This window comes from Novosphingobium mathurense (assembly GCF_900168325.1).
GTDB lineage: Bacteria > Pseudomonadota > Alphaproteobacteria > Sphingomonadales > Sphingomonadaceae > Novosphingobium > Novosphingobium mathurense.
Map to the genome: position 1 here is coordinate 172,859 of NZ_FVZE01000004.1, position 57,009 is coordinate 229,867.

At 63.0% G+C, this 57,009-nt stretch carries 52 protein-coding genes (2 of these 52 only partly in view); 29 read left to right on the forward strand and 23 right to left on the reverse strand.

Features of this window, described 5'->3' with window-relative positions; translation table 11 throughout:
• A protein-coding gene (locus B5483_RS14010; protein WP_231634569.1) for a TetR/AcrR family transcriptional regulator crosses the window boundary here: on the reverse strand, positions 1-584 show its 5' portion. The gene continues 127 nt to the left of window position 1, outside the view; 584 of the gene's 711 nt are visible here — the first part of the coding sequence; it begins with the start codon at positions 582-584; the stop codon falls past the left edge of the window.
• 121 nt (positions 585-705) lie between these two features.
• On the opposite strand from B5483_RS14010, the gene B5483_RS14015 reads away from it, so the two are divergent.
• Both B5483_RS14015 and B5483_RS14020 read left to right on the forward strand, forming a co-directional pair.
• Positions 706-1,587, forward strand: a complete 882-nt coding sequence (locus tag B5483_RS14015) for an SMP-30/gluconolactonase/LRE family protein (protein WP_079730821.1) — start codon at positions 706-708, stop codon at positions 1,585-1,587.
• Positions 1,584-2,375: an enoyl-CoA hydratase/isomerase family protein gene (locus tag B5483_RS14020; RefSeq protein WP_079730822.1), complete on the forward strand. Its 792-nt coding sequence runs from the start codon at positions 1,584-1,586 to the stop codon at positions 2,373-2,375. Before B5483_RS14015 ends, B5483_RS14020 begins: the two co-directional genes overlap by 4 nt.
• 18 nt (positions 2,376-2,393) lie before the next feature.
• Here B5483_RS14020 and B5483_RS14025 read toward each other — a convergent pair whose 3' ends face one another.
• Entirely contained in the window at positions 2,394-3,014 is a 621-nt protein-coding gene (locus tag B5483_RS14025; protein WP_079730823.1) for a DJ-1/PfpI family protein, read from the reverse strand.
• Positions 3,015-3,326: 312 nt separating this feature from the next.
• Between B5483_RS14025 and B5483_RS14030 the strand changes: the two genes are divergently transcribed.
• Positions 3,327-4,307, forward strand: a complete 981-nt coding sequence (locus tag B5483_RS14030) for an NAD(P)H-dependent flavin oxidoreductase (protein ID WP_054945357.1) — start codon at positions 3,327-3,329, stop codon at positions 4,305-4,307.
• A 77-nt stretch (positions 4,308-4,384) separates the two neighbouring features.
• Positions 4,385-5,281 (forward strand): glucosamine inositolphosphorylceramide transferase family protein, encoded by an 897-nt coding sequence (locus B5483_RS14035; protein WP_054945358.1) that lies wholly within the window; start codon positions 4,385-4,387, stop codon positions 5,279-5,281.
• Here B5483_RS14035 and B5483_RS14040 read toward each other — a convergent pair.
• Genes B5483_RS14040 through B5483_RS14050 form a run of 3 tightly spaced genes read right to left on the reverse strand, consistent with a single transcriptional unit; the run spans position 5,190 to position 8,945 of the window.
• Positions 5,190-6,344, reverse strand: coding sequence for a glycosyltransferase family 4 protein (locus tag B5483_RS14040; protein WP_079730824.1), 1,155 nt, complete (start codon positions 6,342-6,344; stop codon positions 5,190-5,192). The genes B5483_RS14035 and B5483_RS14040 overlap by 92 nt on opposite strands.
• A complete protein-coding gene (locus B5483_RS14045) occupies positions 6,341-7,702 on the reverse strand; it encodes a lipopolysaccharide biosynthesis protein (protein ID WP_245829237.1) in 1,362 nt (453 codons plus the stop codon). Before B5483_RS14045 ends, B5483_RS14040 begins: the two co-directional genes overlap by 4 nt.
• A 49-nt stretch (positions 7,703-7,751) precedes the next feature.
• Positions 7,752-8,945: a hypothetical protein gene (locus tag B5483_RS14050; RefSeq protein WP_079730826.1), complete on the reverse strand. Its 1,194-nt coding sequence runs from the start codon at positions 8,943-8,945 to the stop codon at positions 7,752-7,754.
• 159 nt (positions 8,946-9,104) lie between these two features.
• Between B5483_RS14050 and B5483_RS14055 the strand changes: the two genes are divergently transcribed.
• Complete coding sequence (locus B5483_RS14055; RefSeq protein ID WP_342743676.1) at positions 9,105-10,124, forward strand: endonuclease/exonuclease/phosphatase family protein; 1,020 nt, start codon at positions 9,105-9,107, stop codon at positions 10,122-10,124.
• A gap of 169 nt (positions 10,125-10,293) precedes the next feature.
• Positions 10,294-12,576 (forward strand): NADP-dependent malic enzyme, encoded by a 2,283-nt coding sequence (locus B5483_RS14060; RefSeq protein WP_079730828.1) that lies wholly within the window; start codon positions 10,294-10,296, stop codon positions 12,574-12,576.
• A gap of 9 nt (positions 12,577-12,585) precedes the next feature.
• Here B5483_RS14060 and B5483_RS14065 read toward each other — a convergent pair whose 3' ends face one another.
• A complete protein-coding gene (locus B5483_RS14065; RefSeq protein ID WP_176168057.1) occupies positions 12,586-12,927 on the reverse strand; it encodes a surface lipoprotein assembly modifier in 342 nt (113 codons plus the stop codon).
• A gap of 79 nt (positions 12,928-13,006) precedes the next feature.
• Here B5483_RS14065 and B5483_RS22890 point away from each other — a divergent pair, with 79 nt between their 5' ends.
• A complete protein-coding gene (locus B5483_RS22890) occupies positions 13,007-13,255 on the forward strand; it encodes a hypothetical protein (RefSeq protein ID WP_139384003.1) in 249 nt (82 codons plus the stop codon).
• Positions 13,256-13,271: 16 nt separating this feature from the next.
• Here the strand turns inward: B5483_RS22890 and B5483_RS14075 are convergent, their stop codons facing one another.
• The 10 genes from B5483_RS14075 to B5483_RS14120 form a co-directional block, all read right to left on the reverse strand.
• Positions 13,272-13,493 carry a hypothetical protein gene (locus B5483_RS14075; RefSeq protein ID WP_079730831.1) on the reverse strand — a complete coding sequence of 74 codons (222 nt, stop codon included), beginning with the start codon at positions 13,491-13,493 and terminating at the stop codon, positions 13,272-13,274.
• A gap of 357 nt (positions 13,494-13,850) precedes the next feature.
• Positions 13,851-15,212: a pyridoxal phosphate-dependent decarboxylase family protein gene (locus B5483_RS14080; protein ID WP_217698212.1), complete on the reverse strand. Its 1,362-nt coding sequence runs from the start codon at positions 15,210-15,212 to the stop codon at positions 13,851-13,853.
• Between the two features lie 86 nt (positions 15,213-15,298).
• On the reverse strand, positions 15,299-16,816 hold the full coding sequence (locus B5483_RS14085) for a pyridoxal-phosphate dependent enzyme (RefSeq protein ID WP_079730833.1): 1,518 nt from the start codon (positions 16,814-16,816) through the stop codon (positions 15,299-15,301).
• A gap of 107 nt (positions 16,817-16,923) precedes the next feature.
• A complete protein-coding gene (locus B5483_RS14090) occupies positions 16,924-17,634 on the reverse strand; it encodes a response regulator (RefSeq protein ID WP_054945370.1) in 711 nt (236 codons plus the stop codon).
• Complete coding sequence (locus tag B5483_RS14095) at positions 17,627-19,507, reverse strand: hybrid sensor histidine kinase/response regulator (RefSeq protein ID WP_245829240.1); 1,881 nt, start codon at positions 19,505-19,507, stop codon at positions 17,627-17,629. The genes B5483_RS14090 and B5483_RS14095 overlap by 8 nt, the downstream gene beginning before the upstream one ends.
• A 1-nt stretch (position 19,508) precedes the next feature.
• The gene (locus B5483_RS14100; RefSeq protein ID WP_054945371.1) at positions 19,509-20,558 is read right to left on the reverse strand and encodes an adenylate/guanylate cyclase domain-containing protein; all 1,050 of its coding nucleotides are present in this window, start codon (positions 20,556-20,558) and stop codon (positions 19,509-19,511) included.
• 4 nt (positions 20,559-20,562) lie between these two features.
• Complete coding sequence (locus B5483_RS14105) at positions 20,563-20,919, reverse strand: group I truncated hemoglobin (protein ID WP_079730834.1); 357 nt, start codon at positions 20,917-20,919, stop codon at positions 20,563-20,565.
• An 86-nt stretch (positions 20,920-21,005) separates the two neighbouring features.
• Positions 21,006-22,172 (reverse strand): NAD(P)/FAD-dependent oxidoreductase, encoded by a 1,167-nt coding sequence (locus tag B5483_RS14110; protein ID WP_079730995.1) that lies wholly within the window; start codon positions 22,170-22,172, stop codon positions 21,006-21,008.
• Between the two features lie 14 nt (positions 22,173-22,186).
• Positions 22,187-23,434: a flavin-containing monooxygenase gene (locus B5483_RS14115; RefSeq protein ID WP_079730835.1), complete on the reverse strand. Its 1,248-nt coding sequence runs from the start codon at positions 23,432-23,434 to the stop codon at positions 22,187-22,189.
• A gap of 189 nt (positions 23,435-23,623) precedes the next feature.
• The gene (locus B5483_RS14120) at positions 23,624-24,205 is read right to left on the reverse strand and encodes an OsmC family protein (RefSeq protein ID WP_079730836.1); all 582 of its coding nucleotides are present in this window, start codon (positions 24,203-24,205) and stop codon (positions 23,624-23,626) included.
• A 204-nt stretch (positions 24,206-24,409) separates the two neighbouring features.
• Between B5483_RS14120 and B5483_RS14125 the strand changes: the two genes are divergently transcribed.
• From B5483_RS14125 to arsB, 4 genes are read left to right on the forward strand one after another with little or no spacing between them, the layout of a single operon-like run.
• A complete protein-coding gene (locus tag B5483_RS14125; RefSeq protein WP_079730837.1) occupies positions 24,410-24,748 on the forward strand; it encodes an ArsR/SmtB family transcription factor in 339 nt (112 codons plus the stop codon).
• Entirely contained in the window at positions 24,748-25,227 is a 480-nt protein-coding gene (locus B5483_RS14130) for an ArsI/CadI family heavy metal resistance metalloenzyme (protein ID WP_079730838.1), read from the forward strand. Before B5483_RS14125 ends, B5483_RS14130 begins: the two co-directional genes overlap by 1 nt.
• An 8-nt stretch (positions 25,228-25,235) precedes the next feature.
• The gene (locus tag B5483_RS14135) at positions 25,236-25,736 is read left to right on the forward strand and encodes an arsenate reductase ArsC (RefSeq protein ID WP_079730839.1); all 501 of its coding nucleotides are present in this window, start codon (positions 25,236-25,238) and stop codon (positions 25,734-25,736) included.
• Positions 25,733-26,803, forward strand: coding sequence for an ACR3 family arsenite efflux transporter (arsB, locus tag B5483_RS14140; protein WP_079730840.1), 1,071 nt, complete (start codon positions 25,733-25,735; stop codon positions 26,801-26,803). Before B5483_RS14135 ends, arsB begins: the two co-directional genes overlap by 4 nt.
• A gap of 40 nt (positions 26,804-26,843) precedes the next feature.
• Here the strand turns inward: arsB and B5483_RS14145 are convergent, their stop codons facing one another.
• From B5483_RS14145 to B5483_RS14160, 4 genes are all read right to left on the reverse strand, one after another.
• Positions 26,844-27,629, reverse strand: coding sequence for a DeoR/GlpR family DNA-binding transcription regulator (locus tag B5483_RS14145; RefSeq protein WP_079730841.1), 786 nt, complete (start codon positions 27,627-27,629; stop codon positions 26,844-26,846).
• 88 nt (positions 27,630-27,717) lie between these two features.
• Positions 27,718-28,845, reverse strand: a complete 1,128-nt coding sequence (gene rhaT / locus B5483_RS14150; protein WP_079730842.1) for an L-rhamnose/proton symporter RhaT — start codon at positions 28,843-28,845, stop codon at positions 27,718-27,720.
• Complete coding sequence (gene lldD, locus B5483_RS14155) at positions 28,845-30,008, reverse strand: FMN-dependent L-lactate dehydrogenase LldD (RefSeq protein ID WP_079730843.1); 1,164 nt, start codon at positions 30,006-30,008, stop codon at positions 28,845-28,847. Before lldD ends, rhaT begins: the two co-directional genes overlap by 1 nt.
• On the reverse strand, positions 30,005-31,423 hold the full coding sequence (locus B5483_RS14160) for an FGGY-family carbohydrate kinase (RefSeq protein ID WP_079730844.1): 1,419 nt from the start codon (positions 31,421-31,423) through the stop codon (positions 30,005-30,007). The genes lldD and B5483_RS14160 overlap by 4 nt, the downstream gene beginning before the upstream one ends.
• 89 nt (positions 31,424-31,512) lie before the next feature.
• Here B5483_RS14160 and B5483_RS14165 point away from each other — a divergent pair, with 89 nt between their 5' ends.
• From B5483_RS14165 to B5483_RS14230, 14 genes are all read left to right on the forward strand, one after another.
• Positions 31,513-33,633, forward strand: coding sequence for a bifunctional rhamnulose-1-phosphate aldolase/short-chain dehydrogenase (locus B5483_RS14165; protein ID WP_079730845.1), 2,121 nt, complete (start codon positions 31,513-31,515; stop codon positions 33,631-33,633).
• A 24-nt stretch (positions 33,634-33,657) separates the two neighbouring features.
• The gene (gene rhaI, locus B5483_RS14170; protein WP_054945383.1) at positions 33,658-34,950 is read left to right on the forward strand and encodes an L-rhamnose catabolism isomerase; all 1,293 of its coding nucleotides are present in this window, start codon (positions 33,658-33,660) and stop codon (positions 34,948-34,950) included.
• A gap of 88 nt (positions 34,951-35,038) precedes the next feature.
• On the forward strand, positions 35,039-38,479 hold the full coding sequence (locus tag B5483_RS14175; RefSeq protein WP_079730846.1) for a glycosyl hydrolase: 3,441 nt from the start codon (positions 35,039-35,041) through the stop codon (positions 38,477-38,479).
• Positions 38,480-38,526: 47 nt separating this feature from the next.
• Complete coding sequence (locus B5483_RS14180; protein ID WP_079730847.1) at positions 38,527-39,462, forward strand: LysR family transcriptional regulator; 936 nt, start codon at positions 38,527-38,529, stop codon at positions 39,460-39,462.
• Positions 39,463-39,557: 95 nt separating this feature from the next.
• Complete coding sequence (locus B5483_RS14185; protein ID WP_079730848.1) at positions 39,558-40,793, forward strand: amidohydrolase family protein; 1,236 nt, start codon at positions 39,558-39,560, stop codon at positions 40,791-40,793.
• A 4-nt stretch (positions 40,794-40,797) separates the two neighbouring features.
• Positions 40,798-42,321 carry a bifunctional 3-(3-hydroxy-phenyl)propionate/3-hydroxycinnamic acid hydroxylase gene (locus B5483_RS14190; RefSeq protein ID WP_079730849.1) on the forward strand — a complete coding sequence of 508 codons (1,524 nt, stop codon included), beginning with the start codon at positions 40,798-40,800 and terminating at the stop codon, positions 42,319-42,321.
• A complete protein-coding gene (locus B5483_RS14195; RefSeq protein ID WP_079730850.1) occupies positions 42,318-42,749 on the forward strand; it encodes a GlcG/HbpS family heme-binding protein in 432 nt (143 codons plus the stop codon). Before B5483_RS14190 ends, B5483_RS14195 begins: the two co-directional genes overlap by 4 nt.
• Positions 42,746-43,636 carry a VOC family protein gene (locus tag B5483_RS14200; RefSeq protein ID WP_079730851.1) on the forward strand — a complete coding sequence of 297 codons (891 nt, stop codon included), beginning with the start codon at positions 42,746-42,748 and terminating at the stop codon, positions 43,634-43,636. Before B5483_RS14195 ends, B5483_RS14200 begins: the two co-directional genes overlap by 4 nt.
• 91 nt (positions 43,637-43,727) lie before the next feature.
• Positions 43,728-44,561 carry a fumarylacetoacetate hydrolase family protein gene (locus tag B5483_RS14205; RefSeq protein WP_079730853.1) on the forward strand — a complete coding sequence of 278 codons (834 nt, stop codon included), beginning with the start codon at positions 43,728-43,730 and terminating at the stop codon, positions 44,559-44,561.
• Between the two features lie 50 nt (positions 44,562-44,611).
• Positions 44,612-46,960, forward strand: a complete 2,349-nt coding sequence (locus B5483_RS14210) for a TonB-dependent receptor (RefSeq protein ID WP_079730854.1) — start codon at positions 44,612-44,614, stop codon at positions 46,958-46,960.
• 94 nt (positions 46,961-47,054) lie between these two features.
• Positions 47,055-48,035: an MBL fold metallo-hydrolase gene (locus B5483_RS14215; RefSeq protein WP_245829242.1), complete on the forward strand. Its 981-nt coding sequence runs from the start codon at positions 47,055-47,057 to the stop codon at positions 48,033-48,035.
• The gene (locus tag B5483_RS14220) at positions 48,023-48,517 is read left to right on the forward strand and encodes a hypothetical protein (protein WP_079730855.1); all 495 of its coding nucleotides are present in this window, start codon (positions 48,023-48,025) and stop codon (positions 48,515-48,517) included. Before B5483_RS14215 ends, B5483_RS14220 begins: the two co-directional genes overlap by 13 nt.
• Positions 48,514-49,377 carry an alpha/beta hydrolase gene (locus B5483_RS14225; protein WP_245829245.1) on the forward strand — a complete coding sequence of 288 codons (864 nt, stop codon included), beginning with the start codon at positions 48,514-48,516 and terminating at the stop codon, positions 49,375-49,377. The genes B5483_RS14220 and B5483_RS14225 overlap by 4 nt, the downstream gene beginning before the upstream one ends.
• A 10-nt stretch (positions 49,378-49,387) precedes the next feature.
• Complete coding sequence (locus B5483_RS14230) at positions 49,388-50,710, forward strand: family 1 glycosylhydrolase (protein WP_079730856.1); 1,323 nt, start codon at positions 49,388-49,390, stop codon at positions 50,708-50,710.
• A gap of 17 nt (positions 50,711-50,727) precedes the next feature.
• Here B5483_RS14230 and B5483_RS14235 read toward each other — a convergent pair whose 3' ends face one another.
• The gene (locus tag B5483_RS14235) at positions 50,728-51,588 is read right to left on the reverse strand and encodes a helix-turn-helix domain-containing protein (RefSeq protein WP_079730857.1); all 861 of its coding nucleotides are present in this window, start codon (positions 51,586-51,588) and stop codon (positions 50,728-50,730) included.
• A gap of 126 nt (positions 51,589-51,714) precedes the next feature.
• On the opposite strand from B5483_RS14235, the gene pobA reads away from it, so the two are divergent.
• The 4 genes from pobA to B5483_RS14255 all read left to right on the forward strand — a co-directional run bounded on the left by pobA (position 51,715) and on the right by B5483_RS14255 (position 55,569).
• On the forward strand, positions 51,715-52,884 hold the full coding sequence (gene pobA, locus B5483_RS14240) for a 4-hydroxybenzoate 3-monooxygenase (RefSeq protein WP_079730859.1): 1,170 nt from the start codon (positions 51,715-51,717) through the stop codon (positions 52,882-52,884).
• 237 nt (positions 52,885-53,121) lie between these two features.
• A complete protein-coding gene (locus tag B5483_RS14245) occupies positions 53,122-53,517 on the forward strand; it encodes a protocatechuate 4,5-dioxygenase subunit alpha (RefSeq protein WP_079730860.1) in 396 nt (131 codons plus the stop codon).
• Between the two features lie 4 nt (positions 53,518-53,521).
• Positions 53,522-54,361, forward strand: a complete 840-nt coding sequence (locus B5483_RS14250; RefSeq protein ID WP_079730861.1) for a class III extradiol dioxygenase family protein — start codon at positions 53,522-53,524, stop codon at positions 54,359-54,361.
• 23 nt (positions 54,362-54,384) lie between these two features.
• Positions 54,385-55,569, forward strand: coding sequence for a cytochrome P450 (locus tag B5483_RS14255; protein WP_079730862.1), 1,185 nt, complete (start codon positions 54,385-54,387; stop codon positions 55,567-55,569).
• Positions 55,570-55,635: 66 nt separating this feature from the next.
• On the opposite strand, the gene B5483_RS14260 is transcribed toward B5483_RS14255, so the two are convergent.
• Both B5483_RS14260 and B5483_RS14265 read right to left on the reverse strand, forming a co-directional pair.
• Positions 55,636-56,526: an amidohydrolase family protein gene (locus B5483_RS14260; RefSeq protein ID WP_079730863.1), complete on the reverse strand. Its 891-nt coding sequence runs from the start codon at positions 56,524-56,526 to the stop codon at positions 55,636-55,638.
• A protein-coding gene (locus B5483_RS14265; RefSeq protein WP_079730864.1) for a 4-oxalomesaconate tautomerase crosses the window boundary here: on the reverse strand, positions 56,519-57,009 show its 3' end. The gene runs 574 nt beyond the window's last position; 491 of the gene's 1,065 nt are visible here — the last part of the coding sequence; its start codon lies beyond the right edge, outside the window — the gene reads right to left on this strand; the stop codon is at positions 56,519-56,521. The genes B5483_RS14260 and B5483_RS14265 overlap by 8 nt, the downstream gene beginning before the upstream one ends.

Here is a 57,009-nt window from a genome sequence, read left to right on the forward strand (position 1 = left end):
CGGATAATCGAATGGAGGTAAAGCACCTGCCTGCGCAATTGCGCCGCATCGCGCTCGGGCATCTTCTCAACGAGTCGGTCGGCGATCAGGCTTGCGACGATTTCGTTGGCGCCGCTCTGGTCCTTGTGCACGTTCGGGTCTTCCAGCCGTCTGCGCTCGATCAGGCGAAGCAGTCCGGAATCGACGGTGAAGGCACTGAAGACGATGTCGAGGTGAAGTCCGATCAGTTCTCGCGGGCTTGCGGCAAGCGCTTCGGCAGAGGTGCAAAGCTCGCTGATCTCACGCATCCGGCAAGTTCGGTATCCCGATACTATCGCCGTCAACAAGGCCTCCTTGTCGGCGAAATGCTGGTAGACGGTTCCGACCGGGACGCGCGCATGCTTGGCAATATCGGATACGCGCGTGGCATCGAAGCCGGATTCCGAGAACAGCGTCACGGCCGAGGTCACGATGCGGCTGAGCGAATCCCGGCTGCGCTGCTGCTGGGGCTTGGTGAAAATCTCGCTGCTTTCCATCCAGCGGACGGGGTCCTGCTCGAAGGCGATGGAGCCAAACGGGGCGTCGGATACACGATGCAAAATCACTTCAACGACCTAGCGGGGCGCGGCCGCCTTGACCAGCGCTGCCGAAACCGGGGCGCACCTGACACATTCGCGAAGTGCAAGCGACAGCCAGTGCGTGGATAACGCCAGTCGGGAGAGACTTATGCAAACAACCCAGGTCACTGATTTTGAATTGATCGCGCAAGGCTTCGATTTCGTGGAAGGACCGCGCGTATCACCCGAGGGCGACATCTGGTTTGCCGACCTCACAGGCACTGGCGTGTTCCGCCAAAGGGCCGGGCATGAACTGGAATCCATGATCCCCGGAAGACAATGGGTAGGCGGAATCCTTTTCGACGAATCGGGAATGGTTCTGTGCAGTGGACGGGACGGAATCGTCGCCCTCGATCCGGACAGCGGAAAGACGCGCGAGATACTCACCCACATCGAAGACAGGCCTGTCATCGCGGTCAACGATATGGAAGGAGACGGGCGCGGAGGGTTCTTCGCCGGGACGATCGATTTCGTTTCGATCATGGAAAAGGGTGAGGCCCCTTCGCCGGGGCTGTTCTTCCACATGTCGGCGGACGGCGCGATTACGGTTCTGCGCCGGGATGTATTTGCGTCCAACGGGATCGCCATGAGCCCGTGCGGAAAGTGGCTTTATCACTCAGAGACTTCGCGCGGTATCTGGCGCTATCCGCTGGGACCGGATGGCATGCCGGGCGACGCAGAGCTGCTTGTCGGACTGGAGGACAGCGACGGTCTGGTCGCCGATGAGCAGGGCAATCTCTGGCTGGCTTGCTGGAGCAGCGGAAAGCTCATGCAGTTTTCGGCTGATGGGACGTGTCTTGGAGCCTTGGGTTTCCCCTATCCGCATATAGTCAGCCTTGCCTTTGCCTCGGACGATCCATCGAGTCTGGTCATCGCGACAGGCGGTAACGCCGATGTCCCGCAGGCCGGTGCCGTATTGAGAATGAAAGTCGATGTCCCTGGACTGCCCGGCGCGCTGACTCGGTTGAAGGTTCTGGAGGAAAATCTGTGATCGAACTTGAAAAGCTGGACCAGGGCATTGCCGTCCTTACGCTGGACCGCCCGCAGTCGGCCAATGCACTGACCTTGCCCATGGTTGCGCGCCTGCGCTCGACCATCGCGGCGTTGAATGACGACAGGCAGGTTCGCGTCCTTGTGCTTGCCGCTCGCGGCAAGGCGTTCTGCGCCGGTCTCGATCTCAAGGAAGTGCTCATGGGCGAAGACGCGCCGCAGGGCCCGATCGAGAACATGGATCTGCAGGAACGGTTCGCCGGATTGATGAGCGAAGTGGCAGGCGCCAGGTTCCCGGTCGTCGCCGCGATCAATGGTGCGGCGGTGGGAGCCGGGATGGGCCTTGCATTGGCAGCCGATGTCAGGATCGTGGGGCCAGGCGCAAAGTTCCTCGTAGGCGCGGTCAAGGTTGCGCTGAGCGCGGGCGAATGCGGCATCAGTTATCACCTCCCGCGCCTGATCGGTGGCGGAAGGGCTTTCGAAATGATGCTGACCGGCCGCGCTGTCGATGCCGGCGAGGCCCATGCGATTGGCCTTGCCACGACACTGGCGGGTGAGGAAGACCTGCTTGACGCTGCTTTGAAGGTTGCGCGGCAGATCGCTGCCAACAGCCCTTATGCCATCAAGCATACCAAGCAGGTCATGCACGCGAACATCGATGCGCCCGGCCTCGAGGCGGCACTGGAATTGGAAAACCACGTCCAGTGCCTTGCTCTTGGAACCGAAGACTTCAGGGAAGCCTGCCGGGCATTTGCCGAGAAGCGCGTGCCGCAGTTCACGGGGCGTTAGGGGGCGCAGGCCGTGTGGTCAGGCGACGACAGCGAATTCTCCAGCCATTGCCTTGCTTACAACGGAGACGGCACGCGCGACATAGTCGGCCTTTTCGCCGACCGGGGCGACGTAGTGCATGGCTTCTTCCGCCTCGCGCATCGAGGCTCCACGTGCGATGAGCCATGTCGCAAGGTACTGCGAAGCAAGGCAGCCACCCGCCGTCGCCACGTTGCCGTTCACGACGAAAGGAGCGTCGACGACGTTGACACCGGCCTCGATGACCCAGGGCTTGGTGGTCAGGTCGGTGCAGGCGGGCAAGTCGCCGATCAGGCCGAGCCGGGCGAGAAGCAGGGTGCCGGAACATTGCGCTCCGATGATCTGTCGCGCGGGATCGAGGGTGATCTGCGCCAGCAGCCCGGCATCCTCTGCAATTTCGCGCGTCCTGATGCCGCTGCCGATCAGCACGGCATCGGCCTCGGCTGCGAATTCCAGAGGCTTCTGGCGGTGAACAGTCACACCGTTCATCGACGTGACCTGCTCGTGCGGCGAAGTGATGTGCGCCGCCCAGCCACGCGCCTTCATGCGATTGAGGATGGCGGCCGCCACGAACGAGTCCAGTTCATTGAACCCATCGAAGGTGAGGACCGCTATCTGCACGAATGTCTCCTGTTGGCATGTTCACAATGATCCGGGTGCCATGGCACGAAGATGGCCATTATGCACGTCGGGACTGAACCCGGGTCTCTGATGACGATGAACTACGCACATGCCGCGGTGAGCATCGTGCATCGGCAATGCGCTGTCTGGATTTGCGTGTTGTGACGTTCGCACGATGGCGAATCGCTTTCTTGAACGGCCTCCACCGGAGGTGGGGTGATTGACGGTTTCGGGCGTCGGTTCCTCGGTCGGAGGACCGGTGCTGCAAATGCGCGCAGCGACAGGGCGCGTAATCATGAGAGAGGTGAATTAATGGCGCTCAAGACCAGGATTACCGAACTGCTGGGTATCAAACACCCCGTTGTCCAGGGGGGCATGATGTGGGTCGGTCGTGCCGAATTGGCCTCGGCGGTTTCCAATGCCGGCGGTCTTGGCATCCTCACGGCGCTGACCCAGCCCACGCCGGACGACCTGCGTCGCGAGATCGATCGCTGCCGGTCGATGACCGACAAGCCCTTTGGCGTGAACCTGACGATCCTGCCTTCCGTCAGTCCACCGCCTTATGCCGAGTATCGCAAGGCGATCATCGATAGCGGCATTACCATCGTCGAGACTGCGGGCGGCAAGCCGCAGGAGCATATCGACGATTTCAAGGCTTACGGCATCAAGGTCCTGCACAAGTGCACGTCTGTCCGGCACGCGCTTTCGGCTGAGCGGATGGGGGTGGACGTTATCTCGATCGACGGCTTCGAATGCGCCGGGCACCCGGGAGAGGACGATGTGCCGGGGCTGGTCCTGATCCCTGCCGCTGCGGACAAGGTGAAAGTGCCGATGCTCGCGTCCGGAGGTTTTGGCGATGGGCGCGGGCTTGCTGCGGCGCTGGCACTGGGCGCAGACGGTATCAACATGGGCACCCGTTTCTGCGCCACGCGCGAAGCGCCCATCCATGAGAACGTCAAGCAGTTCATCGTCTCCAACGATGAACGCGCAACGAACCTCATATTCCGCAAGTTCCGCAATACCGGGCGTGTCGCCAAGAACAGCGTATCGGACAAAGTCATCGAGATTTCTGCAGCTCCCGGTGCCGAGTTCAAGGACATCCAACCTCTCGTGGCCGGTGCGAAGGGGCGGCTGGCGCTGGAAACCGGCGATCTCGATGCCGGGCTGGTCTGGGCGGGGCAGGTTCAGGGGCTGATCCACGACATACCGAGCTGCGATGAACTGGTGGACCGGATCGTGACCGATGCGGAACGGATCATTCGCGGCCGGCTTGGGGCGATGCTGGAGGGCTAATACGCGCAGGTCCTGCCCCGGTCGGTCTGGCGGCCGCAGGATTGCGCAGACGCGTGCCCCTGCTAAGGCGTTTCGCCATGCCAAGACGTAAGGATATCTGGACTTGCGGGATCGCAATGCAGCCGGTCGAAGCGGTGCTGGAATCCGGCATCGCCGCGGACAAGGTGCGCTGGCTCGGTGCCGAACCCGAGTTTACATTCCTTGCCGATCCCTTCGGTTATCGCTTCGGCGACCACCTGCACCTTTTCGCAGAACAGTACGATTATCGCACCCGGCATGGTGTCATCGAAAGGCTCACCTTCGATGGCGGCTTCGACCTTGTGGAACGCAAGCTCGTCCTGCGTGAGCCCTGGCATTTGTCCTATCCTTTCGTGTTCGAAGGGGAGGGGGCCACCTGGATGTTGCCTGAAGCGCACCGCTCGGGCCGTCTGACACTCTATCGTGCCTGCGGCGAGCTTGAGGACTGGCGTGCGGAATGCGAAATCGCGCTTGATTGCGTGCCGGTCGATGCCTCGATCCTGCGCTACCGGGATCGCTGGTGGCTGCTCTATTCATCAGCGGCAAGCAAGGCCGACAAGCTCGGCTCGCTGCATGTCGCCTGGGCTGAAACGCTATGCGGGCCATGGACGCCGCATCCCGGAAACCCCGTCAGGCTGGACAGGGCTTCCTCACGGCCCGGCGGGACGCCGGTGCTGCTTGGTGACAGGATCATGCTGCCGGTGCAGGACTGTGTGCGCACCTATGGCGCCGCGATCCGGCCCTTGTGGATCGACCGGCTGGACGAGAACGGCTTTCAGGCCGAGGCCGGAACACCGCTGACGGTGCCAGCCGATGCGCCGCAGCCTTGCGAGGGCATGCACACGCTGACGGCGTGCGGGGACGTTACCCTGTTTGACGTGAAGACGGTCGATCGCTCGCTTGCCGGGTTGGCGCTCGATCTTCGCCGCTCGCTGGGTGGATTCGCTGCCAGATAGCACGGCCCTTCGCTTCGAAGCGTTGCTTGGAAAAGCGGTCGAACATGTCAGCGCGTGCGGCCTTGCCCATCGCGGCCAGAGCGCTTGGATCGGACAGGGCTTGGCGCAGGGCCTTGGCCAGCGCATCGACGTCGCCCGGCGGTGCCAGCCAACCATTGCGCGTCGGAGCGATGGAGAAAGGTAACTCGCCCACGCTCGATGCAATCGTCGGGAGCGCCGCTGTCAGCGCTTCGTGAGCGGCAATGCAGAAACCTTCCGAACGCGAGGGCTGCAGGTAAAGGTGCTGGCCGGACAGGAAACCGCGCGGGTCGCTGGTATAACCGGCAAGCCTGAGGTTGGTTACGCCAGCTTGCGACGCCTGCGCCATCAGGGCGCTGGCCTGGTCGCCGTCGCCGGCGATGACGATTTCCACCGGGACGGATGGTTCGAAACCTTGGGTACGCAGGCGCGCCAGTGCGTCCACCAGCACATCATAGCCCTTCACCGGGTGAAGCCGGCCCAGACTGCCAAGGCGCAGCGGTTCTCCCGGCGTCCATGCCTTCGCTTCGGGCATGGCGGGATCGGCGAAGTAGATCGGCCAGGTCTCGAGGCGTCCGGCCGGAACCTTCAAGCGCCTTTCGGTGAGTTCGGCGACCGATTGCGAGTCCGCCACCCAGAGCTGGGCGCGGCCTTGCAACTGGCGCATGAGCCGCCGGTTCCACGGTTTGAGAAATGCTGCATGCTGCCATGAAACCACCGGCAGGCCGAGCAAGGGGCCAACGATCAGCCCGAGGATCGTGGCGCGGCTGAGCGATGTCCACAAGTGGGTCGCTCCCCAGCTACGCACTTCCTTCATGAGCCACCGGGCGGCGGCGAAGTGGTCGGTCTCACCGCCATCGCGCACCGCCGGTTCGAGCCCGGCGGCGACTATCGGTGGCAGCGCGCGGCCGTCACGACGGGTGAGCGCGAAGACGCGCACATCGGCACCGGCGCTGCGCAGGACTTGCGTTACCGCGGGAACCGGCAGGGCCGCTCCACCACCTTCGACGGAGTTGATGACATAGGCGATGCGCGGACGGGTCATAGCTTCCTGCTGCTGTGCCAGACGAAGTAGACCAGCAGGCTGCTGGCCAGCAGGGCTTGCCCCACGGCCTGGATGCCTGCGCCCATCAGTCCGTAGCGGTGGAGCAGCCAGGGCAGTACCGGAAGGAAGACGAGGCTGGAAAACAGGTTGGCGCTCATCGATCGGGCCGGGTGACCCAGCGCAGAAATCGCCGAAGTGCACGATGGCCCGATGAGGGCGATCCCGCGTGCGGCGACCAGCACGACCATCAGGCCAGACGCAGCGGCGAAGGCCGGGCCTGCCAGAAGTCCGACTATGGCAGCAGGGAAGGCCGCGACGATCACCACAACCGGAAGCGCGGCGAGCAGGCTGATCCCGACTACCTTGGCAAGGGTCTGGCGCAGCGGCTTGCCGCCGCCGCCGGCGGCGACGATGTGGGCCAGCTCAGCGTAAGAGGTGTTGCCCAGGATCTGTGCGGGCTGGGCAATGATGACGGTGGCGCGCTGGGCGACCGCGAAGAGGCCGGCCGAGGCAGGCCCCATGATCCAGCCGATGATGAGCGGTGCGATCCGTCCGGCCAGTTCGCTCAGCGTGACATCTGCATTGCTGGCGATCAGGAAGCGCCAGATGCCAGGGTTGTCCAGCGCGACGTCACCTGCCTGCGGGCTCCACAGGCTCGCGCCGAGGCGGCGGGCGGCGAACCACAGACCCATCGCCCACAGGACCGCGAATTCGGCCAATGCCGCCAGCAGCCAGACGACGAGGAAGGACTTGATGCCCCATCCGAAGGCAATCACGATCAGCGCGCCGCCGAGGCGGACGATGGGCTGGACGAGGTTATGAAGCCCGATCAGGTCGAACCGCCCGATCAACTGGAGATAGCCCGAAGGGGTCGAGCGGATCGAACCGAGCACGGCGAAGGAATAGACCTGTGCGAAAGCCATGGCCTTGGGCGGCCAGCCCAGCTGCGGCCCGACGAACTGCGCGAGCGCCATGGCAGAAACGATGGCAAGAGCGCCGGCTGCCAGTTCCACTCCGGCGCCAAAGCGCAGCAGCCGGCCGAGCCGGTGGTTGTCGCCTTCGCGATCGGCCTCTGCACCGTAGCGCACGATGGCTTGCCAGGAGGGAAATTCGATGATGCCGCAAACCGTCGTGACATAGGCGTGGACGAGCACGAGCACGCCGTACTCGGTAGGGCCGAGAAAGCGCGTTGCCAGAACAAGGTAGACGAGGCTGATCAGGCCCGCCCCGGCCTTGCCCCCCACGACGAGTCCAAGTCCTTTGAAAATACGCTGTATTCGGCCGACGTGCGGCTCGACATCAGTAGGCAAGTGGGAATCCCGGAATTGGTCAGTTTCGGCCTGCGAGGCGGGGCCCATTTGCAACAAATGTGTGCCCATGACCAGAGACTAGATGCGCTTGCCGTGATCAGGCCGATACGAGGTACAGGTGGCGCCGGGATTTCTCGCGCCCATGTGCGAAGTCGACGATGGCCATGGCGGCCCTGACCGAGGAAGGCGTGTTGGTCAGGTCGAAGCTTTCGGCAAACATCTCTTCCTGGATCCGGCGATAGTGCGTTTCGTGCAGTTCATCGGCGCGAGAAAGGGCTGCCGGAAGCTGGTCGGGACTGACGATCACTTCGCCGGCATGCCAGTGGTGGAAGTTGGCATCGCCCATCCAGTCGTGCCGTTGCGAGTTGAGGAAGATGCAGGGGCGCGGCCGCAAAAGGAACTCGTAGATCTGGCTGCTGGCATCGCCGAGGTAGATGTCGGCGCCCAGGGTATAGGTCATGTCGGTGGAGGCGCGGCTGCCCAGATCGACATGGATGTTGTCGCCGCGAAGGAAGCGCTGCGGGATTTCTCCGGCCCGGTCGATGGTCAGCTTGTCGATCGTCACGACGAAACTGCGCTGGAACAGCATGACATGCGGCGCGAAAATCAGGCCGAGACGATCGTTGTCGACGAAGTGTTCGAAGACGCGGTGGCCGTGCCTGTACCACGAGGACAGGTGGGGCGATGGATGGGGGTTGTAGATCACGGTCCGCTGCGTGTCCGCCATGAAGCGATGCGGCTTCTTGTCGCGGGCGAGGTCGAACTTGGGATAGCCCACGATGGTGATGGCGTCAGGGGAAACATGGGCTTCCCGGATCAGGCGCTCGCGGATCTTGCGCCCGGAACACAGGACGTGATCGAAGCCCGCACTGGCCCTGTCGAAGCCAATGGCCCGGTCGCCTGCGCCGTGCCGGGTATGGATGATCGCAAGGTTATCGAGACCGTAACGCGTCTTGAGCAGGAGCGAGGTCTTCTCGGCGACCACGAGGACGTCGAGGCTTCGGAAGAAGTCCAGGTTGTCTCTGTATATCAGGATCTTCCGGGCAGGAATGACTTTGCCCAGCAGCGTGTCGAGACGGCGCGTCGCGGCGCAGGGCTCAAGCTGCACATGCTCGATCCGGGTGCCGATCCGGTCTCCGCCGATGCGCATGACTTCCCGGGTCAGCGCGGCATTGGTGGTGGCGACGACGATCTCGCCGTCGAAGCCTCCATCGGCGAGCGCCAGCGCGATCGGCAGACTGTGGGCGATCTGATGGATTTGGTCGTGGTTGAACAGGAAACCGATGCGCATGGTTCAATGACGCCGCGCCTTTCCAAAATCCACATGGCAGGTTTCACATTTTTTCCCCGGATAGGGATTGGGGCCTGAGTGCGCGGGAGATTTCCCTCTCAGCTGAGGAGAGGACGGCCCGGTGGCGTCCTTGGGGCAGAGCTATTGGGAACCGGATCGATGAGGATGCTTCGCCTCGCCGCCGTGGCGGCGGTGTTCAGCGTATTGGCTGTCAATGTGGCAGGCGGAGCGCCTGCGGCCGTCGCGCCTGTGACCGGGGCGTCCGTTCCTGGCGAGCCTTCTTCCGAACTTTCCGTCATGACCTACAACGTGAAGGGCCTGCCCTGGCCGGTCGCCTTGGGACGCTCCTCTGCCTTGCTGGAGATCGGTCGCCGGTTCCGCCACTTGCGCGCGCAAGGAAAGCAGCCCCACGTCGTACTGTTGCAGGAGGCATTCATTCCCGAAGCGAAAGCCCTGGGCGCGATCGGCGGCTATCCCTACATGGTGACCGGGCCGCAACCGCGCGATTCATCGGCCGTGCCGACTCCGTCGCTCGATCAGGATTTCCGCGCCAGGGTCCATTGGGGCAAGGGTGAAGGCGAGGGAAAATGGGTGGATAGCGGGCTGGTCATCCTGTCCGATTATCCCATCGTCGCGGCAGCCAAGATGGCCTTCCCGCAAGACGCCTGCGCCGGGTATGACTGCCTTGCAACCAAAGGTGTCGTGCTGGCACGTATAAAGGTTCCCGGCGTCGACAAGCCGGTGACTGTCGTGGACACCCATCTCAATTCCCGCCACGCATCGGGCGTCTCTACGCACCGCGCCAACGAGGCCTATGTCTGGCAGATCGGGGCACTGCGCCAGTTCATTGCAGAGAAGGTCGATCCGGGATCTGACGTCATTTTCGGGGGCGACTTCAATCTGGGACACGACAGCGATCGCCTTGCAGCCGCAGCGCAAGGCGGCGGTCTTCTTCCCGGAAGTCATGAAGCCATAGCGACGATCTGGGGCCGGGCCGATACGCCCTCGGACACCGATCTCAACTTCGTCCGCGACCGCGCGAAGGACAAGGAATACTTCCGGGCGGGGAAGAGAGCGCAACTGCATCTGACCGGTGTCGAGGTTCCCTTCGGTGCAGGCGCGGGTGGTTTCTCTTTGTCGGACCATCTGGGGTTCGTCGCCGACTTCAAGCTTCGCTGACGTTACCAAATTCCTGTCGCATTGTGCCAGGCATCGCGCGACAGGCGGCACGACCTGCCAAAAACCGTTACTAATTGCGTCTGAGGCAAGGTTCGAGGTTGAAAAGTGCGCGACTCTCGTCTGAGGAGGCGCGGACCAATTGACATGCGAACCGGAGTTCTAAGGCACCATGGATGAAAACCTGCGCAAGGCGGCTCTCGATTACCACCTTTCCCCGCAGCCGGGAAAGCTGAGGATCGAGCCGACGAAGCGCATGGTCAACCAGCGTGACCTTGCCCTTGCCTATTCGCCCGGCGTGGCGGCACCTTGCGAGGAAATCGCCGCGGATCCGGACAAGGCGGCGGACTACACCGCGCGCGGCAATCTCGTTGCGGTCATCTCCAACGGTACGGCGGTGCTGGGCCTGGGAGCGATCGGTGCGCTTGCTTCCAAGCCGGTGATGGAAGGCAAGGCGGTGCTGTTCAAGAAGTTCGCCGATATCGACGTCTTCGACATCGAAGTGGACACGACCGACCCCGACCGGTTCATCGATGCGGTCTCGCTGCTCGAACCCACCTTCGGCGGCATTAATCTGGAGGACATCAAGGCCCCGGAGTGCTTCGCCATCGAGGCGGCTCTGCGCGAGCGGATGAACATTCCGGTATTCCACGACGACCAGCACGGCACGGCCATCGTCGTGGCTGCCGCGGTGCGCAATGCCCTTGTACTGCAGGGCAAGAGCCTGGGTGAAGCCAAGTTGGTGACGTCGGGCGCCGGTGCTGCCGCGCTCGCCTGCGTTGACCTGCTGGTGTCTATGGGACTGCCCGCGGAGAACGTCACGCTGACCGACAAGGACGGCGTGATTCACGCAGGGCGCGAAGGCATGTTGCCGAACATGGCGCGTTACGCTCGCCAGACCGATGCACGTACCCTGCCGGAGGTTCTGCCCGGCGCGAACGTGTTCCTCGGCCTGTCCGCGCCCGGCGTGCTAAAGCCAGAATGGCTGCCCCTGCTGGCTGACAAGCCCCTCATCTTCGCACTCGCCAATCCTGAGCCCGAGATCCTGCCCGACATTGCCCGCGCCGCGCGTCCCGATGCGATCATTGCCACGGGCCGGTCGGATTTTCCAAATCAGGTCAATAACGTCCTGTGCTTCCCCTATATCTTCCGTGGAGCGCTGGATGTCGGGGCGACGACGATCAACGAGGAGATGAAGGTCGCTGCGGCAGAGGCGATCGCTTCGCTGGCCCGTCTTCCCGCGCATGAAAGCGTCGCGCAAGCCTATGGCGGACGCAAGCTGGCCTTCGGGCCGGAATACATCATCCCCACGCCTTTCGACCCGCGCCTGATTGTCCAGATTGCGCCCGCCGTCGCCAAGGCGGCCATGGATAGCGGCGTTGCACGTCGTCCGCTCGACCTCGAGGCCTACCGTCGCTCGCTGGCGCAGAAGAATGCGCGCTCCGCGCAGCTCATGATGCCGGTTTTCGAGGCGGCACGTGGATCGCAGACGCGCATCGCCTATGGCGAAGGTGAGGACGAGCGGGTCCTGCGCGCAGTTCAGGACGTTCTTGATGACGGTATAGCCCGTCCGGTGATCGTCGCCCGCCGCCGCATCCTCGAACAGCGCCTGCCCGAACTCGGATTGCGCTTTGAACTCGATCGCGATGTCGAGGTGATCGATCCGGAAACGGACCATGCGATCATGGAACCGCTGGTCGAAGCCTACCGGAAAGTCGCAGGCCGCAAGGGCGTGCCGACACCGGAGATCGTACGTCACGTCTACCGCCGTCCCACCGTAACCGCCGCGATGCTCCTGTGCACAGGGCAAGTTGATGCAGCCCTTGTCGGCGGCAATTCGGAATACTGGGGCCAGATGGAATACGTGTTGCGGATCATCGACCGTGCACCGGGCGCGCAGCGCGTTTATGCGCTTTCGGGTCTGATCCTCGATGCCGGTGCACTATTCATCACCGACACCCACATGGTGCCCGAGCCGACGCCGGAACAGATCGCGGAGATGACCTTGCTGGCGAGCCAGGAGATCCGGCACTTCGGTCTGGAACCGCGCGTGGCCCTGCTGTCGCACTCCAACTTCGGCGCCTCGCACAGCCCCAGCGCGCGCAAGATGCGGGCCGCGCTCTCCTTGCTGCGCGACAAGGCGCCCGACCTTGCAGTCGATGGAGAAATGCATGCCGATGCTGCCCTGTCGCAGCCGCTGCGCGAGAAGCTGGTGCCTGACACCCGTTTCGATGGGCCTGCCAACCTGCTGGTCATGCCCAACCTCGATGCGGCCAACATCACGCTCACTGCGCTCGGCGCCTCGTCAAGCTCGCCGACCGTCGGCCCGATGCTGATTGGCCTCTCGCGCCCGATCCACGTGATGACCCCCAGCATGACTTCGCGCTCGGTCCTCAACATGACGACCATTGCCGTGTCGGAGGCCATGCATCGAGATCGTGCAAAGGTATCGTGAGCGGCCTGATCAGAAATTCGTCGCCAGGCCAATTTCGATACGACTGCGCGTGAAGCGATAGAGCGCCATGTTGCTGTCCTGCTTCGTGAATGTGTAGGACAGGCGCGGGGTGAAGCGTGACAGGACGATGTGCCGGTTAAGCAAGGTCACCTGTCCCGACAGCGTCCTGTCCGAACGCCTGATGCCGATCGCCGGAAGCGCTTCGTCGTAGCGGGAGAATGCCAGCGATGGTTCGAGATAGATCGAGAAGCCTGCAGGCAGGTCGCGATAGTAGCCCAGCGCTGCATAGCCGCTCCAGTTGGAATAGGCCGACGACCGGCGTGCTTTCGGCTGCGGTCGAGGAATCGACATTCGTGGCGACGGGCTCTGGCTCATTGGCGACGGCTTCGCCGCTGGCCACTCAAAGGACCAGCAAGCCAAGCCGGCAGCTGTGCCCCAGCTCCCTGAGCGCATCGGTGACCTGACCGGCGACGATCACGAGGATGACCTGTTCTGTCAGGAACTCTCCACCCGGAACGCCATCGTCGAGGAAGGCGAAATCGACCGGGCGGTGATCGATCATCTGCTGCGCGATATCGGGCCGGCAGCTGCTGAAAAGGGCGGGGATCTGTTCCTCACGGCGACATCGCAAGGTCGCTTTACGCAAGGCACGACGATGACGGGCCAGTTGCGCGGCTAGGCAAGGCAAGGGCCGTTCAATCCATCAAAAGTTCGGTCCATTCCGTCTGCGTCAGGTCAATTTCAACCTTTCGCGGTCGCTTGACCCGACGCAGCCTCTCATCACTGGAGCCATCGGCAAGCAGGCAGTCGCCTTTGACCGCGACGCCCGTCAGACGGTCGCGGGAAGGCTCGGCAAGCGTTGAGAGCGAGACGTGCATCCAAGCCGCCCCTGCTTCATTGTCGATAGCCAGGATCATCTCCGGAGACGGGGTTTGCGGCATGGCAGCGTGTGCAGCCGATGAGCCTCCCGTAATCAGGACGGCCGATAAGGCTATGGCGGTAAGTAGGTCCCTGTTCATGGCCGTTCTCCATCCGTGGATCTGTGCTTGAGCGGAGAGACGGGCCTGGAATAGGGCGCGGGATCGAATGCGGTCAGGTGCAGCGCCATGCGCAGTGTATTGCACCTGTTGCAATGTCCTGGTGACCGGGAGCGGGGTCCGGGCTTGATGGACTGATCGCCTTGCTCGCTATCGGGTTATCTCTTTGTCCGCTTCATTCGCGTCATGAGATATCTAGGCCGCGCAAGTATCGATCCGATGTCGTAGGCTGTGCTTTCAGGTTTCAATTGTTGCAGGCAAAGGCGCGTTTGCGGCTGCTGCATGTTCGCGGCATAGGGCTTCGATGTCGCGGGCGAGTCCGACGACTGCCTCTGCGTCGGTCTCATGGCCCATGATCGAAACCCGCATGATCGTGCGGCCCCGCCACAGTGCGGTTTTCAGGAAATGGCGACCGGTGGCATTGAGGCGGTCGGTCATTGTCCTGGTAAGGGCATCGCCCTGGGCATCGTCGAGGCCGGTAAAGCGCAGGGCCAGCTGGTTGATCGTGGCCTCGTGGCAAAGCTCGACCCCGTCGATCCCTGCGATCCGGGCTGCGAGCGCGGAGGCGGCCGCGCAGTGGCGCTCGACCATCTGGCCAACGCCGTCACGGCCCAGCACCTGCATCATCACCCATGCCGGAAAGCCGCGCGCCCGGCGCGAGAGTTCAGGGACGTAATCGCTGGGATGGCGTCCGTCGCGCTCATCCCGCGTCAGGTAGCTGGCGTCCATGGTCATGGCGCGGCGGTGGTATTGCGCATGGCGGGTGATCGCAAAACCGCAGTCATAGGGAAGCTGCAGCCACTTGTGCCCGTCGACCGACCATGAATCGGCAAGCTCGGCGCCCTGCGCCAGATAGCGCAGACGCTCGCTGGCGCGGACCCACATGCCGAAGGCGCCATCGACGTGAAGCCAGGCGCGGTGCTCCCGGCAAAGCCGCGAAAGGGCGGTGAGATCGTCGAAGGCGCCGCTGATCATCTGCCCTGCCTGGCCGATCACGATCTTCGCTGCCGCCGTGCTGTCTTCCATCGCACTGGCGAGGGCGGGAAGCTCGAATGTGCCGGCATCGTTGCAGGCGATGCGGCGGATATGGTCGCTGCCGAAGCCGAGATAGCGCAAGGCCGCGAAATTGGTGACATGGGCATCTTCGCCAATGAAGATTTCCATCGGAGGCGCTCCGGCAAGGCCGCATCCCTCGATCCTGATGCCGAGCCGGTCGAAGATGGCCAGGCGGGCCGTGGACAGGCAGGTGAAGGCTGCCATGGTTGCCCCGGTCGTGAAGCCGACCGAACAGTCGGATGGCAGGGTGAGCAGTTCCAGCAGCCACTTCGATGCGACTTCTTCTGCCACGGCGGCCGACGGTGCGCATTGGTAGATTGCCGCGTTCTGCCCCCAGGCAGACGTCAGCCAGTCGGCAGCCACGCCGGCCGGATGCGAGCCGCCGATTACCCAGGACAGGAAGCCCGGGGCCGTGGTCGCGCTCAGGCCCGGCTTTGCAGCTTCGACCAGCTCTGCCAGAACCGCGACGGCATCGCGCGGGGTTGTGTCGAGCGGAATGTCGAACAGCGCGCGCAGCTGTTCGACGCCAGCTGCTGGATGCAAGTCACCGCCTTCGCTCCGAGAGGTCACGGCGTGGTGTGCTGCTAAAGCGAGAACGTCTTGCAGCGAAGTAGGCTGGAGGGGCGCGTTCATCGCGGCTGCATCCACTGGGGAAGCAGCGAATAGGCATCGCCGATCGCCCCGTCCCGGGCCTCGATACCCAGCTTGGCCAGCATTCCGGTCAAAGCGCCGCTGTTATGCGCGTCGAACAGTTCGGTCGCGCCGCCGACATGCCTGCCGCCGATGTAGACTTGCGGGATGGTCGGCGCACCGGTGCGCTGTGCAAGCGCGCGGCGGATGCGCCCGGCCCAGTCGGCATCGGCATATTCGCCGCCGTCGAGGTCGACCGTGCGGTAGGGTACGCCCAAGGCGTCGAACAGCTTGCGGGCCGACCAGCAGAATTCGCACCATTGCAGCGCGAACATGACGACCGGCTGCGTGAAGTCACCGACAATCGCATCGACATGGGCAAGCGCTTCGCTGTCGGCGGGCTCGGCCTGCATTGGCGCAGGCGCGGGCGAAGCGGGCCGGTCGAAGCGGAAATTGGGCGAGGAGGTTGAGATCGCCAGTTCCTCTGCGTTCATGGCCTCCTCGATCCCGGCAAAGAGCGGGGTCGTCATGTAGCGCTCGCCGGTGTCCGGGATCATCGCCAGAATGCGCGATCCTTCCGGCATGGTCTCGGCCAGTCGATAGGCCGCTGCGAAGGTCGCCCCGCTGGAAATTCCGCAGAATACGCCTTCCTCGCGCGCCAGTCGCCGCGACCAGTCGAGCGCTTCCTGCCCGCCGACCGGCATGACGCGGTCGACCAGTCCGGCCTCGAAAGCCTGCGCGGTTACGTGCGGGATGAAATCGGGCATCCAGCCTTGCATCAGGTGTGGCCGGAAGCGGGGATGGCTTGAAGCCGGGCTGCCGTCCGCCGCATAGTCCTGCATGACACCCGATGACAGGAGGGGGGCATTGTCCGGCTCGCACCCGACGATCAGCGTTGCCGGACTTTGCGCCTTGAGCGCACGGGCAACGCCTGCAAGCGTGCCGCCCGTGCCGACGCCGCTGACGAAGGCATCGAGCGGGGCGGCGGCAAAGTCTGCCAGGATCTCCTGCGCGGTCGTGCGGGCATGGACTTCGGCATTGGCCTCGTTCTCGAACTGCCGGGGCAGGAACCAGCCATGCGTCTCGGCCAGTTCGCGCGCCTTGGCGAGCATTCCGGTGCCTTTTTGCGCCGCGGGGGTCAGCACGACTTTCGCGCCGAGGTAGCGCAGGATCTTGCGCCGTTCGACACTGAAGCTCTCGGCCATGACGATGACAAGCGGATAACCCTTGCGTGCACAGACGAGGGCAAGGCCGATACCGGTATTGCCGCTGGTGGCTTCGACTACGGTCTGGCCGGGCTTCAGCGTTCCGTCGCGCTCGGCCGCTTCGATCAGGCCGAGCGCCAGCCGGTCCTTGACCGAACCCATCGGATTGAACGCCTCAAACTTGAGGTAGATCTCGCGCCCCGGCGGTGACAGCCGTTCAGCCAGCAGCGTGGGCGTGTTGCCGATCAGTTCGAGGATCGAGTTGCGGACACCGCAGGTACCGGCAGTCGATGGAAAATGCGGCTTGTTCATCGCGGAAATCTCCTCTCGCCGGCGATCGCCGCCGGGCTTGGAAGAGACATTCGCGCCGCTGCGTATCAATCCGATTGCGCAGGGGCGGTTCGGTTGTTTCGATTGTTTCAGCCGGGATCGTAGATGTAGCCGATGCCGCGCACGGTGCGGATCACGGCCGGTTTCTCCGGGTTCGACTCGATCTTCTTGCGAATGCGCGAGATGCGGATGTCGATGCTGCGATCGAAGGGTTCCCAGGCGCGATCGTGCGCACCTTCGAGGATCTGGTCGCGGTTGAGAACGCGGCCCTTGTTGCGGGCAAAGAGCTTGAGGAGATTGAATTCCATCGCCGTGAGCGGGAGCGCGTGGCCATCGCCATCGAAGAGCTTGGCGGCGTCGAGATCGAGCGTGCACTTGCCGAAGGGGAAGCGGTTTTCTCCCCCGGCCTCTTCCTGGGAATGATCCGCAGGTCCCTTGCGTCGCAACACTGCCCTTACGCGTGCGACCAGTTCGCGAAGATCGACGGGTTTGCCGAGATAATCGTCCGCGCCCATTTCCAGCCCGACGATGCGGTCCACCGTCTCGCCCGCAGCCGTCAACATGATCACGTGCGGCGCGTCGTCGGCCTGCAGGCCGCGCAGGACCGAGAGGCCGTCCTCGCCCGGCATGTTGATGTCGAGCAGGATGAGGTCGGGCCGACGCCCGGCGATCAGGGCGCGCAGGTCATCGCCGCAAGCGGCTTGCGCCACCTCCAGACCGTGGCGCGCAAGGTATTCGGCAACCATGTCGCGAAGGTCCGCCTCATCGTCGCAGACGTATATCAGCGGCGCGTCAGCCATGATTGGCCTTCAGCATTGTCGTGACGAGACCCCGCAAGTCGCGCGGGGCGACCGGCTTTTCCAGGTAGGGCCGATTGGCGCGATCGAGGAAGGCGCGCACTTCCGGGCTCATCGTGTCGCCGGTGATGAAGGCGACTCGTTCGGCGATCTCGGGGCGTTCGCCCGACAGCGTTTCGAACAGTCCGCGTCCGCCCATGCCGGGCATGTTCAGATCCGTGAGGATGAGGCGATAGCTGCCGGAACGGGCAAGCGCGAGGCCCCTTTCGGCACTGGCGGCACTGTCGACCTGAAAGCCCTCCTTGCGCAGGATCTCGCGGATGAGGTCGCTGACGTCCTTCTCGTCGTCGATGACCAGAACCCTGCCGGTGGCGGCGACGGGTTCGGGGCGTTCCACTTCGTGCGGGCTTTCCGACTCCGGCTCGGCCAGTGGGAGGGTGATGCGAAAGTGGGCGCCCTTGCTTGCGGGCATGAGGGCAATGGTGCCGCCATGCGCGTTGACGACGCGGTGGCAAAAGGCAAGTCCGATGCCGGTGCCCTGTCCCGGGGCCTTGGTCGTGAAGAGCGGTTCGAAAACGCGCTTGGCGGAGTCTGTAGAGATTCCCGGCCCGTCGTCGATGACGTCGATGGTCAAGGACGCGCCTCCGGGTTCCTCGCGAGCCCGTACCGTGATGCGACTGCCGCCGCCGTCACGGATCGCCTGGTCGGCATTGGCGACGAGGTTCATGAACACCTGCCGGATCTGGCCGGCGTCGCCCTGAAGCGGCGGTAAGTCCGGAGCGACGTCCAGTTCGACTTTCGCGGTCAGTGCACCTGTGCCCTGTTCGAGCGTGTCGATCGCATCGCGTATCGCCGTGGCAAAATCGATCGCCTCGACTTTCAGGTTCTGGCGGCGGGCCATGGCGAGGAACGATTTGACGATTCCGGTGCAGCGCTCCGCTGCAGAGCCGATCTTTTCGATCCGGCGGATCGTGTCGGGATCGCTGGCCTCTTCGCGCATCATGAGGGCGTGGCCGACGACAACGGAGAGCGGGTTGTTGAGTTCGTGGGCGACGCCCGCCAGCAATTCGCCCAGCGCCGACATCTTCTCTGCCTGGAATATCCGTTCACGCTGTTCGGACAGGGTCTTGCGCAAGGCGGCTTCCTTGCTGATGTCGACCATCGAGTAGAGTACGACGTCCTCACCGCGATAATCGATAAGACGGGCCGAGGCGAGGCAGGGAAACGGATCGCCATCCGGGCGCAAGGCATCGACGCGCATCTCGTCGACCCGGCCTTCCGGCAAGAGCGCGGTGATGAAATCCGCCCGCTGCCCGCGTGAGGCGAAGTGCGCGCCGAAATCGCGGCCGGAACCGAGCAGCTCGCGGGCGGCGGGAGTGCGATAGATGATCTGCCCGTCGCCGATGCGCGCCATCACGAGATTGGCCGGACATGCTTCGAGCACTTCGCGAAGCAGGGCGTCGGCCTCGCGGTCGCTTTCTTCGCGTTGCCGGGCCTCGGTAATGTCGCTCTGGGTCAGGACGAAGCCGCCGGTCGCGGTCTGGCGCATGGTCAGGGCGTGGATCATGCCCTGCCTCGTTTCCAGTTCGAGCGGGGGCTGCGCGCGCTCGTCGTCTCCGAGGCGCATTTCCATGCTTTCGAGCGCTTCGCGCGACCGGGCCGAGATGGCGCCGCGTGCGGCCATCTCGAACAGCAGCAGGCCCCAGTCGAGCCCGGGTTCGACCAGTTCGGCGACGAGTGGATTGAGTTCGCGAAAGCGCCGGTTGGCCTGCACCAGCCTTGCGCCGTCGTCGAAGATCGCCAGGCCATCGGGCAGGGCGTCGATGACCTCGCCGATGAGGCGGCGGCTGTCCACGTCATGCACAGCCTGGGCCATCTCAGGCCCCTTCCGCTGCATCCAGGCGGCCGGTCAGGGCAAACACTTCCTCCGGTTCCTTGCCGCCGAGATCGAGCGTGCCGACGGGCTCGCTGGAATAGGGATCGGGCAGGGCCTGGATGAAGGCCCGGGTGCCGACGATGTGCATGGGCTGGGCCAGCTGGCGCAATTGGCTAGCCTCGATGACGGCGGGACCGAACACATCGTAGATGTACTTCTGTACCCCGACGACGGAGCCGATCACCGCACCTTGCGACACGCCAACGCGGCAGCGCCATTGCATCGGATGGCTGCGGTTGCGCTGCTCCAGGTAGCGCACGAAGCGTACGGCAGCATGGGCGATCGAACCCGACGCTGCCTCTGCCGGATCGGGCATCCCGGCCACCGTAATGTAGGTGTCGCCCACGGTCTTGATCCGCTCGCACCCGAACTGGTCGCCGATGCGGTCGAAGGCGGTGTAGATGTCGTTGAGCTCGCTGACGACAACGCCGGCATCGTTCTCGACGACGAATTCGGAAAAGCCCGCGAAGTCGAGGCACAGAACGGCGACATCTTCGTAAAGACGCGGGGTGACGACGCCGAAGCTCTTGTATTCCTCGTAGACCGAGCGCGGCATCATGTTGAGCAGGAGCTTTTCGACCTGCTCTTTCTCGCGCTTGATCTCGCGCGTGTTGCGCTCGACCATCATGGAATAGGAATCGATCATCGCTTCCAGTTCCTTGATGCGCGAGATGTTCTGGCACACAAGGACCGCAATCGGCTCGCCGCCTTCCTCGGCGCTGTCGATGGTCACGGCAATCGTCATCGTGCGGCGGCGCAGACGGAAGCTGGCCTCGGTGGTGAAGCGACGACTGTCCTTGAAGGCCTCGCGCATGGCGGCAACGTCGAACTCGGGGAAGAGGTCTGTCAATTGCTGGCCGATCTCGATGTCGCCGAACCATTCGCGGAAGGTGTCGTTGAAGAAGCGGAAGCGCAGTTCGCGAAGGTCGAGCAGGGCAACGCCGACCCCGATGGCGCGCAGCAGCTGTTCGTTGATGGCTTCTATCGACATGCCGCTATCCCACGACCAGGCCGCGCCGCTGCTCGAAAGCCTGCGCCACGGTTTCGATATCCTCCGCAGCGACGCCGTGATCGCTCAGGGTCTCGGCGAGCAGGACCTTGAGCTGATCGAAATGCGCATCGTTGACGTCGAGCCGTTCGTGCAGGCGCCTGATCTGCTCGTCGGTGAACGAGGCGGGGCCGCCCATCAGTGCGGACACGAACTGCGTCTGATGGTCGACGATCCGTGGCAGATCGACGTTCTCGAAGAAAGGTCCGACGTCATCGTCTTCGAGCAGGCGGTCGTAGAGATCCATGACAATACGGCTGATGACCGCGAAGCCGCCGTACTTTTCAAAAAGCGATCTTTCCATTGCAACACCCCCCGTCGCAACTGTCCGGGGACTTTGCGCCCTGAATTCCGATTCTTGCAAGCTTTCTTGCATAATTATTGTCTTTATCATGCCGGAACTGCGCAGCGCATGAGATTGTCCGCGATCCAGTTCTGATTGGCCTTCATCTCGCGGTTGAGCTGCTCGTGAAGCACTGCGATGCCTTCGAGATCCCAGTCGAACGAGCCGATGCGGTCGGAGATTTCGAGCATGCCGTGGCTCAGGCCATCGCGGGTAGTGGCATAGCTGCAAGTGGTTCCTGCCAGCACGGCATCGGCCAGGATCTGCGCGTCGCGCAGGGCATCGGTGATCCCATGGGCGGTGAGTGGGTCCTTGAACCAGCCTGCATCGCCGACGAGGGCCCAGCCCGGACCGGCACATTCGCGCATGTATCCGGGCTGGCCGGGAAACCCGACAAGGCGGCCTTTGCGCACCGCTTGGGAGAGCTGCGTGCCCAGTTCCGGGAACGCCTGCTGCATCAGCTGCAGGAAACGGGACGGGTGAAGTGCCTTGCGGAAATCGCCGAGGCGATCGCGCGGAAGCGAGAGGAAGACGCAGCTCGCGCCATTGTTCGTCGGGATCGCGCCGGCGGCAGCCTGCTCACCCCAATACCAACGGAAGCCGTCATTCGGCATCCCGGTGAAATAGCCGTAGATCGACATGGATGCCTGATTCATGCGCACGAGGTATCGGGCATCCACCTCGCGCGCGATGCGCGACTGGCGCCCGTCGGCACCGATGACGATGTCCGCCTCGACGCGGTAATGCGCCCCGCGCGTATCGCGCAGGATGACGCCGCTTACAGGCCCTTGCGCATGCTTGCGGATCACGCCCATGCAATCGAGACCATAGCGGCGTTCCACCCCGGAAACTTCTGCGGCATCCGCGATCACGCGGTCGAGTACCGTGCGGCGCGGGGCATAGAGGCAGTCGGTCCCGAAAGCGGGGCGGATATCGATGTCGACCCGATTCTGGCCATAGTGGAAACTGGTGCGTTCGATCCCGGGCGTGCCGCAGGCCAGCAGGTCGCCCTCCAGCCTCCAGCTCACCAGCTGCATCACGGCGCCGCGCATCAGGGCGTGGGTCGAAAGCGTGTCGCTGCCCAAGGGGCTGCGGTCGACCATCAATACCCGCGCACCGCCGCGTGCGAGCAGCATGGCGGTGGCGGCGCCTGCGGGGCGGGCGCCGACGACGACGGCGTCATAGCGTTCATGGTTCCAGGTGGGCGTGTTCATGGTGGTTCTCCTCATCAGACGGCTATCGGACGTGCAGCGCCAAGCTGCGCGGCGATTATCGGGGCAAGCGCCTGTGCATCGCGGCCAACGCCATCGATGAAGGCAGAAGCGCGGTGGCGCATGAACGGCAGGCCCAGGGCATAGAGGCCGGGTATCGGAGTGATGCCGCCGTGCTGGATCAGCTCACCGCAGGTGTCGGTGACCGGAAGGTGGAGCCAGGGGTAATGGCGCGCATAGCCGGTGGCGAAGAGCACGCTGGTGATCCCCTCGGCGCGCAGGTCGAGGCATTCCGGCACGGCGCCCGGTTCCATCGGTGCGCGCCATGCTGCGGGATCGCAGGCAGCGCGAAGGCCGGCGCGTTCGATGTGCGCATCAATCGCGCGAAGCAGGACGTGGCGGCGCTCTTCGGCCGCTCGGCACTGTTCGGCCAGGTCGTTGGCCAACTGGACCTGCAGGCCCTGCGCATCGGTGACACGTCCGACAAGCCGGATGCCTTCGCGGGCAAGTGCGGGGAGGTCGATATCGCCGCCGGTGGGATCGCCTACGAGTTGCAGCGAAGGCTGACGCAGCAGGGCGGCATTGTCGGCTCCGCTGGGGCGTGGCTCGGCCAGAAAGCCGCTGCCATCGAGCCAGTCAAACAGGTCCCGCCCGCGATAGCGTCGCGGCGCGCGGACATGGCGGCCAACGGCAAGCGTAACATCTCGACCGTGGCGGCGGATCTCGCGTGCGAGCTGGACGCCCGTCGCCGAAGCGCCGACGACCAGAACGCCGCCGTCGGGCAGAAGATCGGGGGTCAGATAGCTACCCGGTGTGACCTGGTGGATCGCGAGCGAGAGCTTACCTGCCCAGAAAGGAAGGCGAGGGCGATCGCAGGCACCCGTCGCGATGATGACGGTGCGTGCAATCCGCGTGCCGCGCGAGGTGGCGACGCGAAACCTGTCCGCCATGCGTTCGACGGCGAGGATTTCGCAATTCTCGGTGACGGGAGCGGCGAAGTCGCTGGCATAGCCTTGCAGGCGCTTCACAAGGTCCGCCGAAGTGAGAAATCCGTCGCTTTCCCGGGCGAGCTGGGCGCCAGGAAGCCGTGTCATCCAGCCCGGCGTAAGCAGGCGCAGCGAAGGCCAGCGCTGCGAGCGCCAGCGCTCTCCGATGCGGCCGCGTTCGATGACTTCGTGATCGATACCGCGCTCGGCAAGGCAGCGGCTCATGGCGAGGCCGGCCTGTCCGGCGCCAATGACAAGGCTGTCGATGTTGCGAGGCATGGAAGCTTACTCCTTGGGTTCGCAAGCAAGCCTATGCACGGCAGGTATCAGTCCTGTGCCGCCAGGCCGGGCAATTTGTTTCAATCGTTTCAGCGCAAAGATGCGGGAGGCGATGAGCAGAAAAGCCCCGCCGGCATAGGCCGACGGGGCAGGGGAACGCTCGGGAGAGCGGGGGGGCGGTGTGGCGCGTCAGTCGGCCTGTGCCGTTACGGTGACCGGTACGCCGTTGGTCAGGACGTCGAATACGGCAGAGCGCGCGACCGACTGGTGGACGATCTTCTCCAGATCTTCGGCACCGGCATCGCCCTTGATGCGCACCTGGATGCTGATGCCTTCGAAGCCGTTGCGAACGGTGTTGTCGAGGCCGAGAATGCCGAGCAGGTCGATGTCGCCCTCAACCCTGGTTTCAACCGATTCCAGCCTCACCTGGCGGATCGAGGCGATGTTGCCGATGCCGGCGGTGATGCAGGCCGAGAGAGCGGCCAACAGCATTTCCACCGGCGTGGCGCCCTGATCCTTGCCGCACAGAACGGCGGGGTGATCGCCGTCGATCATGTGCCCGCAGTCACGCGGCTGTTCGCCGCCGGCGCCGTGGAAATTGCCCATGCGGGCCTGGCTGTGGGTGCCGGCAATCCAGTTGCCTTCGGCGCGGAAGGTGAACCTGGCGAGTTCGCGCTGGCCATCGACGGCGTCGAGCGTGGCAAGGAATGCGGGAACGTCGACGCCGTTCATGGCGACCTTGGCGGGCTTTTCGAGAGTGGCAGTGGTCATGATCAAAAGTCCTTGTCTGAAGTGCCTGTTGTGCAGTGACCTTGTGCCGGCGAACGCGTGTCGTTCGTGGCATGCAGACAAGATTGCGGTTGGGCTGTTTCAATCCGATGCCGCGAAACGGGCGTTCGCGTTTCAATTGTTTCGTCCTTGCCTCAGGGTGAAGAATTCGATATTTCCATAGTTATCGAATCATCGGAGAATGCTGTGCACGCCGAAGTCGTGATCCGCGCACTTTCTGCCTTGGCGCAGGAACATCGCCTTGCCGCCTTCCGATTGCTGGTGCAGGCCGGAGAGGAAGGAATCGCCGCCGGCGTGCTCGCGGAAAAGCTTGAAGTTCCGGCATCCTCGATGAGCTTTCACCTGGCCCAACTGGCCAATGCCGGGCTCGTCAGCCAACGGCGCGAAAGCCGCTCGATCATCTATTCGGCAGACTATTCGGCGATGAACGGGCTGATGGATTACCTCACGGAGAACTGCTGCGGCGGTATCCCCTGTGGCGAGGACGCAGCCTGCAATACCGAAGCTAAGAGGAGGACGGCCTGATGAAGCGTTTTCACGTGCATGTCGGCGTAAGCGACATCGATCGCTCGATCGCGTTTTACAGCAGGCTCTTCGGCAGCGCGCCGACAGTGGTGAAGCCGGACTACGCGAAATGGATGCTCGAGGATCCTTGCGTCAACTTCGCCATTTCGCATCGCGAGGGTGCAGCCAAGGGGATTGAGCATGTCGGCGTGCAGGTCGCGGACCGTGCGGAACTTGCCGAGGTCCAGAGTCGGCTTGAGGCGGCAGATGGCCCCGTCCTCGATGAAGGCGCGACGACCTGCTGCTATGCAAGATCGGAAAAGAGCTGGATTGCCGATCCCGATGGCGTTGTCTGGGAAGCCTTCCTGACCGAGGGCGAGAGCACGACCTATGGCGGTTCTCCCGATCTGGACCGGCTCGTGTCCGGCAGTGCGGACCGGAGCGCCTGCTGCGTGCCGCAAGCGGTTGCCGCACCTGCCACCTCCACATCCTGCTGCTAGAGGCTGCCATGAGCCACACCCCACTCAACGTACTTTTCCTGTGCACCGGCAATTCGGCGCGCTCGATCCTGGCCGAGGCCATCCTCAACCAAGAAGGAAAGGAGCACTTCCGGGCCTATAGTGCCGGCAGCCAACCGGTCGGCACCGTCAATCCCTGGGCCATCCACACGTTGGAGACGCTGGGTTATCCGGTCGAGGGCTATCGCTCCAAGAGCTGGAACGAGTTCATCGACGGGCCCGAATTCGATCTGGTCTTCACCGTTTGCGACAATGCTGCCGCAGAAAGCTGCCCGGTCTGGCCCGGCAGGCCGATAACGGCGCACTGGGGCATCCCCGACCCGGCTGCCGTGGAAGGACACGATGCCGAAAAGGCCGCGGCATTCCTCGATGCCTACCGCATGCTCAAGCGGCGCATCGACCTGTTGCTCGCATTGCCTATCGCAAGCCTGGAAAAGGTGGCCCTTCACGAAACCCTTCATGCCATCGGTCGGGAGGCCGATCACAAATGAGTGCAAGCGTAATGGAAGCAGATGCCCGCGCGGCGGGGCTGGGCCTGTTCGAGAAATGGCTCTCCGTCTGGGTGGGCGGGGCGATCCTTGCCGGCATACTGCTGGGCAACATGGCACCGGCGATGTTCGCTGCGCTGGCCTCGATCGAATACGCCTCGGTCAATCTCGTCGTTGCCGTCCTGATCTGGGCAATGATCTTTCCGATGATGGTTGCGGTGGACTTCTCAGCCGTGCGCCATGTCGGAGACAAGCCCAAGGGCCTGATCATCACCCTTGCCGTAAATTGGTTGATCAAGCCTTTCAGCATGGCGGCGCTGGGTGTGCTGTTCTTCCAATTTGTGTTCGCCCGATTTCTTCAGCCAAGCGATGCGCAGCAATACATCGCTGGGTTGATCCTGCTCGGCGCAGCGCCATGCACGGCGATGGTTTTCGTGTGGTCGCAACTGACGAAGGGCGACCCGGCTTACACACTGGTACAGGTTGCGGTGAACGATCTTGTCATGATCGTGGCCTTCGCGCCGATCGTCGCGCTGCTGCTGGGCGTGACCGACATCGTCGTGCCATGGAACACACTTTTGCTCTCCGTAGCGCTCTATGTCGTTGTGCCGCTCGCCGCCGGGGCCTGGGTTCGCCGTCGGCTGTTGGCAACGCATGGCGGCGACGAAGGTGCCGTTAGCGCGTTCACCGGACGACTGAAGCCGCTTTCGATCCTGGGCCTGCTCTTGACCGTCCTGCTCCTGTTTGGCTTTCAGGCGCAGACAATCCTGTCCCGACCCTTGCTGATCGCCCTTATCGCAACGCCTATCGTGATCCAGAGCTATGGGATCTTCTTCATTGCCTATGGCGCGGCAAAGGCTTGGAAAGTGCCTTATGCCGTGGCGGCGCCCTGCGCGCTGATCGGAACCTCCAATTTCTTCGAACTTGCCGTCGCCGTTGCCATCGGGCTGTTCGGTCTTGGCAGTGGAGCGGCTCTCGCCACGGTCGTGGGCGTGCTGGTTGAAGTCCCGGTCATGCTGTCGCTGGTGGCGATCGCCAACCGGACCCGGGGGAGCTTCGCAGCAGGATAGCTCCGGTTCCCGCAATCTGGGGCTTGGTCGGTTGTGTCCTTCAATCCAACGGTGCGATGATCAGGTGCACGCCCTGCCTGTCGAGAATGGCGCGCATCTCCTCAGGAATACCGGGATCGGTAATTAACACATCCACTTCGTCCAGGCCGCAGACGATGGCGCCCGAAGATGAGCGGAATTTTGAGCTGTCGACCATCAGGATCACCTGCTCGGCGCGGTCGATCAGGCGCCGCTCGGCCGCAACGAGGATGACGTCGGCCTGCATCACGCCCTGAGGTCCAACCGAGGCTGCGCCCATGAACAGCTTGGGCGCATAGAAGCGCGGCATGGAATCTTCGCCTGCAGGAGCGAGCACGATGTTCTGCTCCCTGAACACCGTGCCTGAAGGCAGGAGGACCCGGGTACCGGCCTGCGGCAGCAGCGCGTTGACGATGTGCAGCGAATTGGTGAGGACCTGCGCGTCCTTGCCGTCGAGGTATGGGCACATCTGCAGCGTTGTCGTGCCGCCGTCGATCATGATCCCTTCGCCGTTCGCGCACAGGTCTGCCGCTGCACGCCCAATGGCCTGCTTTTGCGGCAAGTTGAGCGAAATCGATTGATCGAACGGCGTACCCGACAGGCGATCCGCATCTGTCTCGCTTTCGGCGTCGGGCAGCTTCGCGCCGCCATGAACCCGAACGATGCGGCCTTCTTCCTCGAGGCGTGTCAGATCGCGCCGGATCGTGGCGGGCGATGCATCGAGGCAGGACTCCAGCTCGCGATAGGTCACAAACCCGGTCGCGCCTATGGCATCGAGAATGAGTCTTTCGCGTTCAGCCGAATGCATCGTGTTTCCCTGCCCTTGCCCCCAGCGGACCTGTTCGAGGTTCAGTCCGCAAGGTCCGTTACATGCTGCGCGCCCCGCTCCGCAACCGTCAGTGTGCCGCCGCGTTCGCGTCCAGCATATTGCCGAGGCCGATGATGACCGTGGAGCCGACCAGCAGTCCGATACCCAGCCAGACCATCGTGCGGGTGCGAACGCTCGCGCCTTTCCATTCCTTGAGAGCGAAGCCCCAGAGAGTGGAGAAGAGAATGATCGAAGCCATGTGCAGCGTCCAGGATGAGAACCCGTAACGTCCCATCTGGCTCTCGCCCATGGTGTAGAAGAAGAACTGGAAATACCACAGCGTGCCACCAAGTGCGGCCAGAAGGTAGTTCAGCAGCAGCGGCACCTTGGCCGCCTTGGCGCGATGGGTGTCATGCGGGGTTCCTGCACCCGGGTCGGCAATCGCGCCGGGATCGGCGACCGCGCCGAAGTATTGTCCAAAGCTGCGATTGCGGCGAATGAGGATGGAGCACCAGATGGCATTGGTGGTGAGCCCGCCTGCAAGGACCACGCAAAGAACGGGAAGACCCTGGTTGAGCGGATCGGTTCCGGCTGCAAGCGTCAGTTCGCGAATGGGTTGCCCGGCGTCGAGACCCCACGCGAAGCAGCCCGACATCACGCCGGAAAAGACGGCGATCAGCAGGCCCTTGCGCAAGTCGAACTCGGCAACGCCCTCGCTCGCTTCTCCGCCCAGTTCCGCGTCCTTCTTGTGGCCTGCGCGTGCGACGACGACGATGCCGACCAGCGTGACGAGGATGCCCAGCAGGGTCAGCTGCCCGCTGGTGCGCGAGGCGATCTCACCCAGGGTTCCGTGGAAGATGGGCGGTCCCATCGTTCCGATCACGGTGGTCAGTCCCAGTGCAACCGCCATACCCAGCGAAAGCCCGAGATAGCGCATGGTCAGGCCGAACGTCAGGCCCCCGAAGCCCCACATCGCGCCCCAGAACCAGCACCACCAGAGCGTCTTGCCCGGGGTCTGGACCAGCACCGCGAAGAGGTCGTTGGTGCGCAGCGACGCGAAAAGCCACGGCGCTACAGCCCAGGAGAAGATCCCGCCTGCCAACCAGAAGACTTCCCAGGACCAGAGCTTGATACGCTTGTAGGGGACATAGAAGCTGGCGGAGGCGAAGCCGCCCAGCCAGTGGAACAGGACGCCAAGCGCCGGGTTGCCTCCCATCAAATTCGATCCTTTCCGCTCATTTGCGCGAGAACGTTGCTGTCGATCTCTGCGATTCTTGTCGTTCCGGTCAGCGCCATGGCGACCCGCATTTCGGCCTCGATCAAGGCCAGCATCCTGGTGATCCCCGCCTCTCCCCCTGCGGCGAGGGCCCAGGCCCATGCGCGCCCGAGCAGTACGCCCTTCGCACCCAGCGCCAACATGCGCACGACATCGAGGCCGGAGCGAATGCCGCCGTCCGCAAGCACGGTCAGGCGATCGCCCACGGCCTCTGCGATGGGGGGCAAGGCGCGCGCGCTTGAGAGCACGCCGTCGAGCTGGCGGCCGCCATGGTTGGAAACGACGATCCCGTCTGCCCCCAGCTCCGCAGCCTCGCGCGCATCCTCGGGATCGAGAATGCCCTTGATGATCAGTGGACCCTTCCACTCGGAGCGAATGAAGTCGAGATCGCGCCAGTTGATCGATGGATCGAAGTTGTTGCGCATCCAGGCGAAGAAGTCCTCGATACCGGTCCTGCCCTGCAGGACGGGGGCGACATTGCCGAGGGTATGCGGACGGCCCCAAAGGCCGACGTCCCAGGCCCAGCCCGGTCGGGCCAAGGCCTGAGCTGCGCGCCATGCGGCTCCCTTGAGGCCCGATGCGCCGGCAAGGCCGGTATGATAGTCGCGATAGCGGCTGCCCGGCACCGGCATGTCGACGGTGAAGACCAGCGCGGAACAGCCTGCCTCGACAGCCTGCGCCAACAGGTCCTTCATGAACGCACGGTCACGGATCATGTAGAGCTGGAACCAGAACGGCTTGCTGGCGGCACCGGCGACTTCGCCCAGTGGACAGGCACCGACGGTCGAAAGCGTGAAGGGAACCCCGGCCTTTTCAGCCGCACGGACGGCCTGGCATTCCCCGCGCCGGGCGTTCAGGCCGGCAAGGCCGATCGGCGCAAGGGCAAGCGGAAGGGCCAGTTTCTGGCCGAACAGCTCGGTCGACAGATCGAGCTGTGAAACATCGCGCAGGACCCGCTGGCGAAGGGCGAGCCCGGCCAGATCCTCGACATTGCGGCGCAGGGTCGCTTCGGCATAGGAGCCGCCGTCAATGTACTCGAACAGGAAGCGGGGCAGGCGCCGTCTCGCTGCCTCGCGAAAGTCGGGAACCGATGCGACGATCATGCTTGAACCCTTGCCACTGCTTCGCGCCATTTGTTCCGATACGCTTGGAGGTCTCCTTCGAGCGGTTCAACCCGGCGCAGGCCCGCAGCCGGCTTGAGCAGGGGATTGATCAGGCGCAGCGCCCCGAACGAGACATCGTTGTGCGCATTGGCGATGAAAACTTCGGTCTCGGGCCGCAGTGCTGCCAGGGCCCGCACGAAGACTTCCGCTTCGGCAAAGCGGCCTTCGACCAGAAGGCGGTTCTTGGAGCCGATCAGGTCAAGCGAAGTATCGGCCACGAGGGCTGCGTAGAGGCAGATGGCGGCGCGGCGCGCATACCAGGTGCCCGCCCATTCGACCGGGGCGTTGATCCAGCAGGCCTTGCCGTCCGGGAAGGGGCCGAAACCTGGCGCCAGCGTCGGCATCATGACCGTCCCGCGTTCGAGCAGTGCGGGCACGGCTTCCATGAGCCTGGGCTGATCGGGCTTGATATCCACCCGGCGCGTATCGAGCTGGATGACGGTTTCGATCTCGCGTCCGCCCATGAATCGCGCAGATGGTACCGGCCAGCCATAGGCATCGACATTGACCAGTGTGTCGCGATCTTCCGACAGCGAGGCAATGGACACTGTTTCGGCGGCAAGGCGCATGGCGACGAACCAGGTGCCGGTCGACAGGATCGTGGCTTCCTGACGCGCAATCTCCGGGAAACCGCGGGCGGCGAGCAGGGCGGCGTTGGAATCGTGCAGCCCCGCATGGACCTGAATGCCCGGAGCCAGACCGGTTTCCGCAGCAAGATCGGGGCGCAGCGGCCCGATGCCTTCGCTGGCCTTGACCACGGGGGCAAATCGGTCTGCCCAACCCAGACGTTCGGCCATGGGTGAGAAACGCGCGTCCGCCGGGCACCACAAGTCGGTATGGCAGCCAAGGCTCGTGACTTCGCTGACCGCCTTGCCCGTCAGGAACCAGGCCCAGTACTGCGCCCAGGGCACAAGTGTCGCGCTTTCCATTTCTTCCGGATAGAGGCGTGACATCCAATAGACCTGCGCCCCCAGGTTGAGGCCGTCCGGTAGTGCAGGGCTCCCGGTCCGCGCAAAGGCATCGCGTTCGCGGCGGTAATCGGCCATCACGTCCTGCGGGATCGGCTGCTCGTAGTCGAGCGGCGGGAATAGCGCTCCTTCGCTACCCAGCGCGACGAAGCCGGCGCCATGGGCAACCGGGACGATCGCCTCGACGGGGTGAGCGGCGAATGCCTTGAGCGTAGTCTTGAGCCAAGCTCCTATCCCGGCGACATCCAGGCGGCGCAAGCCGGCTTCCTCACAAGAGGCATTGGGTCGAACCTGCCGATCCAGCATTCGTCCCTGCTTCGTCCACAAGGTGACCTTGCTGAGCGTCTTGCCGATGTCGACGACGATATAGGAACCGGTACCTGACATGCTCTCCCTTGCGAGCTGAATGATTGAATATGATCGTTTACTATCGAAATAGATTGATAAAGGAAAGGGGGATTGTTAAATGCGGCGTCATGAACACGATCACCGCACCATCGCCCGTAGCCGCAATTCCTTTCGCTGTCCCGGAAAGTCGCTGGGACGAATCGGTTGCGGCATCCTTCACTCCAGCCGAACTCCTCCTCTATCGTTCCAATCTGCTCGGTTCGGATCTGACCGTCACCAACTTCGGCGGCGGCAATACCTCGGCCAAGCTGGTGGAGATCGATCCGCTCACGGGTGAGCAGGTCGAAGTCCTCTGGGTCAAGGGCTCGGGCGGTGACATCGGTTCGATGAAGCTCGACGGATTTGCGACGCTCTATCAGGAGAAGTTGCTGGGCCTCGAGAAGCACTATGCCGGGCCCGACGATGATGACAAGATGGTCGGCTATCTGCCGCACTGCACCTTCAATCTCAATTCGCGCGCGGCTTCGATCGATACGCCGCTGCATTCGTTGCTTCCTTTTGCGCACGTAGATCATGTCCACCCGGATGCGATCATTGCGCTGGCGGCCTCTTCGGGGGGAGAGGCCGCCACCCGGGAAATCTGGGGTGGCAAGATCGGTTGGTTGCCCTGGAAGCGTCCGGGCTACACACTTGGCGTGCAACTGCGCGATTTCGTCAAGGCCAACCCGCACGTCGAAGGCGTGATGCTGGCCGGTCACGGCATCATCTGCTGGGCCGACAGCGCGAAAGCCTGCTACGAACATACCGTTTCGCTCATCGCCGATGCGGCCAATTTCCTGAATTCCAAGCTTGCCGGAAAACCGGCATTCGGTGGCATCTCCGCAACTCTCTCCTCGTCCGCGGAACGTGCTGCGATTGCTGCCGACCTTATGCCTCGCCTTCGCGGTCTGATGACCGGAGCGCGGCGTAAGGTCGGCCATTTTTCGGACGATGCCGAAGCTCTCGAGTTCGTGAACTCGGTCGATTTCGAGCGTCTGGCAGCGCTCGGCACTTCTTGCCCCGATCATTTCCTGCGCACCAAGATCGCGCCTCTCACGCTCGATCCCGCCCGCCTGCAGGATGATGCCTACCTCGCGCAGAAGGTCGCAGAATACCGCGATCTCTACGCAGCCTATTACGAGCGCTGCAAGCGTCCCAACTCACCGGCGATGCGCGATTCCAATCCGGTAGTCGTGCTGGTGCCTGGGCTTGGTCGCATGACCTTCGCCACCGACAAGACCACCGCGCGCCTGGCAGGCGAGTTCTACGGCAACGCCATCAATGTCATGCGCGGGGCCGAAGCGATCGGCGATTATATCGCGCTCGACGAGCAGGAAGCATTCGACATAGAGTATTGGCTGCTTGAAGAAGCCAAGTTGCAGCGCATGCCTGCGCCCAAGCCGCTTGTCGGCCGAATTGCGATGGTCACCGGAGGTGCCGGTGGCATCGGCGCGGCGACCGCAGCACGCCTGATGGCGGACGGCGCGTGCGTGGTCTTGGCCGACCGCGACGAAAAGGCCGTTGGCGAAGTGCGCGAAGGATTTGCCCGGCAGTTCGGCAAGGATGTCGTTCGCTCCGTCGTTTGCGACGTTACCGACGAAGCGCAGGTGAGCGAGGCATTCGCTGCCTGTGCCCGTGAATTCGGCGGCCTCGATATCCTCGTTGCCAATGCCGGCATTGCATCCTCGGCTCCGATCGAGGAGACCACGATCGCATTGTGGAGCCGCAATTACGACGTCTTGGCCCAGGGCTATTTCCTGAGCTCGCGCGCCGCCTGGCCGCTGCTGAAGGGAATGAAGGAACAAGGCGGATCTTCGGTCGTGTTCATCGGCTCGAAGAACGGTGTGGCCGCTGCCACCAATGCCAGTGCCTATGCGTCGGCAAAGGCGGCCGCCAATCACCTGGCCCGCTGCCTTGCACTGGAAGGTGCGCCGCACGGCATCCGCGTCAACGTGGTAAACCCCGACGCGGTGATCCAGGGCAGCCGTATCTGGGACGGTGACTGGCGCAAGGAGCGCGCGGGTGCCCACGGGATCGATTCCGGCAAGGAGCTGGAGGAACATTACCGTCAGCGTTCGATGCTCAAGCGTGACGTCCTGCCGTCCGACATTGCAGAAGCCGTCTATTTCCTTGCCAGCGACATGTCGGCAAAGTCGACCGGGAACATGGTCAATGTCGACGCGGGCAATGCGCAGGCATTCACGCGCTGAGAGCTAGAGAGAGGATAAACAAACATGAGCAATTTTCCGATCTCGGCAGAACTGATCGCCGAGGCCAACGCGCGCGACCTTGATGCGCTGGACGACGATTACGCGAGCCTCGGTCGCAAGCTGGAGCGCGCTGGTATTGCCATCGATGCGATCAAGGACCGTGTCGCCGACTTTTCGGTTGCCGTACCTACCTGGGGGGCAGGCCGTGGCGGCACCCGCTTCGCCAAGTTCCCGATCGCAGGAGAGCCCACCAACATTCACGAAAAGCTGGAAGACTGCGCGGTCATCAACCAGCTTTCGCGCCTGACCCCGCGCGTCTCGCCACACTTTCCCTGGGACAAGGTATCCGACTACGCAGCGCTGCGCGAAGAGGCGGCCAACCTCGGGCTCGGCTTCGATGCAGTGAATTCGAATACCTTTCAGGACCAGCCCGGTCAGGCACAGACTTACGCGACCGGCTCGCTCTCCTCGACCGTTGCAGCGACACGCCAGCAAGCTGTCGAGCACAACATCGAATGCATCGAGATCGGGCGCCAGCTCGGTTCGACCGACCTCACGGTCTGGGTCGGAGACGGCACGAACTTCCCGGGACAGCAGGATCTGGCGCGCAGTCTCGACCGCTATCTCGAAGCGGCGGCGCAGGTCTATGCCGCATTGCCCGATGACTGGCGGATGCTGCTTGAGCACAAGATGTTCGAACCGGCCTTCTACTCGACCGTCATCAGCGACTGGGGTTCCTCGATCCTCGCCGCGCAGGAACTGGGTCCCAAGGCCAAGTGCCTTGTCGACCTTGGCCATCATGCGCCCAACGTGAACATCGAGCAGATCGTTGCCCGACTGCATCGTTTCGGCAAGCTTGGAGGCTTCCACTTCAACGACAGCAAGTATGGCGATGACGACCTCGATTCCGGATCGATCAATCCGCATCAGTTGTTCCTCGTCTTCAACGAGTTGGTCGAGGCCGAATTGAACCCGCGCGATGGCTTCAATCCCAGCTACATGATCGACCAGTCGCACAACGTGACCGATCCGATCGAATCCATGCTGTCTTCCGCAGAGACTATTGCCGCCTGTTATGCAAAGGCGCTGCTGGTCGATCGCGAGGCCCTGCACCTTGCGCAGGAAGCGAATGACACGATGATGGCCTTCCAGGCGTTGCGCCGGGCGTACAACGTCGATGTTTCCCCGATCTTGGCCAAGGCCCGGATGGAGAATGGCGGCGCCATCGACATGCTGGGCACTTATCGTGAAAGCCGTTGGCGCGATCGCAAGGCGCAGGAGCGCAAGGCCGTTGGGCTGGGCGCAGGGATCGTCTGAACCAATACAGTATTATCGGGGTCGCGGCCTGTTAGGGTCGTGGCCCTGTATGCAAGCAAAACACCAGATCTGGATACCGGGAGAATTCATGTCGCGTCGATCGCTTCGTATCGTCCTGTGCCTCGCCACTGCGCTGAGCGCCTTGCCCGTTCTTGCCGAAAATCGAAACGACGGCAGCGAGATTGCCCCTTCGACACAAGCCGGACCTTCCCTGGAAGAGGCGTTCAATGATCCGCCCAATTCCGCGCGTCCACGCGTGTGGTGGCACTGGATGAACGGCAACATCACCAAGGACGGAATCCGCAAGGATCTGGAATGGATGAAGCGCGTCGGCATCGGCGGTCTGCAGAACTTCGATGCGAACCTTCAGACGCCGCAGATCGTCGATCATCGCCTCGTCTACATGACGCCGGAATGGAAAGATGCGTTTCGGTTCGCCGCGCACGAAGCCGATCGTCTCGATCTGGAACTGGCCATAGCAGCCTCGCCGGGCTGGTCCGAGACTGGAGGTCCGTGGGTCAAGCCGCAGGACGGTCTCAAGAAGCTGGTCTGGAGTGAAACGACGCTTGGAGGCGGCAAGCGCTTTGTCGGCAAGCTCCCGAAGCCGCCGGGCGATACCGGTCCCTTCCAGACCCTGAAACCTCCGTTGAGCATCGATGCGATCATTTCGGGAGCGCCCGCTGAGGCCGACGAGGCCTCCTTCGAGGGCGGGGTTGGCGTGTTCGCCTTTCCGGTTCCCGATAACGGATCTGAACTGACCCCGCGCGCTTCCGACGGTGCAGGCAATGTACTTTCGAGCAAGGCGCTCATCGACTCCGACCTAGCAGGAGGCGTGACCCTGGCGCGCGAGGACGGCAAGGCCCCGCAACTCAGGCTCGATTACCCGCGTCCGATCACGGCGCGGTCGGCAACGGTCTTCGTACCCAACGTCAAGATACCGTTTGCCGGGGCTGCCTTTACCGGCTCACTCGAGGCGAGCCAGGATGGCAAGACCTGGAGGCCAATCCAGCAGTTCGACCTGAACAACGTGCCGACGACGATCAGCTTTGCCCCGCTCGAGGCAGCGCATTTTCGGCTCGTTCTCAATCCACGCAAACCGGATGGCGGCCTTGGCTCACCGGCGCCGGGAATTGCTGCTAACGGCCTTTTCGACGCCATCGGCAAGCGGATGGCCACACAGCCGCTCGTCGTCGGGCAGTTCGAGCTTCATGGCGAAGCCCTTGTCGATCGTTACGAAACCAAGGCTGGCTATGTGATGAGCCGCGACTACTACGCGCTCACAGGACCGGATGACGATGCAACGGGTGTCGATCCCGCCAGCGTTATCGATCTGACCGACAGGCTCAAGGCCGACGGTACGCTAGACTGGACCGCGCCGAAACTTCCCGCAGGCCAGCACTGGCGGGTGCTGCGCCTGGGTTACTCCCTGCTTGGCACCACGAACCATCCCGCTCCGCCCGAGGCGACTGGTCTGGAAGTCGACAAGTTCGACGGCAAGGCCGTGCGCGAATATCTCGAGCACTATATCGGCATGTACAAGGATGCGGCCGGGTCAGAGATGGTCGGCAAGCGCGGTGTGCAGGCCATCCTGACCGACTCGATCGAGGTCGGCGAGGCCAACTGGACGCCCAGAATGCTCGAGCAGTTCCAGCGGCTGCGCGGCTACGATGCGCGGCCTTGGCTGCCGGCACTTACCGGAACCATCGTCGGGTCGCGCGAGCAGTCCGACCGTTTCCTCTACGACTATCGCCGGACCCTTGCCGACCTGCTTGCCAGCGAGCATTACGGGACCGTGGCCAAGGTCGCGCATGAAAACGACCTCAAGGTCTATGGCGAGGCGCTGGAAGACCATCGCCCCATGCTCGGCGATGACATGGCCATGCGCAGCCATGCCGACATCCCGATGGCCGCCCTCTGGACGTTCAATCGCGACGAAGGACCGCGCCAGACGCTGGTTGCAGACATGAAGGGGGCTGCATCCGTCGCGCACCTCTATGGGCAGAATCTCGTCGCTGCGGAATCCATGACGGCCTCGATGGCGCCTTGGGCCTTTGCGCCGAAGGACCTCAAGCGTTTCATCGATCTGGAATTCGTGACCGGGGTGAACCGTCCGGTCATCCATACTTCAGTCCATGTTCCGGTGGATGACAAGAAGCCAGGGCTCTCGCTGGCGATCTTCGGCCAGTATTTCAACAGGCAGGAAAGCTGGGCGGAAATGGCGCGGCCATGGGTCGACTATATCGCGCGCAGTTCACTGCTTCTGCAGGAAGGACGCAATGTGGCCGACGTCGCCTATTTCTATGGCGAGGAAGCTCCACTCACGGGTCTCTATGGCGATGAACCGGTGACTGACGCTCCGGTGCGCTATGCCTACGATTATATTAACTTCAATGCCTTGACCGAACTTCTTGCCAACGATGGTGAAGATGTCGTCGCGCCGAGCGGGGCTCGCTACAAGACCATCTACCTCGGCGGCTCGTCCAGTCACATGACCTTGGCGGCACTCCGAAAGCTGGCCGCACTCGTCGATGGCGGCGCGACCGTGGTTGGCAAGGCGCCGATCGCGACGCCGAGCAACACGAGCGCACAGGAAGGCGATCTGACCGAATGGTCATCGCTGGTCGCCAGGCTCTGGCCGGGAAGCGGCGATGCCCGCGTCGGCAAGGGCCGCGTGATAGCCTCGCAAGATATCGAAAGCGCGCTGCAGGCGATGGGCGTTGCTCCCGATTTCACTTTCTCCGGTGCCGACGCCGGGGTGAAGATCCCCTTCGTCCATCGCCGTGACGGGAAGGGCGAGATCTACTACCTCGTCAATCAGCAAGAAGCCGCACAGTCTATCGAGGCGCACTTCCGCGTTACCGGCAAGCAGCCCGAACTCTGGCATCCCGAGACGGGCCAGAGCGAGCCCGTCAGCTACCGCATCAGCGGCGATGAGACCGTGGTGCCATTGCAACTGGACGGCGATGAGGCGGTCTTCGTTGTCTTCCGCAAGGCGGCCGCGAAGGATCAGGTTACGCTTGCCCCGCAAGGCGAACGGGAAATCGCGAAGCTGGACGGAGCATGGCAAGTTGCGTTCCAGGCCGACCGCGGAGCGCCGGCAAGCCTCGAACTTGCCGAGTTGGAACCGCTCGAGAAGAATGACATTCCGGGCGTGAAATACTTCTCTGGAATAATGACTTACTCCCGTAATTTCACAGTATCTGGAAAGTTCGGGAAAGGCCGCTCGCTGTGGCTCGACCTCGGCAAGGTCGGTGACATGGCGCAGGTCTCCGTTAATGGCGTGGACGTCGGAACGGCTTGGCATGCGCCCTATCGCCTCGATATCGGCAAGGCCGTTCGCAAGGGGCAGAACAGCCTGGAAATCCGCGTTGCCAATACCTGGGTCAACCGCTTGATTGGTGACCAGCAGGAAGGCGCACAGAAGATCACCTGGACGGCCATGCCGACCTATCGTGCCGATGCCCCCTTGCGGCCATCCGGCCTGATCGGTCCTGTCCGGTTGGTCGAGGAAAGCAAAGCCGGGGATTGACGAGCGACGTCTTGCCAAGGCGCGGTGCGCGGATCAAAGCTTCAGGGATGGTCACGCCAAGCCCCGATCCCGCGCCGCGCTCACATCAACCCCAGATCGATCCGCGCGCCGTGCTCACATTCAGGGCGGTGTGCGATGCCGGGTCGATCAGCGGGGCAGCGCGGTTGCTCAACATCTCGCAGCCTTCGGTGTCCAACACGATTGCCTTGCTTGAAAGCAGGCTCGGGGTGGTTCTGTTCGAGCGCGGTCGCGGCGGCATCACCCTGACCGAGGAGGGCATCGCCTTGCGCCGGCGTGCCGATGCCCTGGCAATTCTGCTCAAGGATACCGCGAGCGAAGTCGAGCATGCCAGCCAGCGCATTGCAGGTCCCTTGCGGATTGGCGGCACGCCAGGTGCCTTGCTCACATTGCTGCCCGGAGCCATCAAACGTGTGGAAGACACTGTCGGTGAGTTCGCCCTGAGCGTCGTCGAACGGCCTGACGCGCAATTGCTCGAGATGCTGCGCAAGGGCGAAATCGAGTTGGCCTTCGTCACCACCCAGATCGAGCGACTGCCTCCCGATATTCTGGAAACGACCTGCGCGCGCGATCCCTTTGCGTTGATCGTCGGCGCCCATCACGAGGGATTGCCCGAGTCGATTTCCTTGCGCGAGGTCGAACACTATCGGTGGGTTCTGCCTGAGGCGAGGGGTGCCTTTCGCCGTCAGGTCGATGCGCTCTTCATTGCCGCGGGGGTTGCGGTGCCCGGGACGGTCATTCGCTGCGACTCGCTCCTCACCACACGCGCGATTGTTCGGGAGACGGACCGGGTAACGGTCTTGCCGCGCACCGTGGCTCTCGATGGCATTTCAACAGGCTCGCTTCGCGCCATCGGCATCAGGGAAGCGGTGTTCGAGCGCAGTGTCGGTGTCTTGCGTATTTCCGGGAGAAAGCTGTCTCCTCTTGCCGAAGCGATGGTTCAGGCTGTCGCTGCCCATCCATAGGAAAATACTATGGCAATTAGAAATATCATTATTTTACTTTAGGTCTGTGGCTTGGGTAAAACGCGTTCAACCGAAGAGAACCGAGGGAGAGCGCGATGCGGACCCTGATCCGCCAAGTTTCCATTTTCGATGGCACCGGAATTGCCTCGCAGCTCGGCAGCGTCCTTGTCGATGGCGAGCGTATCGCGCGCGTGGCCTTGGGCGAGGATGCTCTGGCGGGAGAGGCTGCCGAGGTCGTCATCGATGGCACGGGCAAAACGCTCATGCCGGGCCTGGTCGATGCGCATACGCATCTGACATGGGCCTCCTCTGTCGAGAAGATCTACCACCAGTTCATTCTGCCCCCTGAGGAACTGAGAGTCGCGGCATGGCGCAATGCGCGCGTGTTGCTCGATCACGGTTTCACCAGCCTCTATTCGGCAGGCGCACTGGGCGATCAGATCGAACCGGAACTGGCCGCTGCCATCGAGGCGGGCGATACGCCGGGACCGCGCCTTGTGCCCTCGACGCTCGAGCGCAGCCCTGAGGGCGCCGAAGGCGTCGATACCGGCAACGTCTTCAACGGCCGTGGCCCCGATGCGATGAGAAGGTTCGTCGCTTACTGCAAGGACGAGGGCGTCAAGTCGATCAAGCTCGTGGTCTCGGGCGAAGATGCTCTCAAGCCCGGATCGGCCATGGATGTGCTTTATACCCGCGAGGAAATGATGGCTGCGGGCAAGGCGACCAGCGAGGCTGGCCTGTGGATTGCCTGCCATACTTATTCACCCGAAGCGATCGGACTGGCGCTCGATGCCGGTGCGCGCATCCTCTATCATTGCTCCTTTGCCGACGAGGCGACCATCGCGCGCATGGCTGCCGAGAAGGACAGGTTCTTCTATGCGCCGGGTGCGGGCGTTTCCGTCGCGGCCCTGGAAGCCAGTCCGCCACCGCATGTTGACATGACCCACATGAAGGCCAGCGCGGCCCAGCGCATGGAACTGGAAGGCAGGCTCGTTCCCGAGCTGAAGAGGCGCGGCGTTCGGGTGCTGATCGGCGGCGACTATGGCTTTCCCTTCAATCCCAACGGCCGCAATGCCCGCGACCTCGATCACTTCGTCACCTACTTCGGCTTCACGCCCGCAGAAGCGCTGCAGGCTGCGACACAGTACGGCGGTGAGCTGATGGGGCTTGAAGTCGGCCTCGTGCGCGAAGGTTACCTGGCCGACCTCCTGCTCGTCGACGGCGATCCGACTCAGGATGTTGCGATCCTGCAGGACAAGGACCGGCTCGCGATGATCATGAAGGGCGGGGTCCTCTACAAGGCGCCTGCCAATCTGGAAGCAGTAGGCTGAACCCATGACCATCGATGTCGTTATCGTGGGGTGTGGCCCGGTCGGCGCACTGGCAGCGAACCTGCTCGGCCACGCGGGACTGACCGTACTCGTGCTGGAAAAGGAGCTGGAGCATTATCCGCTGCCGCGCGCAGTCCATCTCGATCACGAGATGATGCGCCTCTTCCAGACTGCGGGCGTGATCGACCGGGTCGCAAATGACATGGTGGCGACCGATGGGCACCTGCATGTCGGAGCCGATCATGGCGTGATCCGCTACATGGGTACAGTGGGCAAGCCGCGTCCGTTCGGATGGGCCAACGATTACTTCTTCTACCAGCCCGAACTCGAAGCGCATTTGCGAGAAGGCTTAGCTTGTCTGGACAATGTCGAGCTCAAGCTTGGCGCCGCCTTCACCGGCCTCGTCCAGAATGGCGACACCGTCACCGTAGCCTACGAACGGGATGGCAAGATCGAGGAAGTGACGTCGCGCTGGGTGATCGGCACAGACGGTTCGCGCAGTGCAGTGCGCAAGGCGCTGGGCGTCGCCCTCGACGATCTCAAGTTCGAAGAGCCCTGGCTCGTTGTCGATGCTGAAGTCGACGGACCCGTCACGTTCCCCGATATTACGGGTGTTCCGGCTGACGCGGACCTGCAGCGCCTCTCCGTGATGATGTGCGATCCCGCTCGGCCGGCCACAGTCGTTCCCGGAAGGCGCGATCATCGCCGCTGGGAATTCATGCTGCTGCCCGGCGAGGACGACGCCGCGATGATGAAGCCGGAGAAGGTTGGCGAGCTTGTCGGCGCGTGGATGGTGGATGTTCCGCACCGTATCGTGCGTGCCGCGACGTATCGCTTCCACGGACTCGTGGCCGAACAATGGAAGGTGGGCAATGTCTTCCTTGCGGGCGATGCCGCACACCAGACGCCGCCGTTCTTCGGGCAGGGTATGTGCCATGGCCTGCGCGACGTTGCGAACCTGGCCTGGAAGATGGATGCGATCGTGAATCACGGTACGTCTTCGGCCATCCTCGATACCTACCAGTCCGAGCGCGATCCCCATGTACGCGCGGTTATCGGTGCCGCAGTCGAGGCCGGGCGCTATATTTGCGAGCTCGACCCGGACAAGGCGGCTGCTCGCGATGCCGAAATCCGCGCCAAGGCCCGCCAGCGCCAGGGCGAAACAGCGCATGACCTCATCCCGGCGATTGCGAGCGGTGTCATCGCTCAGGGCACCCCGGGAGCAGGGGAGCGGTTCGTGCAACCGATCCTGGACGATGGGCGCAAGCTGGACGACCTTGCCGGGCAGGGCTGGCGGCTGTTCGTGCGCGATCACGCTGCAGCCAGCAATGAATCGGACGTGGTACTGATCGTCGCGGCCGATCTTCCAGACAGCGGCGCGATCCTCTCCTGGCTCGACGCGCACAAGGCCGATGCCGTGCTCGTGCGCCCGGATCATTACGTGTTCGGCACCGCCAGTGGCGATGCAGCGGCATTGCTTGCCGCGCGTCGGCAGAAGCTCGCCGCAAGACGGGAACTGACTGCATGACACTGACCCTTGAACAGGCACAGGCCATCGTGACCGGCGCTCTTGCCGAGGCCCGGCGGCGCAAGGCCAAACCGCTCGCGGTGATCGTCCTCGATGCGGGGGCACATCCCGTGGCCTTCGCTCGGGAAGACAAGGCCAGTCTGTTTCGCTTCGATATCGCACGAGCCAAGGCGGCAGGCGCGATCGGTATGGATGTCGACACCTCGGTACTTGCGGAGCGTGCCAAGGGCAATCCGGTGTTCTTCCAGAGTGTGAGCGATATTGTCGGTGGCCAAATCGCCTTTTCGCCGGGCGGTGTCGTGATCCGCAATGCGTTGGGCATGGCAATCGGCGCGGTTGGCATCAGCGGCGATACCGGTGAGTGCGACGCCGAATGCGCCTATGCCGGCATGGCTGCAGCCGGACTTTCCAGGGAGACGATCTCGTGAAACTGCGTAGCATCGAACTGGCGCTGCCCGATCCGGCGGGCGCCGCGGCATTCATGACCCACATCTGGGGAATGGCCCCGGCGGAGGTGCGCGGAGATACGCATTACCTGCGCGGGTCCGGCCCATTTCCCTATCTCGTCGCCTTCGAAAAGGCCGACGATGAATTCGTGCGCTCGACCACGTTCGCGTGCACGGCTGAAGAACTCAGTGGCCTCAGGCAGCGTATCGCCGATGCCGGATGGCCCGCCCGCCCGACCCGGTCCGAGGATCCGGGCGAAGGCGAGGGGATCCTCGTCGAACTGCCCGAGGGCGAGATCCTGCGTTTTCTCGTAGGCGCCGAAGATGTCGAACCGATCGCCGGGCGCGACTTGCCCGTAAAGCTGACTCATGTCGTCTTCAATTCGGCCGACGCCGAAGCGTCTGGCCACGCTGTCGAGGACGTGCTGGGCTTTCGTGTGTCGGATCGGACCAAGGGCATGGTGTTCGTGCGCTGCAATGACAGCCACCATTCAACGGCCTTTGCCCGGGCGGGTTTCAGCTCGCTCAATCATATCGCTTTCGAGATGACCGACATCGATGCGGTCATGCGCGGCATCGGGAGGCTGCGTGACAGCAAGCTCGCTCCGGCCTGGGGACCGGGCCGCCATGGCCCGGGTGCGAACGTCTATGCCTATTACATCGCGCCTTTCGGTCCGGTGATCGAGTTTTCGACCGCGGTCGAAAAGGTGCCGGACGATTACAGGGTGGGCGCGCCTAAAGACTGGATCTGGCCGCCCAATCGCATCGACCAGTGGGGCATCTCGGACAAGGACTTCGAAGGCCTGCGCGTTGCAGAGGAGCGCTTCCGCTTCCGCCGTGACTGGGATGCCGCACCGATTGGAAATTGATCGCCGCACGCTCGTTCTGGGCGCAGCCAGTCTGGCAATGTCCAGCAGGGTTTCACGCGCCGCGGACCGCATCGGCAGGGGAGAAACGCCAATGAACAAGTACATCAGTTTTGAACGGCCAGACGGCACCGCAAGCTTTGGCCGCCTCGAAGGAGACAAGGTTCTAGATCTGGGCGCACCGGGCGGCCCAGCATGGCTCAAGGACTCGCTTGACGGCGACCTTTCCGAACTGGCCATTACAGGTGAGTTCGACCGTGCTGCAGTGACGCTGCTGCCTGTCATACCCAACCCGGGCAAGATCCTGTGCGTTGGCCTGAACTATGCGACCCATGTCGCCGAGACCGGTCGCGAGCAGAAGGATCACCCGGCGATCTTCACCCGCTGGGCCGACACCCTGATCGCCGCTGGCGAGGCTCTGGTGCGCCCGCCCGAAAGCGAACGCTTCGATTACGAGGGGGAATTGGCAGTGATCGTCGGCAAGGGCGGGCGCCGCATCGCGCGTGAAGATGCCATGGGCCATGTAGCCGGCTATTCGATATTCAACGATGCCTCGGTACGCGACTGGCAGCGCCACAATATCCAGTTCACACCCGGCAAGAACTGGCCTGCCACGGGCGCTTTCGGACCCGCGATGATCCCGGCGGTAGAGATCGAGGATATTGGCGCCCAGCGCGTCCAGACCCGCCTGAACGGTGAACTCGTTCAGGATCAGCCGGTTTCGGACATGATCTGGGACATCGCCTCGGTCATCGAATACTGCTCGACCTTCACCACGCTTCAGCCCGGCGACGTGATCGCCAGCGGCACGCCCGGCGGCGTCGGCGATAAGCGCAAGCCGCCCCTCTACATGAAGGCTGGCGACACCGTCGAGATATCCATCGGGGTGATCGGTACGCTAGCCAACCAGGTCGTCGACGAAGTCTGAAAATCCACATTTTTCAATAATAACAATAAGTTCTAAAGGGAGTTCCATTTATGGACTACAGGAAAGTCATGCTCCTTTCGGGCATTGCCATGGGCGTTTTGAGCGTTCCGGCAATGGCCCAGGAGGCCCTGGCCGACGATACGGGAGTGACCGGCGGCGACATCATCGTGACGGCATCGCGCCGCGCGGAACGCCTGCAGGACGTGCCGATCGCCGTTTCGGCCGTGACCGGCGACCAACTGGCGGAGAGCGGCTTTCAGAAGCTCACCGATATCCAGTACCAGTTCTCGGGGGTGCAATTCGGTACTTCGCCCAATGATTCCGGGTTCCGCCTACGTGGCGTAGGCAGCGCCGGAGGCTTTTCCAGCTCATCCGAGCAGAACGTGGGCACCGTTGTCGACAATGTCGTCATTCCATTCGGCAATCCGATCAACTCGCTGGGCGATCTTGAGCGTGTCGAAGTCCTCAAGGGGCCCCAAGGCACCCAGTTCGGCAAGAACGCGTCGTCGGGCGTCATCAACATCACCACCAAGCGCCCCGATCCAACGGCATTCTCGGGCAAGGCTTTCGTCAGCTATGGCGAACTGAACGAGTGGAACGTCAACGGCAGCGTCAACCTGCCAGTGTCGCAGAACTCCGCGCTCGCACTGTTCGGTTTCTATCGTTCGAACGATGGCTTCATCAAGAACGTCTATCTCGACAAGAAGTGGGGCGGCGAGGAAAGCTACGGCGCGCGCGCCAAGTTCCTGCTCGAAGGCAGCGACGAATTCTCGATCTATCTGATCGGCGACTATTCGAAGATCGAGCGCACAGGCCCCGGTCAGCTCTGGACTCTCAATCGTCTGCCGGACGATGTTGCGGTCAATCCGCTGATGGCGGCACGTTTCGCCAATCTTGCGGCGCTGGGCGTGACGCCCGGCTTGGGCAACAGCAAGTCGGTCGAGGACTACGACGGTTATACCTCCGAGGAGAACTACGGTGCATCGCTCGAGATAAACCTCGGTCTGGGCGATTATAGCCTGACTTCCGTGACGGCGTGGCGTCGCCTCGACGAAGGGCCCCAGCAGTTCGCGATCGATGCGACCAGCATGCCCATCTTCACGGCACAGCCTACCGGCACCGACCAGACATTTCTTTCGCAGGAACTGCGCATCAGCTCTCCGGCGGGCAGCGCCCTGGAATTTACCGGCGGCGTCTATGCCTCGCGGCGCAAGGTCGGTGACGACAATGACTTCAACCGCGCGCAATTGCGGCCTGCATATCCGTTCACGCCCATCGATCTGGGCGGTCTGGCTGCAACGCCGCTCGTCGATATCTCGTCCGGGCAGGGCAATACCCAGACCCGTTCGGACTCGCTGGCGGCTTTCTTCGACGGCAAGTACCATGTCAGCGACCGGTTCGCACTGATCGGCGGCATTCGCTACCAGTACGACTGGGTCAAGGCTTCGTACTACTCGATCATCGATCCCAACTACGCCCCCTATTCGGTCGACTTCGACTACGCCGTCCCCGGTTTCGTCACACCATACGATCCGGCTGACGAACTGCGCGGCAGCACCAGGAAGGGGGACTGGTCAGGCCGCGTCGGCGCCGAATTCAAGATCAATCCGGACGTCATGTTGTTCGGGACGGTCGCACGTGGATACCTGGGCCCGACGGTGACCTTCTCTGGCCTCACCGGTACGCAGACGAACGTGAAGCCGCAGACGGTTCGCGACATCACCATCGGCGTGAAATCGCAGCTGTTCAACCGTGCCGTAACTTTCAATGCCAACCTGTTTTACGACAAGTACAGGAACCTGCAGACTTCGGTCTTCAATGGCGTCGAGTTCCTTACGGAGAACGCGGGCGGCTTCACGGCCAAGGGCTTCGAGGTCGATGCCTCGTGGCGCGTCACTCCGGAACTCTCCTTCAACGGCGGCTTCACCTTCTCGGACACCAAGTTCACCGACTACGTAACCTCGTGCCCGAATGTCGTGAAGGACGGCTACAGCTGCTATCTTGCTGATGACGGAGAAACCAGCCTGGTCCAGGCCAAGGGTGAGCCGCTTTCAGGCGCGCCCAAGTACAGCGCCACTTTCGGGGCCGACGTGCGCCTGCCTATCAGCGATACGCTCCAGTTCGACTGGTCGGCAAACTTCTATTATCGCAGCCGCGTGCAATATGCCGTGGTCGAGAAGTACGCATATCAGAACGGCTATGGCACCATCGGCCTCAACGCCGGGATCGGTCATCCGGATGGCAACTGGCGAATTGGCGTCTTTGCCCGCAATCTGCTCGATCAGCGCTTCCATTCTGCGGTTATTGCTCTGCCCTTCGCAGATGCGGGGGCCTACGTGAACTGGATGACTCGGGAAGGTCGCCGTACTCTCGGTGTATCCGCACAGATGAAGTTCTGATGTATAGGGCCGGGGTAGTGCCCCGGCCCTTTTGATTTTCTGCCGATTGCGGCCCCAAAAGAACGACAGGGTGATGATGCAGGCGCACAGACGATTGGCTTGGATTGTGATGGCCGCGGCCTCGTTTACGGTGGGTTCCGTTCCCGCCCTCGCGCAAGGCACTTGTCCTGCTTTGCGGTGGACGACGCTCGGGACGGCGGGCGGCCCGGTCCCGACGGCGGAGCGTTCGGAGCCGGCCAATCTCCTGACCATCGGCAAGCGCCGCATCCTCGTGGATACGGGAGATGGCACCGTCGACCAACTGGCGCGTATCGGCGTCGATCTGGGCACAATCGATGCGGTCTTCATTTCCCATCCCCACTGGGACCATGTCGGCGGGCTGGGCGCTGTCATCGGCTTGCGTTGGATGAACCAGTATCCGGGCACCCTGACTGTCTACGGCCCGGTCGGAACCCGCGCGATCGTCGACGGTATCCTCGCCTCGCTGGCGACACCGGCGCAGATTGGCTTCGGCCTCGGCACGCCGCCGCCTTCACCGGCCGAAGCGGTTAGCGTGGTCGAGATTGCCGATGGGCAGGGCATCGATCTTGGCGAGGGGGCCATGGTCAGCGCCGCGGTAAACAGCCACTTCGATCATGGAGGCATGTCTGATCCAGATAATGTCTCGCTAAGCTATCGGTTTGCCCTTGGCCGTCGCAGCGTCACCTACACCGGCGATACCGGGCCCAGCGATGCCGTCGTCAAACTGGCCGATCGCACCGGGATGCTGGTGAGCGAGGTTATCGATCTCGATCGCCTGCTTCAGGAAATTCGCGAGCGCCGAAAGGACGCAACACCTGAAATGCTCAAAGGCATGGAAGAGCATCTCTCGACCCACCATCTCAAGCCCGAAGCGATTGGCGAAATGGCAGCGAAGGCCAAGGTTGGCCGGATCGTGCTGACGCACTTCGCAATTCCGCCAGGACCGCTTGTCCGCTCTGAGCCAGGCATTCGAGCGGAGATTTCCATGCATTATGCGGGCCCTGTCGACCTCGCCAACGACTTGCAAACATTCGATCTGGGGTGCAGGCCGTGAACCCGGCGGCGATATCCTCCCGGGTTGTGGATCGCATAATCAGACGCGAGCAGCGCGTCAGCGCCCTGATCAACATTGCGCTCAGCGCCGTGTTTTTCCTGGTTGTATTCGGGACCGATCGCCGCGCCCTGCAATTCGGTTCTACAGATAATTTCGCTCTCGACTTTTTCGTTCAGGCCAGTGCTATCGCGCTGATGTCCGCGCTCGTACCCTCGCTGCTCGTTTGGACGAAACTGAAAAAGTCAGGCGTTCTTCTGACAACTGCGGCGGGAATCGGTCGAAACGTGGCGCTTGTCCTTGTGATCGGCATTGCCAGCGCCGCCATGCTCGCAGCGGGATGCCTGCTGGGCCCTTGGAACGGACTGGAGTGGTTTGTCGCCCTGGCCATCAAGCTGGCCTACGGTGGCATCCTGGGTTTCGTCGGGACGACCGTTGCCTTGCGCAGATTGCTGTCCCGATATCGGGTTGAGGAGACGGTGTGAACGCAACTTCGATGTCAGCCGCCATCGCAGGCCTCGGTTATGCCATGGGGCCTCAGGTGGTCGGGCAATGCCGCGCCCTGTTCGGTGCCGAGCAGGAGCCGATTGCAGAGAGGCTTGCGCCAGTCGCTCTCGATTGCGCCTATGGTCCCGATCCGCGCCATCGCCTCGATCTCTACCGCGAGGGCGGGATGCCCGAATTGCTCAGGCCGGTCGTCCTGTTCGTGCATGGCGGGGGCTTCCTGCTCGGTGACAAGGGCGGGGAGAGTGGCTGGGCGAACGCGCACGTTGGGCGCTGGGCTGCCATGAACGGAATGCTCGGTGCAGTGATGAACTATCGTCTCGCGCCAGCGCACATGTTCCCCTCGGGGGGCGAGGATGTCGCCAAGGCGGTCGACTGGCTGTGCACCAATGCGGCTCGGTTCGGCGGTGATCCGCAGCGAATTCTGCTTGTCGGAACCTCGGCAGGATCGGTCCATCTCGCGAGCTTCATGAAGCTGCGAGACGATCATGCGTCGTTGGTGCGCGGCGCGGTGCTCTTGTCAGGTCTCTATGGCTACACCCCGCTCGATGAACGCGATGAGTTCTATTACGGACCGCAAGCGCTTTATGCGCAGCGCATGCCACGGGAGGCCGTCGCCGCAACCGGGCTGCCGTTGCTCATCGCCTGCGCGCAATTCGACCCACCGCGCTTTCAGGCCGAATGGGCAGGGCTCTTGCAGGAACGTCTGGAGCGCCACGGCCGTCTGCCGCGCTGCCACTACGCAAGCGGCCATAATCATTACTCGCTAGCCATGCATATCGGGACAGCGGACCGTCGTCTCACCGATGAAATGCTGGCTTTCTTTGCTGACTTAGCCTGAGGACAAGAACATGCCGAACATTCCCGCCCTCGACCGCCGTAGCCTGCTTGCCGCCGGCGCCATGCTGAGCGCTGCGCCGGCCTTCGCCCGCTCCGTTCGTCAGGCGAATCCACGCTTCCCCGAAGCTTTTCTGTGGGGTGCCGCCACGGCGCCGCATCAGGTCGAGGGCAACAATACGGCCAGCGACTTGTGGTTTATGGAGAACCAGCAGCCGACTATCTTCGCTGCGCCTTCCGGCGATGCCTGCAACAGTCTCGAACTGTGGAGCACGGATCTCGATATCGTCAAAAGCCTCGGGCTCAACAGCTACCGCTTCGGCGTCGAGTGGGCGCGGATCGAGCCTGAAGCGGGCCAGTTCTCCCAGGCCATGCTCGATCACTACAAGGCCATCGTCGCGGGCTGCCACGAGCGGGGGTTGAGGCCGCTCGTCGCGTTCAATCACTTTACCGCTCCGCGCTGGTTCAGCGCCCAGGGCGGCTGGATGAATCCGGAAGCGCCGCAGCTTTTTGCCCGTTATTGCGACAGGGTCGCTCGCGCCATCGGCGCGGACATTGCCATGGCGATGACGCTGAACGAGCCCAACATTCTCGCGATCCTGCGCCCGATGTTGCCGGGGCAGGTCTGGGACCTGCAGCGTGCCACGCTGGAAGCAGCCGCAAGGCGGCTTGGCGTCGAGCGGTTCTCCTGTGCCAATATTGCGGCGAAGGAAGATATCGATGCTGTCGAGGCAGGTCTTGCCGAGGGTCACAAGGCCGCGCGTATGGCCATCAAAGCCGTCGCGCCCGACTTGCCGGTGGGACTTACACTGTCCGTAATTGACGATCAGGCCGCAGGAAGGAACTCGATACGCGACCGCGTCCGCGAGGAAACCTACGGCAAATGGCTTGAACTCGCCAAGTCAGATGACTACATCGGGGTGCAGAATTACGAACGTGCGGTCTGGGGCGAAAAGGGCCGGATTCCGCCACCCGCAGATAGCGACCGCAACTGGTCCGGAACCGAAGTATGGGCACCTTCCCTGGCCGGTGCCGTGCGCTACGTCCATGAGGCCACGGGCAGGCCGATCCTCGTGTCGGAACATGGTGTCGGCACGAACGACGATACCTTGCGTGCCCGCTTTATCCCGGCCGCGCTCGAGAGCCTGAAGCGGGTCATGGACCAAGGGGTGCCGGTGCTGGGCTACGTCCATTGGTCGCTTCTGGACAATTTCGAGTGGATCTTCGGCTACAAGCCCAGGTTCGGTCTGTGCTCTGTCGATCGCGAGACATTCGAACGCACGCCCAAGGCGAGTGCGAAGGTGCTGGGAGCAATCGCCATGCGCAATACGCTCTAACCAGCGTTTTGCCCGCTTTAGCTCGTGCGAGCGCCGGACTTGTCCGCCAGCGGTCGCCTGCCGGTCATGCGCCTGTAGAAGCGCGAGAAATAGGACGGATCGGAAAAGCCCAATTCGTCGGCAACCTCGACAATGCTGGCATTGCTGAAGAAAAGCAGCCGCTGCGCTTCAAGCACGAGACGTGCGTGGATCAGTTCGACGGGCGTGCAGTCCAGCCTCTTGCGGCATATGCGCGTCAGCGTCTTTCCGGTGATGCCTAGGCGCTCGGCGTACCAGCCCAGGCTCTTGTGTTCGCGCAAATGCAATTCGACCAATTGGCGGAAGCCCGAAAGGCGCTCGTCCTCAGCCGGTAGCACGTCGGCTTCCTCGGTGTCGGCGGGCAGCGAACGCACAAGCGCTTCGGCAAGCGCGAGGAACAGCGGCTGCGGCGTACGCCAGTCGGACTGGATTACCAGCATCTCCTGGCAGAGCCAGTCGACGCGCTTCACATCTGCATCGGGTACCGTGCCGCAGGCGCCGCGGGTGAGGATACGCAGCATCGGATCGGATGCGTCGCCGGCCCGGGCAATGAACCCGGGGGACAATGACAGGACATGGCCGGAGGTCTCCGGCGAGAAACGAAAGCCGTGCACGCTGCCGATCGGCACGACCATGAAGCACGGTGCCTCGAGAGTCCGGACCAGATCGTCGCAGCGGAACTCGACCTGTCCCTGCGATACCAGCAGGGCCTGAACGCTGAGAAGGTGGCGATGCGGTGCAATTTCCCAATCGTACAAGGCGCTTCGTGCTGCGATCGTCTCAATATGAGCGAAATCCGGTGGGGCTTCGGAGGTGTCTTCGCCATAGAGCAGGAAGTTGGGAATCGGGCTTGGGGGCATTGTGACTGTCCTGAAAGTACCGGCATATTGGTCCCGCTGTGCCTTCCTGTCGAGCCCTGCGCCGGTCATTTTATGGCAGGTATCGGACGCACCTTGTCAGAGTGCGCCGTTTGAGGACGAAGGCGCATGCGTAAACAAGTTGCAATCATTGGCGCGGGCCCCGCGGGCCTGCTTCTGGGTCACCTGCTCAAGGCCGAGGGCGTCGACTGCGTCGTGCTCGAACGTCAGTCCGGCCCCTATGTCCTGTCGCGCATTCGCGCCGGCGTACTTGAGCAGGTTACAGTCGGCCTCATGGAGCGGCTTGGCCTCGATGCGCGCATGAAGGCTGAGGGTCTGCCGCATGACGGCTTCAACCTCGCCGACGGTGAGCGCCTGATCCACATCGATATCGCCAGGCTGACCGGCAAGCAGGTGATGGTCTATGGCCAGACCGAGCTGACGCGCGACCTGATGGAAGCTTCCGAGCCGCGCGGGCTTGAAGTGATCTACGAGGCCGCTGATGTCGCGCTTCACGATATCGAGAGCGACGCGCCTTACGTGACCTACAATCGCGATGGCAGCGAACACCGGATCGACGCGCGGTTCATCGTTGGTTGCGACGGTTTCCACGGCCCCTCGCGGCAGGCCATCCCTGCCTCGGCCGGACAAAGCTTCGAGCGTGTCTATCCCTTCGGTTGGCTCGGTATCCTTGCTGATGTTCCGCCTTGCAACCACGAGTTGATCTACGCCAATCACGAGCGCGGCTTTGCCCTCGCTTCGATGCGCAGCAACACGCGCAGCCGCTATTACATCGACGTGCCCCTTACCGAGAAGGTCGAGGATTGGTCGGACGATCGCGTTTGGGACGAATTGGCGATCCGTCTCGGTCCCGATGCGGCTGCGCACATCGTTCGTGGCCCCTCGCTCGAGAAGTCGATCGCGCCGCTGCGCTCATTCGTGTTCGAACCGATGCGCCATGGTAGCCTGATGCTGTGCGGCGATTCTGCGCATATCGTTCCACCCACCGGCGCCAAGGGACTCAACCTGGCTGCAAGCGACGTCTACTACGCGGCAGAAGCGCTGTTGGGTTTCTTCAAGTCGAACGACAACGACGCGATTGCCGGCTACTCGGAAAAAGCCCTGGCGCGTGTATGGAAATCCGAGCGTTTCAGCTGGTCGCTCACGCGCCTCATGCATCGCTTCCCGGAAGACGGTCCGTTCGAGCGCCGGATGCAGGTAGCCGAACTCGATTACATCGCGTCGAGCGAAGCTGCACAGCGTTCGATTGCAGAAAATTACGTGGGCCTGCCCGTCTGAAGGCAGATCCTGCTTGTCCTTTGGGTCGCATTCAAAGGAAAGAGGAAGGGGAGGCGCAAGCCTCCCCTTTTTCGTTTGTGAAGCGGTATGCGCAACGATATAATTTTTTGCTAAGTATCGTTGCATTGCTGCAGGATCGGAGCCGCAGTGCCGATTGCTTGATCCAGGTCAATACGCCGGGTCTTCTGGTGCGTCAGGCTCTCCTTCACGCGAAAGTGTCTGATGGAGTTGCAGGCTATGGATGGGACGAGGAACCTCGCTGGCAACGGCGAAAGTGACAGGGCGCCGATTCCCGGCACGCCCCTGTTCGACGGGGAGGCTGCGGGCAGGGGCTATCAGCTCAATGCCATGTGCTACTCGTTCAACGATGCCCGTAACCGAGCGGCTTTTCTTGAGGACGAGGCCGGTTACTGCGACCGTTTTGGCCTGACGCCGCAGCAGCGCGATGCCGTTGCCGCGCGCAATGTGCTGGCGATGATCGAGGCTGGCGGGAACATCTACTATCTCGCCAAGCTCGCGGGAATTTTCGGTTTCAACGTGCAGGACGTCGGTGCGCAGCAGACGGGCATGACCGTCGAGGCATTCAAGCAGATGCTGCTCGACCGGGCGCTGCCTGTTCAGGAAGGGGAATAAGCTCATGGCAAGGATCATCGGTGGATACTTCACCAGCCACGTTCCCTCCATCGGCGGGGCAATCATGCGCGGCGATCAGGAAACGCCCTACTGGAAGCCTTTCTTCGATGGCTTCCCGCCCGTGCGCGAGTGGCTGGCAGAAACAAAGCCGGACGTGGCCGTCTGCTTCTACAACGACCATGGGCTCAACTTCTTTCTCGACAAGATGCCGACCTTCGCGGTGGGCGCAGCCAGGGAATACCGCAATGAGGACGAAGGCTGGGGCCTGCCGGTCTACAAGTCATTTGCCGGCCATCCTGACCTGAGCTGGCACGTCATCGAACAACTTGTCGGTGACGAATTCGATGTGACGACTTGCCAGTCGATGTTGGTCGATCACGCGCTGTCGCTGCCGTTCGAACTGGCCTGGCCGGAAGTCGATGCCTGGCCGGTCAAGCTCGTGCCGATTGCCATCAATACGGTGCAGTTCCCGCTGCCTTCGGCGAAACGTTGCCTCGCGCTCGGGCGAAGCGTTCATAGGGCTCTGGCGGATTGGCAGGGTGACGAAAAGATCGTGGTCATCGGCACGGGCGGTCTGTCGCACCAGCTCGACGGTGAGCGCGCTGGCTTCATGAACCCCGATTACGATCGCTTCTGCATGGACAACCTTGCCGCCGATCCGGACGCGCTTACGCGCGACAGCGTGCGAGACATCGTGCGTCTGGCCGGATCGCAGGGCGTCGAGATCCTGAACTGGATCGCCGCGCGCGGGGCGCTGGGCGACACTGCCCGGGAGACCCATCGCAATTACCACATCCCCATTTCGAACACGGCCGCAGCGACGATGCTGCTGGAAGCGGTCTGACATCCAGGCGAATGGAGAGACACATGGCCATAACAGAAAAGCCGGGCTTCACTTTCGACCCCTATTCGCCCGCAATCGATGCGGACCCGTTTCCCGCCTACAAGGTGCTGCGCGACGAATATCCCTGCTTCTGGAGTGAGCAGGCCGGAAAATGGGTACTGTCGCGCTACGATGATATCCTTGCCGCCTTGTCCAACTGGCGGGTCTACAGTTCGGCGCAAGGCAATCTGGTCGACGAATTTCCCGGCCGCGCAGGGTCGACCCTCGGCAGTTCCGACCCGCCTCGGCATGACCGACTGCGCGGCCTGATTCAGTCGGCAGTGACCAAGCGCGCGCTCGACCACCTTATTGCGCCTGCCAGGGCTTCGGCGCGAACGCACCTTGATGCACTCGACGGCCGCAACAGCTTCGATTTCGTGGGTGAGTTCGGCTCGAAGGTGACGGTCGATCTGCTGTTCCACCTGTTCGCCCTGCCGCTGGACAATGCCGATGAAGTCCGGCGCAATGCGGTGTTGATGGTCCAGACCGACCCGGTGACGCGGCAGAAGGCACCGGAACATCTCGCTGCTTTCGAGTGGATGGCCGATTATGCGCAAGACCTTGTGCGCGAACGCAAGAAGAATCCCGGCGACGATCTGCTGTCGAACTTCATCACCGCGGAAATCGACGGTGAAAAGCTGCTCGACAAGGAAGTCCAGCTTACGGTGACGACGCTCATCATGGCCGGGATCGAATCGCTTTCCGGCTTCTTCGGCATGTTCGCGCTCAACCTTGCGGACTATCCCGAGGCCCGTCGCGCGATCGTGGCCGATCCCTCGCTGATTCCCGATGCGATGGAGGAATCGCTTCGCTTCAACACTTCGGCACAGCGGTTCAAGCGCACGCTGACCTGTGACGTCGAGTTGCATGGGCAGACGATGAAGGCGGGGGATGCGGTCATTCTGTGCTATGGGTCGGCGAACCGGGACGAGCGCATGTTCGCCGATCCGGACACCTACGACATCACGCGTCGGCCCAAGCGGCATCTGGGGTTCGGTGGCGGGGTGCACTCGTGCCTCGGGTCGATGCTCGCACGCGTGGCGACGCAGGCCGCGTTCGAGGAACTCCTGGAGAGAATTCCGGAGTTCAGCCGCGTCGACGAGACACTGGCCTGGACCTCGTCGTCCAATTTCCGCAGCCCGAAAGTGCTTCGGCTTGCCATCGGTTGATGGCCAAATGAAAGGCCCCGCCGGTTAGCTCCGACGGGGCCCTTGTGTCTCGGCAATACCGGTGCCTTAGAGTTCTTCGGGCCAGTAGAGGCGCATCGGGTTGGTGACGAGGAGCTTGCGCTGCAGATCCTCGGTCGGCGCGATGCGCGGGATCATGTCGACGATATGGCCATCGTCGGGGATCTCGTCCTGCATGTTCGGGTGCGGCCAGTCGGTGCCCCAGATCACGCGGTCCTGATAGTCGGCCACCAGAGGAGCAACGGCATCGGCGAAGGCGTTCCACGGATCGCCCTTGCCACCTTCCTTGATCGCGTCGAGGCGATCGGGGCAGGTGGGCTTGAACCAGATGTCGTCCCGGCTCTCGAGGAAAGTACGGAATGCCTTCATGTCGGCTCCGTCCGGCCCCTGTGTCACGTCGGGGCGGCCCATGTGGTCGACGACGAGGGGGACCGGGATCGCGTCCATGAATGGTCGCAATTCCTCGAGGATGTCGGCCTCGAAGTAGATCACGACGTGCCAGCCCTGGGGCAGACGGCGGGCCACTTCGAGGAACTTGTCCTTGGGCGCGTCGTCGACGAGGCGCTTGAGGAAGTTGAAGCGGATGCCACGGATGCCACCTTCGTGCAGCGCGGCAAGATCGGCGTCTGAAATCGCCGGATCGACGACGGCAACACCGCGCGCCTTGCCCTGCGACTTGGCGATGGCATCGAGCGTGGCTGCGTTGTCAGTGCCGTGGCAGCTTGCCTGGACGATGACATTGCGCGAGAAACCGAGATGATCGCGCAGCGCGAAGAGCTTGTCCGGCCCGGCATCTTCGGGAAGGTACTTCGCCTTGGCGCTGAACGGGAACTGCGCCATCGGACCGAAGACGTGGCAATGCGCGTCGACGGCGCCGGCAGGCGGGGTATAGGCAGGCTTGCTCGGCGCGCCGTGCCAGGAAACGATACGATCAGACATAGACAATCCCGTCCATCAGCTTGCGGGCGGTACGAAGGAGGGCGGCGGTCTTGACGTTGCCGCCCTCGTCGGTTTCGAGGACGCAGGACATCTCGCCGGTCGGGTGTTCGACCGAGAGCGTCTTGCGGCGACCCTCAGGGATATCGGCAAGCTCGGCCGCAGGCGAGCCTTCGATAAGGCAAGCGGTAGCGACCGAGACGGCGCCCAATACGCCGATCGTGGCGTGGGCCCGGTGCGGGATGAAGCTGCGAACCGTGATCGCGCCGCCGTTCTTCGGACGCGCTACCAGCATCATCTTGGGAACGGACTTTTCCTTGACGTCGCCAAGGTTCATCGTCTCGCCAACGGCAAGCCGGATGGCTTCGATCTTCGCCTTCAGCTCGGTATTGGCATCGAGGCTGTCGCGGTCCTCATAGCCGGTGATGCCGACGTCCTCAGCCTTCATCACCACGCAAGGCATGCCGTTGTCGATCAGCGTGACGA

Bases quoted from the DNA above. Each gene is read 5' to 3' on its own strand.
- B5483_RS14055 (WP_342743676.1), top strand. From the start codon at position 9,105: ATGAGGATGCTTCGCCTCGCCGCCGTGGCGGCGGTGTTCAGCGTATTG.
- B5483_RS14115 (WP_079730835.1), bottom strand. From the start codon at position 23,434: ATGCCTCGCAACATCGACAGCCTTGTCATTGGCGCCGGACAGGCCGGC.
- B5483_RS14165 (WP_079730845.1), top strand. From the start codon at position 31,513: ATGAACACGATCACCGCACCATCGCCCGTAGCCGCAATTCCTTTCGCT.
- B5483_RS14045 (WP_245829237.1), bottom strand. From the start codon at position 7,702: ATGGGCCCCGCCTCGCAGGCCGAAACTGACCAATTCCGGGATTCCCAC.
- rhaT (WP_079730842.1), bottom strand. From the start codon at position 28,845: ATGGGAGGCAACCCGGCGCTTGGCGTCCTGTTCCACTGGCTGGGCGGC.
- B5483_RS14110 (WP_079730995.1), bottom strand. From the start codon at position 22,172: ATGAACACGCCCACCTGGAACCATGAACGCTATGACGCCGTCGTCGTC.
- B5483_RS14205 (WP_079730853.1), top strand. From the start codon at position 43,728: ATGAACAAGTACATCAGTTTTGAACGGCCAGACGGCACCGCAAGCTTT.
- rhaI (WP_054945383.1), top strand. From the start codon at position 33,658: ATGAGCAATTTTCCGATCTCGGCAGAACTGATCGCCGAGGCCAACGCG.
- B5483_RS14130 (WP_079730838.1), top strand. From the start codon at position 24,748: ATGAAGCGTTTTCACGTGCATGTCGGCGTAAGCGACATCGATCGCTCG.
- B5483_RS14065 (WP_176168057.1), bottom strand. From the start codon at position 12,927: ATGTCGATTCCTCGACCGCAGCCGAAAGCACGCCGGTCGTCGGCCTAT.
- B5483_RS14100 (WP_054945371.1), bottom strand. From the start codon at position 20,558: ATGTCGATAGAAGCCATCAACGAACAGCTGCTGCGCGCCATCGGGGTC.
- B5483_RS14015 (WP_079730821.1), top strand. From the start codon at position 706: ATGCAAACAACCCAGGTCACTGATTTTGAATTGATCGCGCAAGGCTTC.
- B5483_RS14185 (WP_079730848.1), top strand. From the start codon at position 39,558: ATGCGGACCCTGATCCGCCAAGTTTCCATTTTCGATGGCACCGGAATT.
- B5483_RS14210 (WP_079730854.1), top strand. From the start codon at position 44,612: ATGGACTACAGGAAAGTCATGCTCCTTTCGGGCATTGCCATGGGCGTT.
- B5483_RS14145 (WP_079730841.1), bottom strand. From the start codon at position 27,629: ATGCATTCGGCTGAACGCGAAAGACTCATTCTCGATGCCATAGGCGCG.
- B5483_RS14230 (WP_079730856.1), top strand. From the start codon at position 49,388: ATGCCGAACATTCCCGCCCTCGACCGCCGTAGCCTGCTTGCCGCCGGC.
- B5483_RS14180 (WP_079730847.1), top strand. From the start codon at position 38,527: ATGGTCACGCCAAGCCCCGATCCCGCGCCGCGCTCACATCAACCCCAG.
- B5483_RS14050 (WP_079730826.1), bottom strand. From the start codon at position 8,945: ATGCGCATCGGTTTCCTGTTCAACCACGACCAAATCCATCAGATCGCC.
- B5483_RS14035 (WP_054945358.1), top strand. From the start codon at position 4,385: ATGCCAAGACGTAAGGATATCTGGACTTGCGGGATCGCAATGCAGCCG.
- B5483_RS14175 (WP_079730846.1), top strand. From the start codon at position 35,039: ATGTCGCGTCGATCGCTTCGTATCGTCCTGTGCCTCGCCACTGCGCTG.
- B5483_RS14075 (WP_079730831.1), bottom strand. From the start codon at position 13,493: ATGATCCTGGCTATCGACAATGAAGCAGGGGCGGCTTGGATGCACGTC.
- B5483_RS14250 (WP_079730861.1), top strand. From the start codon at position 53,522: ATGGCAAGGATCATCGGTGGATACTTCACCAGCCACGTTCCCTCCATC.
- B5483_RS14040 (WP_079730824.1), bottom strand. From the start codon at position 6,344: ATGACCCGTCCGCGCATCGCCTATGTCATCAACTCCGTCGAAGGTGGT.
- B5483_RS14255 (WP_079730862.1), top strand. From the start codon at position 54,385: ATGGCCATAACAGAAAAGCCGGGCTTCACTTTCGACCCCTATTCGCCC.
- arsB (WP_079730840.1), top strand. From the start codon at position 25,733: ATGAGTGCAAGCGTAATGGAAGCAGATGCCCGCGCGGCGGGGCTGGGC.
- B5483_RS14085 (WP_079730833.1), bottom strand. From the start codon at position 16,816: ATGAACAAGCCGCATTTTCCATCGACTGCCGGTACCTGCGGTGTCCGC.
- B5483_RS14190 (WP_079730849.1), top strand. From the start codon at position 40,798: ATGACCATCGATGTCGTTATCGTGGGGTGTGGCCCGGTCGGCGCACTG.
- B5483_RS14260 (WP_079730863.1), bottom strand. From the start codon at position 56,526: ATGTCTGATCGTATCGTTTCCTGGCACGGCGCGCCGAGCAAGCCTGCC.
- B5483_RS14090 (WP_054945370.1), bottom strand. From the start codon at position 17,634: ATGGCTGACGCGCCGCTGATATACGTCTGCGACGATGAGGCGGACCTT.
- B5483_RS14030 (WP_054945357.1), top strand. From the start codon at position 3,327: ATGGCGCTCAAGACCAGGATTACCGAACTGCTGGGTATCAAACACCCC.
- B5483_RS14105 (WP_079730834.1), bottom strand. From the start codon at position 20,919: ATGGAAAGATCGCTTTTTGAAAAGTACGGCGGCTTCGCGGTCATCAGC.
- B5483_RS14160 (WP_079730844.1), bottom strand. From the start codon at position 31,423: ATGTCAGGTACCGGTTCCTATATCGTCGTCGACATCGGCAAGACGCTC.
- pobA (WP_079730859.1), top strand. From the start codon at position 51,715: ATGCGTAAACAAGTTGCAATCATTGGCGCGGGCCCCGCGGGCCTGCTT.
- B5483_RS14135 (WP_079730839.1), top strand. From the start codon at position 25,236: ATGAGCCACACCCCACTCAACGTACTTTTCCTGTGCACCGGCAATTCG.
- lldD (WP_079730843.1), bottom strand. From the start codon at position 30,008: ATGATCGTCGCATCGGTTCCCGACTTTCGCGAGGCAGCGAGACGGCGC.
- B5483_RS14195 (WP_079730850.1), top strand. From the start codon at position 42,318: ATGACACTGACCCTTGAACAGGCACAGGCCATCGTGACCGGCGCTCTT.
- B5483_RS14060 (WP_079730828.1), top strand. From the start codon at position 10,294: ATGGATGAAAACCTGCGCAAGGCGGCTCTCGATTACCACCTTTCCCCG.
- B5483_RS14095 (WP_245829240.1), bottom strand. From the start codon at position 19,507: ATGGCCCAGGCTGTGCATGACGTGGACAGCCGCCGCCTCATCGGCGAG.
- B5483_RS14235 (WP_079730857.1), bottom strand. From the start codon at position 51,588: ATGCCCCCAAGCCCGATTCCCAACTTCCTGCTCTATGGCGAAGACACC.
- B5483_RS14120 (WP_079730836.1), bottom strand. From the start codon at position 24,205: ATGACCACTGCCACTCTCGAAAAGCCCGCCAAGGTCGCCATGAACGGC.
- B5483_RS14245 (WP_079730860.1), top strand. From the start codon at position 53,122: ATGGATGGGACGAGGAACCTCGCTGGCAACGGCGAAAGTGACAGGGCG.